This window comes from Salegentibacter profundi (genome assembly GCF_054121475.1).
This window is the reverse complement of record NZ_JBSYGG010000007.1, coordinates 115,344-167,907: the sequence shown is the minus strand read 5'-3', so window position 1 is coordinate 167,907 and position 52,564 is coordinate 115,344. Positions and strand designations below refer to the sequence as shown.

The following is a 52,564-nucleotide window of genomic DNA, read 5'->3' as shown; positions in this document are numbered from 1 at the left end:
TCAGCAGAATCATTCAATGCTAAAATTAAAGCGTTTAGGGCTCAATTCAGAGGAGTGAAAAATGTAGAATTCTTTCTATACAGATTAACCACAATCTTTGCTTAAACACAACTATTAGGCTTGATCCCATTTTATATTCAAGGGTTTCATCTTCATCACGGCCAAAGACCAATTGATCGTATCGCGTGGTGATTTCGTCCTTATTGAGATCCTCTGCAATAACCGGTTTTTTGATCTTACGTTTTATATAGCTGACCAGGGCATTACTGCGGGAACTGGCAAACTCCTTGAGCTTTTGATTGTCTATCTTCCCAATTCCTACCCGGTAAAATAGGTCCAGACTGGTTTTTAAATTAAAAAACACCACCAGTTCGTTCACCGTCTTCTCGTTGAATGGAATTTTCTGGGCTTTTAGTTTTCGTGCCAGAATAGCCTTTCCTTCTTCGGCGATCTCTTTCTTTTCTTCTTTTAGGGAAGATTTTATCTTGGCCCTGGCTCTCGCCGTGGTGGCATAATCCAACCAGTTGATATTGGGTTTGGCACTTTCCGAAGTTATTATCTCGACCTGATCACCGCTTTTTAGTTCGTGGCTTAACGGCACTAGTTTATTATTTACCCTGGCCCCCCGGGTTCTTAAGCCTACCTCAGTGTGGATACTGAAAGCAAAGTCCAGAGGAGTGGCTCCTTTAGGCAGGGATTTAAGGTCACCCTGAGGGGTGAATACAAAGATCTCCTTGGAATAAAGATTGAGTTTAAACTGTTCCACGAAATCCACAGCATTGACATCTGGATTCTCAAGGGCTTCCTGCAGTTTGTTCAACCACTCTTCAATACCGTGATCCTCCTGAACGTCTCCCTGTTTGTATTTGTAGTGGGCTGCATAACCTTTTTCTGCTATTTCATTCATCCGGTCACTCCTTATCTGCACCTCTACCCAACGACCCTTGGGACCCATAACCGTGATATGAAGGGCTTCGTAACCTGTGGATTTTGGAGAGGATATCCAGTCACGCAAGCGGGTAGGATTTGGCCGAAAGTGATCGGTAACGATAGAATAGATTTTCCAGGCCAAAAACTTTTCAGTGGCAGGATTACTTTTGTAAATAATTCGGATGGCGAATTTGTCATAGACTTCCTCGAAAGACACATTCTGTGCTTTCATTTTCCGGTGTATCGAATATATGGATTTTGGTCTGCCTTTAATTTCATATTCCAGATCCTCCTGGTTCAGAGAATCTTCAATGACACGGGAAAACTCCTTGATATAGGCATCCTGCTCCTCCTTGCTTTCCTTTATCTTAGTATGTATATCCTTGTATACCTCTGGTTCTGTATATTTTAACCCAAGGTCTTCAAGTTCTGTTTTAATATTATACAGGCCGATACGGTGAGCCAGAGGAGCATAGATGTATAGGGTTTCCGAAGCGATTTTTTCCTGTTTATCAGGTCGCATCACATCCATGGTTTGCATATTGTGAAGCCTGTCAGCTATCTTAATGATGATAACCCGTACATCATCATTGAGGGTAAGAAGCATCTTCCTAAAGTTTTCAGCCTGAAGGGAAACATCCTTATCCTTTTTAAGGCTGGAAATCTTAGTGAGGCCATTGACAATTTTTGCTACCGTTTCCCCAAACATTTCCTGGATTTCTTCTACGGTATATTTGGTATCTTCAACGACATCGTGTAAGAGGGCGGCAGCAATGGAAGTAGCATCGAGTCCAATCTCTGAAGCCACAATTTTTGCCACAGCAATTGGGTGGAATATATAGGCCTCACCGGATTTTCTCCGTTGATCTTTATGCGCCTCTACCGAGATATCAAAAGCTTTTCTGATCAGTTTTTTATCCTCATCGCTTAAGCTCCGGTAACTAATGCGTAGGAGCTCTTTATATTGCCTGGCAATTTGTTTATTTTCTTTTTCTATAGCTGCTTCTGTCATAACCTGAATATACGATTAAGATTTAAATGAAACAAAAATCAGGCCCCGGTTAAATTCCTGTATCGCTGCAGTAGCGGAGGATGAGAGTAATGCATAAAAACATAAGCTTTGTGCGGGGTGAGATTGCTTAAATTATTACCAGATAACTTTTTTAGACCCGAGATCAGTGGTTGTGCTGAATAGGTTTTTCGTGCAAAATCATCGGCCTGGTATTCGAATTTTCTTGAGATCAGGTTCATGATCAATCCGGTGATTTCAGAGATAGGGCTGTAGAGGATTCCAAAGGCGACCAGACCTACATGAAAAGATGGGATCTCTACTCCAAGAGCCTGTGATAGCACCGGACTACCAACCAGTAAGGATAAAAGCCAAAGGGTGAATCCGGTGGTAAGGACCGAGACTGCCAGATTGGTAATGATATGCTTTTTCTTATAATGGCCTACCTCGTGGGCCAATACCGCCACGATCTCTTCTTCCTCGAGATCATTGATCAGGGTATCATATAAGGTGATGCGTTTTTCCCTTCCAAAACCTGAAAAATAGGCGTTGGCCTTGGTGCTTCTTTTGGACCCGTCTATGACAAAGATGTTGTCGAGTTTAAAACCAACGCTTTTTGCATAGTTCTCAATCTTATTGCGCAGGGATCCTTCTTCGAGCGGAGTTTGCTTATTGAAGATCGGAACAATGAGTCTGGCATAAAACATATTCATAAAAATCACAGAGATCGCCACCAGGATCCAGGTATACCACCAGAAATCCTTACCGGCAAATTCATAGAACCAGACAATTGCAGCAAGGATACCGCCTCCAATAATACTCATCATGATCCATCCTTTGAGCTTGTCAAGCCAGAAGGTTTTCTTTGTGGTTTTGTTGAATCCGTATTTTTCTTCAATGACAAAAGTACTGTACCAGGAAAAGGGTGTAGTAAGGAGGTCACTTCCCAACATAATGATTGCGAAGAAAATCAGGGCAATCCAGATGGGGTGATCACTAATGTTTCTGGCAATACTATCTACCCAGGGGAACCCCCCAAAGACAATAAAGCCCAAGGTGAGAACCAGGGAAAAGCTGGAAGTAATCAACCCAAAGCGATAACGCTCTTTTTTATAACGCTGTGATTTTTGATAAGCTTCATCATCATATACATCGTCGAGCTCTTCGGGGACGGGGTCATCAAAATGTTTGGCATTGAGGCTATCGAGGATCTTGTCAACAAGAAAATCCAGGACAATAATTGCAATGATGATATAATAAAGAGTTTGGGGATTCAAATGCTTTGATTTTGGAGATTAATGACGAACGGACCGTTGTCTTTTTGCTTCAAAAATAAGAATTCCGGCGGCAACTGAAACATTCATAGAATCTATTTCACCATTCATGGGAATGATGATGTTTTCTTCTGAATTTTCCAGCCAGGAATCCTCGAGTCCAGTAGCCTCTGTTCCTACCACGATTGCCGAAGCACCTGTATACTTTATACTGGTGTAGTCAATAGAAGCCTGAAGTGCTGCAGCATAAATTTTTATATTATTTCTTTTTAAAAAGTCAATGATCTCTTCTGTGCTACCAGTGGCCATAGGGGAGGTAAAAACACAGCCAACGCTGGATCGGATGATATTGGGATTAAAAAGGTCGGTTTTTGGATTGGCAATAATGACCAAATCAAGACCTGCAGCATCAGCTGTGCGCAGGATCGCTCCGATATTACCCGGTTTTTCAGGGGCCTCAGCCACTAGAATTAGAGGGTTTTCAGTGTTAAATTTTATATCAGCCAGGCTTATATCACGAGTTTCAAAAAGAGTCAAAAGCCCTTCTGTGCTGCCGCGGTAAGCGATCTTTTCATAAACCTCTGAAGTTAATTCGATAATATCAGGCTTTTGATCCAAACCTTCGATTAATTCATGAAGATTCTCTGCAGGAAACAGGGCTTGGCAAAAAAAGATCTTTTTTAGCTTAAAACCTCCTTTCAACGCCAATCTTGTTTCCCTAATTCCTTCTACTAAAAATACGCCTTCCCGTCGACGTATGCGCGATTTTTCCTGAAGCTGATGCAGGTGCCTTATCTCTTTGTTTTGCGAACTGCTTATTTGCTTGTACATAGGGTAAAATTAATCAGATTTACATGATGACAAATAAAAAAGCTCCCAATTTGAGAGCTTTTTTATTGAGTATATCGGTAGAAATTATTTTCCCTGGCGTTCGTATTTATTCATATAGCGATTATATAACTCGGTTTGATGACTCTCCAGGCTTATATCTCGTCCCTGGATGAAGGCCTTTTCTATTATATTGCCGCGCATATCAAGCGCATCGCCCTGGCTAATAAAGAGCGTCGCGTCTTTTCCTTCCTCCAGACTTCCCGCAAAGTCTGCTATTCCCAGGATCTCTGCTACGTTGGAGGTGATAAGGGAAAGGGCATCTTCTTTATCCATACCATAGGCCACAGTAGTGCCTGCATAAAATGGAAGATTTCGGGTGTTCATCCTTTCCATTTGTCCACTGCTTTGTAAGCCAACCAATACGCCCTCTTTATGGAGCAGGGTTGCCAATTTGTAGGGAAGGTCATAATCATCATCTTCGTTTTCAGGTCTGCTGTGGACTCGTGTGATTAAAACTGGGATATCATTTTCTTTTAGTTTATCGCTTAATTTATGGGCATTATAGCCTCCCACAATAACCAGCTCCTCGAGGTTTTGGTCTTTCTTGAACTGGATTACATCCTGGATCTCTCTTTGGCCATCTACGTGAACGAAAACTTTTTTATCCCCATTGAAAACGCTTTCCATAGCCAGGTAGGGCAGGTGCTTAACCTTTCTTTCCCCCTGCAAGTAGGCACGGGAGGAATTAAAAAAATCGGTCAAATCCCGGAGACGACTTTGATATTCTTCGCTGGGCTTGATCCCTGGATCTTCCCCGGCCCACCAGCGTCCACGGGTAAAACTTCCAGGCCAGTTTATATGAATGGCATCATCCTCTTTAACCACAGCATCCTCCCAGTTCCAGGCATCAAATTGCATGATAGAGGAGGTGCCGGATATTCTGCCCCCGCGCGGAGTGATCTGTCCCATCAGCACGCCATTAGGGCGCATCGATTCTATCAATTTACTTTCAGCATTATATGCGATAAGACTGCGAATATGAGGCAGCATTGTACCAAGCTCTTCTTCATCATCGGTAGCGCGAACGGCGTCAACCTCTACCAATCCTAAGGTGGCATTGGCGGCAATAAACCCTGGATAAAGATGTTTTCCTTCAGCCCTGATAAGCTCTCCTTCCGGCTCAATTTGATCTTGGCTGCCTATGGCAGTGATTTTGCCTTCCTCAAAAATGAGGATACTGTTTTCTATTACCTGTCCATTCCCGATATGGGCTGTGGCCCCTACAATACTTATGGTCTCGGTTTGTTTTGGGGCAGGGGTTTGTTGTGCAAGCCCTGTACTTAAAGAACAGATAAATACGAATATGAATAGATATGTTATTCTCATTGTCTTTTTAATTTTAGTGGATTTCTTCTAGGAAGTCACAGTGGATGTGTTGTTCTTTCTTTTGGGTTACTGGCTGGGTTTTTACCCCGTTGTTTTTCGCTTTCAACATCTGAGTGATCAGTTCATTTCGTTGCGCTGAAATCCTCTCGCGCAATTGCTGATCTCTTTCGATATCAAAATATACTTTTCCCTGAATGAGCGTTTTCTCAGGTTTAGCATATACCGACAGGGGATGATCATTCCATAGGACCAGATCGGCATCCTTTCCTGGTTTGATACTCCCTACTTTGTCATCTATATGGAGTAATTTCGCCGGATTAAGGGTAACGAACTTCCAGGCATCTTCCTCGGAGACTCCTCCATACTTTACGCTTTTGGCTGCTTCCTGATTGAGCCTACGACTCATTTCTGCATCATCACTATTTATGGCTACGGTGACTCCCTGGCTGTGCATAATAGGTGCATTGAATGGGATCGCGTCATTAACTTCAAATTTATAAGCCCACCAATCAGAGAACGTGGAGCCACCGGCGCCGTGTTCTCTCATCTTATCGGCCAATTTGTAACCTTCAAGTATGTGAGTGAAAGTGTTGATGTTGAAATCGAAATTCTCAGCCACTTTCATCAACATATTGATCTCACTTTGAACATAGGAGTGTGCCGAAACATAGCGGTCCATATTGAGAATCTCCACGATGGTTTCCATTTCTAGATCTTTCCGGTAATCCTTATCCCTCTTCTTGTTTTCCTCATAGTGGCGGGCGCGGGTAAAGTAATCGGTGAAAACCTGTTCAACCCCCATGCGGGATTGAGGAAATCTAGAACGACTCCCCCAGTTAGATTGTTTTACGTTTTCTCCAAGGGCAAACTTGATGAACCCAGGAGCCTGCTCAAAGATCATATCCTCGGCAGATTCCCCCCATTTAAGTCTTAAAATTGCTGACCTTCCTCCAATGGGGTTGGCCGAACCGTGTAAGAGCTGGATGGTAGTTACCCCACCGGCCAGATTTCGGTAAATGTTAATATCGGTAGGATCTACAACATCTTCCATGGTGACTTCGGCGGAAGAATTATGACCTGCTTCATTGATGGCAGAGGCGGCAATATGGGAATGTTCATCGATAATTCCTGAGGTCAAATGTTTTCCGGTAGCGTCTATTACAGTAGCATTGCCAGCACTGAGATCCTGTCCGATTTTGGAAATCTTTCCATTGCGGACAAGCACATCGGTATTTTCCAGGATTCCTTCCTTTTCATTGGTCCAAACCGTTGCATTGGTAAAAAGCAGGGTTTCCTCCGTGGGTTTTTCATGGAATCCGTAGGCATTATTGGGATAACTTACGGGTTTTACTTCTGGGGTCTTCTCTGACTCCTCTTCTTTTTCCTTTTGCGTTACCTGGCCTTCCTCCTTTACAGCAGTAAAGGTTGTTTCCTTACCATTGGCAAGTATAGCTCTTCCTGAAATCTTATCGGTTTGAGAGGGCACGTTGGCAACCAATCTGATGAATTCGGTTTTTGTAGTATCAGGCGAGGAAAGCAGCAGGTTCATCCAATTGTCAACAAAGCTTAATTTTGAACCAATTTTTGTATCATTCAATTTCACCTCTGCTTTTGGTTTTGCTGGCTCCCCGGTGATCTTTAATTCATAGGTCTCTTGGCCTACTGCCAGGTTGTATTCACCTTCGATCTTAGTGATGTTCATATTCTCAAGAACTGCTCTCTGACCCTGGATCCAATTTTCATACAGGGTGGTTTCCTTATCGAAAAAATCACCTGAGGTAATGATAAAATTAGCCCATGCCCCTTCTTTAATGCTTCCCAGGCGGTTTTCCTGACCAAGGAGACGGGCAGGGACGGTGGTTAAAGCTGCCATGGCATCCTCTTTGCTAAGGCCGTACTCTACAGCCTTTATCAGGTGCTTTCTGAAATTTTTTTCAGGATCAATGCCCTGGGTGGTGATGGTAAAAGGCACATCGTGCTCTGCAAGCATTTTAAGATTGGCCGGAGCTTGATTCCAGCGTTTCATCTCGTGAAGGCTAACCTGTGAGGCCATAAATGGATCCTCCACATCGTAGGCCTCCGGAAATTTTAAAGGCACAATATAAGTGGCTCCGCTTTCTTTGATCTCATCCAGGCTTTCATATTCAAATCCACTTCCCAGGATGGTATACCCCAGACCGAATTCCTTACCGATTTTTGCTGCTCTAAGCTCATCAAGAAGGTTATCGGTAGCGAAAATTTGTAAAAGGTCTTTATTGCGGTTTAAGGCTTCTAAAGCCAAATCCTTATTCTGAGCTTTTCCTTTGGCATACCACTGGGCATCCAGGTATGCCTGCCGGATAAGAGCCATAGCACCCATTTTTGAGGTAGGATAGGCCTGACGGGAAGTTTTGCTTTTATCAAAGGATAAATATTGCCCTGAACGTTGATTTAGGATTCGGTCCCCGTCACTACCGTCAGGATTAAGAGCCACCAGCACCCCGTTTCCTCTTATAATGCCATCGGCAAGGTGGGTATTGACAACTCCGAAACCTGCTTTATGTAACTTGTCTGATAAACCTTTATCAAAACTAAAGGTAGAGAGAGGATCATTATCGGGACGAATGTGGTCATTCCAGTAATATCCTTCTCTGCTGGCTTCATATTGGGGTTGACCATTTCCGTTGTCCGCCGCTTTGGGTTTGGCTATACCGAACTCGCTGTACAGATCGATAAAAGAAGGATAGACCTCTTTACCTTTGAGATCTATAATCTGGCTATTGGGGGGTATGCTGATATCCTGGCCAACAGCACTGATCTTGCCATCTTTTACGGCAAACATTCCGTTGGTAATCACGGTGGTAGGATTAACATGGATATTGGCATTTTTAAAGACTGTAGTACCGGTCTTTGTGGTTTTTACACCATCATTTTTAGGGAAGTATTCCTGGGCCTGTAGTTGAGTGGCTGCCAGAAATACAAACAGTAGAAATTTTAATTTCATAAAATCTAAAGGTTTAATTGGAATGCAAATTTTTTGTTAGAAAAGGGCGTAAAATAAGAAAATTTTAATAAAAGCCTGTGCCGGGCACCGCGGTATTTTTTTCTCCTGAGAAATAATTCACCAGAAGGGCGACCACATAACTATAGCTTTTCATGCCTTCGGATTGGTTATTAACCATAAGATACCTGTTATAGGTAGCCTGGAACAAGGGTTCGAATGGGTTCTGATGCCGTAACCAGAAATCATCAACTTCACGGTAGTTTGCCAGGATTCCTGGTCTGATTTTATTCTTTAAGACTTCAAATTTCTTCTTGTCCCGGCGGTACAATTCATTTAAACTATATCGCAGGGCAAAGGTATAACCGGCATACCTGAAATACACATCGGGATGATTCATCGTAACCAGACAGGCTATGAAATTGGCCTCATTCTCCTTGGCAAAACCCAACTGATGACCGATTTCATGACTTGCGGTAGTCGGAATTTTAAATTTTACAATCTGGGTGTTAACCTGGGCCTCTCCAGTCAGGGGATTCAAATATCCGTTGAACCCCATATAGGTTAAAGGTATACTGTAAAGCGATCGTTTTATATTAGAATTTTTGTACCTGAGCTCAGGGAATTCCTGACTTAGATGGTCATAGCCAATAATGGTTTGCTCAAATAACTCCTTTTTGGAATACGGTATGGCTATGGCTAAAGAATCATCGGTTTCCAATTCCTTGTGCAATTGGTTGGATTTGGCAATGAGTTTTTCCGATAAAAGGATAAGTTCTTCGGTGGTATAATCGTGTTCTACTTCCAGGGTCTGATGCAATGGCAGCCGGTAATAATTTAAACCCCAGATCAGATGAAAACAAGCATAAACTACCGAAAGGGTAGCAAGGGCGTCTATGATCCATTTTCTGGGATTTCGGAATCTGGTCCTAAACCTGCGGAGGATCCAAATCAGGAGCATCAGCACCAGTACGGCATAAAGAAAATCTCCGAGACTAAAAGGGAGGAACCCCAGGGGAAAGCGCATCAAACTTGAGATCCATGGATATATACCACGGCTATAATAGTCTTCAATAAACAAGGGGTACTCTGCCAAAAGACCAATGACTATGATCTGGACTGGCAGCAGGCCGGCAAGTACATAGAGGCTTTTCCTTTTCACCTTTCAAAAATAACATTTATCCTTGGATGAGCCACGGTTTGGTTAATTTCTGCCAAAATAAGTTTTTCATTTTCCTTCTTGGGTAATTACCAATACCTTTGTGAATATACCAAATTTTAACGCAATGAATGAAGAAATAAGAAACCTGGAACCTAAAGAATTATGGAATAACTTTGCTGATCTCAATGCTGTACCACGGCCTTCTAAGAATGAGGATCGGGTTATAGCCTTTATCAAGGATTTCGGGGAGAAACTTCAACTGGAAACCCAGGTTGACCAAACTGGAAATGTACTAATCCGTAAACCTGCCACCCCAGGTATGGAAGACCGTAAGTCGATTGTCTTACAGGCCCACCTGGATATGGTGCACCAGAAGAATAATGATACTGATTTCGATTTTGATAATTCTGGAATCCAAATGTATGTGGATGGAGATTGGGTAAAAGCGGAAGGGACAACCCTGGGAGCGGATAACGGGCTTGGCGTTGCCAGTATGATGGCCATCCTGGAGAGTAAAGACCTCCCTCACCCTGATATCGAGGCCCTATTTACGATAGATGAAGAAACGGGCATGACCGGGGCTAAAAACCTTAATCCGTCAATGTTAAAGGGAGAGATCCTGCTCAATCTCGATACTGAAGAAGATGATGAAATCGGAATTGGCTGCGCCGGGGGAGTTGATATCACCGCACTTCGGGATTATGAACTGGAAGACACTCCGGATAATTCCGTGGGTTATAAAATAAAAGTCAAAGGTTTGAAAGGCGGCCATTCAGGCATGGACATTATTAAAGGCCTGGCTAATGCCAATAAGTTGCTTACCCGGGTGTTGTATGAATCCAATAAGGATTTCGGGTTACGCCTCTCGGAATTCGATGGAGGTGGTCTGCGAAATGCTATTCCACGCGAAAGTAATGCTATTGTCGCCATTGACCGCTCTAACACGGAAACCTTTCTCAATGAAACCTTAGTCCAGGTTAGGGAAATTAAAGCTGAATTTTCTTCTCTGGAGCCCAACTTGGAAATAGAAATTGTAGAAGTTGATGTTCCTGCCAAGGTCATGAAGGTAGAAGATCAGCTTGATGTCATAAGGGCACTTTCCGCAGCGCATAATGGGGTTTATCGCATGAGCCCGGACATAGAAGGATTAGTGGAGGCCTCCAATAATATCGCCAGTGTAAGCATTGCAGATGGGAAGGTGAAGGTTAATTGTCTGACACGCTCCTCGGTGGAGTCCTCGAAGAACGATCTTGCCCATAATCTGCAGGCTGCTTTTGAGCTAGCCGGCTTTAAAGTAAAATTTTCTGGCGAATATCCGGGCTGGGCACCAAATCCCAATTCTGCTATTTTAAAAGTTTTAGATGAGCTTTATCAGAAACACAATAATACAAAGGCCGATATTGCAGCCTGTCACGCCGGACTGGAGTGCGGTATAATAGGGCATCATTATCCGGAAATGGATATGATATCATTTGGACCTACTATACGGGGAGCACACTCTCCCGATGAACGTGCCAGCATTTCATCTGCTCAAAAATACTGGAAGTTTTTACAGGATGTTCTAAAGAACATTCCGAAGAAATAGCGCATATTTTCCCATAATTAAAAAGGCTGTCAAATAAACTGACAGCCTTTTTAATTTATTTGCTTTCTGGTGAATTTCTTATTCCTCCATTCCTACAAGTTCCACTTTGAAGATAAGGTCCGTATTTGGAGGGATTACCCTACCAGCACCTGTTTCTCCATAGGCAAGGTGGGAAGGAACGTAAAGTATAGCCTTATCACCCACTTTCATTTGTTGAAGGCCTTCTTTGAAACCTGGAATCATAGGGGCTTCAGGACCATAAGGAATACTCATGGGCTCATACCCGCCCTGGTCTTTTCGTTGCTGGTTAAATATTCCAAGTTCCCGGGCCAGTTCTTCATTGTTAGTATCAAAGATCTTTCCGTCCTGGAAATAGCCTTCATAGTTGACCTGTACCATCTGGCCATCGACTGGTTTTTCACCATCTCCCTCTTCAACGAAATGAATCTGGAGTCCGCTTTCCAGTTCTTTAGCCTCCTCTTTTAATACGCTGAATTTTTCGGCATTCTCTGCCATAGCATCTTCCATTCGCTTTTGGGCGGCTTCCTCTTCGGCTTTTAAATCACTAAGCTCCTGTTCAAAAACCTTGGGTGCATCAAAGTTTTTAGCTTCCTTGCCCTTACGGATAATATTAACTTTTTCAATAATTACCTCTTCAACGGGCCGGTCACTGGGGTCAGTTTCCACCTTTCCAATAGAGTCAACTACATCCTGACCTTCTGCAATTTCACCGAAAACGGTATGTCTTCCATCAAGGTTGGGAGTAGGGCCAAGAGTGATAAAGAATTGACTTCCATTGGTGCCAGGTCCAGCGTTAGCCATGGATAATATTCCTTTAGAATCGTGGCTTAGCTCATTGTCCACTTCATCTGGGAAACGATAGCCCGGTCCACCGGATCCTGTTCCGGTAGGATCCCCTCCCTGGATTACAAATCCATCGATGATTCTGTGAAACCTGATCCCATCATAGAACCTTTTGTTTTTATAGGTGCTGTCTACCATAGTGTTTGTACCTTCTGCAAGCGAAACAAAACTCGCTACGGTAATGGGGGTTTGATCATAAAAAAGTTCAGCGACAAAGCTGCCTTTATTTGTCTGAAATTCAGCGTAAAGGCCGTCTTCCAAATCTGGATATTTGTCGTTACAGGCAAAGAGCGTAAGGGCCAATGCCATAAGAATAAAGATGTTAGTTGTTCTCATTATTTAATCGTCGTTTTTAGATTCATTTTTATTGATATCGTGTAAAGTCACCTTAGCCCGGAGCGGAACATTGGTTCCGATCTTATTTTTATCACCGTAATACCCGAAAGCCTTATGGGAGGGAAACAGGAAGGTCACGGTTTCCCCTTCTTTCATAAGCTTTAAGCCTTGTCGAAGTCCGCTGAAAAGTTTTTCCTGATCCACGGCATATTCCCTGGTTGGTTTTTCACCTTCTGCGTAAATAGGTTTCCCATCAAGGGTGGAGAGGCTATAATCGAAGGTTACAAGATCTCCGAATTCTGGAAACTCGGTATTAGAGCTGTCGGTAGCTTTTTCATTGTAATAATACCAAAATCCGTCTTTGGAGGCGTGGTATCTGGTAGTGGAATCCTTTTCCATTAAGGTTTTGATATAGGCCTCCTCAGAAGCCACGAGTTGCCGGTTACGTGCTACGGATTCCCTAATATAAGAACCTGAATTTTGACTAACCGGATAGCGTGCTTCGGGGGATTTACAGGCGCCGAGCATCATTAAACTTAATATAATAAAACCGATTCTCATGATGTTAAATCATTTTTGTACCTCGGCAATAAGGCCTCAAACCGATCCAGGGTTTCTTTAAGGCTTAATGTACTCTTCCCCCCAGCGGCATTGATATGCCCGCCTCCCTCGAAATTTTCCCTTGCAAAAGCATTCACTGAAAAGTCGCCTTTGGAACGGAAAGAGATTTTTATGATGCCTTCCTGCTTATTTTCTATAAAAATAGCCGCGAAATTAATGCCTTTCAGGGTCAGGCCAAAATTCACGAAACCTTCGGTATCGCCTTTTTTGAAATCATGATGATCAAGTTCCTGCTGGGAAAGACTAATATAGGCCGTATGATATTCAGGCAGGACCTTTAAGTTGCTTAGTGCGGTACCTAATAGCTGTAATCGTTTCTCAGAACTGGTATCGAAAACATTGTTGTGAATTTTCCAGTTTTCTGCACCTTTATCGATAAGGTCAGCAACCACACGATGGGTAAGACTACTGGTTGAACTGAATCTGAAGGAACCCGTATCTGTCATGATTCCCGTATAGAGACAGGTAGCGATTTCGGGACTTATATGATTTGCCGCTCTTAGTTTTTCCAGGAAGTGATATACCATCTCACAGGTGGAACTCATCGAAGCATCACTGTACGTATGATTGGCATAGTCGGAGGGTTCCTGGTGATGGTCTATCATAACAAAAACCGCCTGGGAATCTATCAGGGGCTCTACCATCATTCCGGCCCGGTTTAGTTCATTAAAATCAAGGGTAAAAACCAGGTCGGCATCCTTTATGAGCTGGTTGCATCGTTGCTGTTCATTTTCATAGATAATTACCTCCTGGCTACCGGGTAGCCATTTGAGAAAATCTGGATAGTTATTTGGTGCAATAACCTGGGGATTATGGCCTTTATCCTTTAAGAAATGCCACATCGCCAGAGAGGCTCCTATAGCGTCGCCATCCGGTCCCTTATGGGGCACAATGACTATGTCCCTAGCTCTTGCTAGCTCAGCAGTAATCTCTAAAATGCTTTGTTCTATCATAGTTTATGGGCTAAAGATACAATTTATTAATTTTTACTAATAAATGAATCTTTAAATTTGGTGCTGAAGCAAATCAACAAAAAATGAAATTAATATTAAGAATTTTACCCTTATTTATTATTATTTCCTGCGGGAGTGTCAATGAAAGTTCCATAGAATTTCCTGCTGAATCTCTCGAAGGTAAATACGATTTCGTTCTTGCTTTTGGAAGTTGTAACAGACAGGAGGCTGACCAGCCTCTTTGGAAACCAATAATGGAAAATCAGGCCGATATCTTTTTGTGGGGTGGCGATAATATCTATGCGGATACCCGGAATATGGAACTGATGCAGGAGTTTTACCACAAGCAAAAACAAATACCGGGATATAATAAACTAAGGACTACCATCCCGGTCTACGGCACCTGGGATGACCACGACTATGGGCTTAATGACGGTGGGGAAGACTGGGAATACAGAGCGCAAAGCCAGCAACTCTTTCTTGATTTTATGGGAGTTTCTCAACAGGATCCCAGGCGAAAAAGGGCAGGAGTTTACCATAGTGAGCTCCTGGAAACTCCAAATGGGAATATTAAGCTCATAATTCTCGATACCCGTTATTTCAGAGATAGCCTTGCACCTGCCGAAATTTCTGGTAAGAGATATAAAACCAATCCTGATGGAACTATTCTCGGGGTCCGGCAATGGCAATGGCTGGAAGAGGAGTTAAAAACCAGCACAGCCACCTTCAATTTAATTCTCAGCAGTGTCCAGGTAATCCCTGATGAGCACGGATTTGAAACATGGGGTAATTTCCCGGCGGAAAGAGAAAGGCTTTTTAATTTAATAGAGGCTTCCCAGGCCCGAAATACCATCCTTTTAAGTGGAGACCGTCATATTTCGGAATTTTCCAGACTGAATTCAAAGGAGCTGGATTTTCCGCTGATAGAATTTACCTCCAGTGGTCTTACCCATAGTTATAGCGATTTTAGCGGGGAACCAAATCGTCATAGAGTAGGAGAAGTGGTAAGCCTTATTAATTTTGGGCTTTTAAAATTTGATCTTGAAAACAACCGGGTTGTGATGGAAATGCGAGGAGAAGAAAACCGCCTGTTACAACGGTATGAAGTAGATTACCCACATATAAAGCATTAAACAACTTGCTTTTGGAAGGTATTTAGTTATTTTTGCACAAATTTTTAAAAAGGATAAAATGGCAGGAAACAAAACATTCACCATGATCAAACCCGATGCAGTAGAAAAAGGGAATATCGGTGGAATATTAGAACAGATTACCGCTTCAGGTTTTAGAATTGTAGCGATGAAGATGACTCAAATGACCAAACCCGATGCGGAGGAATTTTACGCGATCCATAAGGAGCGTCCATTTTTCGGAGAATTGGTGGAATTTATGACCCGCGGACCTATTGTAGCGGCTATACTGGAGAAGGAAAATGCTGTGGAGGACTTCAGGACCTTGATTGGAGCTACCAATCCTGAAGATGCTGCGGAAGGCACTATTCGTAAGAAATATGCCACTTCTGTCGGCGAAAATGCGGTACATGGAAGTGATAGCGATGAAAACGCCAGCATTGAAGGTGCTTTTCATTTTGCAGGTAGGGAGATGTTCTAAACAACCCTTTAAAAAGATACCGAAAGCCAACAGTGACTCGCTGCTGGCTTTTTTTATGTATGCATGATCCGACAGGCATAGGTATTGCTAGCCTTTTTTCCCAATTATCCGGATACTATCGGTTAATTGCGTATTTGTAAGTTTTTCCACGGCTGCCCAGAAGCTTGAAGGAAAATGGATTTTCTCCGGAAATCAAAATCTCGGAGCTTTTCCAGGGATACACCTCATGCAGGTGAGTGAAAATTCGTTATTCCATTTTAATTTTGACCGGTTTATTACCAGGACTTCATATAAAACGAATAACAATAAGTTGAAAATAGATGGCCTGGGCATTGCCAAATTCAGTTTTAAAAACCCTAACCGCTTAAGTATTTTTTCTGACAGACTGGAAAATGCTATAGATTATATAAGCCAACGCTGAGCATAGAGCAGACCAGCTTACCAATTAAATATAATTTAGAGCGGGCTGGCAGTAATTTTGAAATTGATTTTTAAAACCATCCTGAAAATAAAATTTTGCATTCTTATCTAAAAAAAATAGATCAGACTTACTTTCTGGTCCTTTCTAGGCGCGGTAAGAGGCTTTTGGCTGTGCCTTTGGAAAAGATCACGAAGAATAATTTATTTCTTTATCGGTTTCCAAGTAGCCCCCATAACCTGGCGGCCAGGGCCAATGAATAATTCGTGATATTTAAATATTAAAAACCTGCCTAAGGAAAGATTTCCATGGCAGGTTTTTATAGATTCTTTTAAACTCGAAACTCTTTTATTGTTCAGGTACGGGGAACCCACGATCGCGCATTAAGGCATCAATTTTGGCATCCCTGCCTCTAAAGCTTCTGTAAGCTTCCGCAGGATCCATCGCGTTTCTTGGGGCGAATAGATATTTCACCAGTTTTTGTGCAACGTTTTTATCATAGAATCCACCGGGAGCTTCTTTAAAAGCTTCAGCAGCATCAGAGGTAAGCACATCGGCCCACAGGTAACCATAATATCCAGTGGCGTAACCCTCCCCAGAAAATACGTGACCAAAATGCGGAGAACGGTGACGCATCACGATTTCTTCTGGCATCCCCAGTTCCTCCAGAGTTTTCTTTTCAAATTCCCGCGGTTCGATCTGGTCAGGATCAGTGGTGTGATACTTCATATCCATTAAGGCTGAAGCAAGGAATTCGGTAGTCTCAAATCCCTGGTTAAAGGTAGAGGCATTCTTGATCTTGGCCACCAACTCATCAGGAATTACCTGATCGGTTTCATGATGACGAAGGAAGCGGTTGATCACCTGGTCGGTAGAGAGCCATCGTTCCAATAGCTGCGATTGGAATTCGGTGTAGTCTCTTACGCCCCCGTTTAGGGTAGGGTACTTCACATCGGCAGCCAAAAAGTGCAGGGCGTGACCGAATTCATGGAAGAAAGTTGTGGCATCATCCCAGGAAATAAGCACAGGTTCTCCGGGGGCGGCTTCAATAAAATTCGAATTGTTGGAGGCTAAGACCGGTTCTCCACCAAGGAGTTCGGAATAACTTCGATAGGTGGTTGCCCATGCACCAGAACGTTTACCCTGGCGTGCAAAAGGATCCAGATACCACAGACCAATTAGATCACCGGTAGATTTATCGGTAACTTCCCAGACATTCACATCTTCATGGAACACGGGAACCGATCCTTCTTCTACGGGAGTAAATTCAAAATTGAAAATCTCTCCGGCGGTAAAGAATAGCGCCTGGGTTAAATTGCCCAGTTCCAGATATTGTTTTACCTCTTCACTGTCCAGGTCATATTTGTCTTTTCTGACCTTTTCCGCATAATATCGATAATCCCAGGGTTTTATGGTAATATTGGCACCTTCTTTATCGGCTATGGCCTGCATATCCTCAACTTCTTGTTCCACCCGGGCCAGCGCCGCGGGCCATACTGCCTCCATGAGTTCCATGGCATTTTCAGGATTCTTAGCCATTCGATTTTGCAATCTCCACTGGGCAAAGTTATCATATCCCAGAAGTTCAACCCGCTCATCACGAAGTTTGAGAATCTTTTTAATCACTTCATTATTGTCAAACTCATCATCATTGTCTCCACGGGAATAATAGTTAGTCCATACTTTTTCTCGCAATTCCCTTTCATCGGAATAGGTCAGAAAAGGATCCATGGAAGAGCGCGTATTGGTCACAGCAAATTTACCTGGCTGGCCTCTTTCTTCCGCGGCGCTCGCTGCGGATTTTATATAGGATTCCGGAAGACCACTTAATTGATCTTCATCCAGGAACACCACGTAATTCTCCTCCTCGGCTAACACGTTATTTGAAAACTGAGTATAGAGCGTTGAGAGTTCTTTATTGATTTCCGCGTAACGCTCTTTATCTTCCTTGTTAAGGGCAGCACCTTCCATGGCGAATTCCTCATAAATAAGGTCGACAACCCTTTGCTCCTGTGCCCCCAGAGGGTCTTCACGGGAATCTTTGTAAATTTTCTCAATTCTTTTAAAAAGCTCCTCGTTCTGGGAAATCTTAGAGCTGTATTCCGAGATTTTTGGGGAAAGTTCTTTTTGAACTTCTCGGAATTCAGGACTAGACATATTACTGCTGAAGATACCATAATAGGTAAAGACCCTTCTCAATTCCTGGCCGGCCTTTTCCATTGGTATAATGGTATTCTCAAAAGTGGCAGCCTCAGGATTATTGGCGATTTCATCGATTTCTTCCAGGTGCCTCTCCATGGCTTTTTCCATAGCGGGTTTTACCAGGTCAACTTCCATTTGGTCAAATGCGGGTACACCAGCGTAGGGTCCTTCCCATTGGGCTAATAAAATGTTATCCATATCCTTATCCTGTGCCAGAGCATTGGAACTTAAAACGGTTGCCAATGCAAGTATTCCGGCATTTTTTATAACTTTTTTCATTAAAAACTAATTTAAATTTTAATGCCTTGAAGATACGAAGAAATAAAAATCTGGCCTTATTCTTTTTTTAACATTTAGCTTCAAAGTTTTCTTTAAACGGGTGCTTGCCACAAAAATTACTTTTATATTTGAAAAGGGTTTTCAAAACATGAGAACCCTGGCTAATTTAATTATGAACTGTTAATTAACTAATGATGAAAAATTTAAGCAAATTTGTATTGATCTTTGGAGCAATGGCCATGATTGCCTGCGGTGATAAGAAAGAAAAAGACACCGAGGAACAAACTACCATTGGGAATACTTCAACGGAAGAGACCACGCAAAGCCGACAGGTGGAATCTGAGGAAACTTCCGATTCTGATGTGGTGGAGATCACCATTGAAGGTAATGATCAAATGCGTTTTAACAAGGATGAAATTAGAGTTAAGGCCGGACAAACCGTGCGTTTAACTCTTAAGCATGTGGGCCAGATGGATAAAAACGCCATGGGTCACAATTGGGTCCTGTTAACTCAGGGAACTGTTATTTCCGAATTTGGAGGCGCTGCCGTTAGTGCTAAAGACAATGATTATATCCCTGAGGGAACCGATCAGGTGATCGCTCATACTAAGATGCTTGGTGGCGGTGAAAGCGCTACCATCGAATTTGAAGCTCCGGAAAAAGGGACTTACGATTTTATATGTTCTTTCCCTGGTCATTATTCCTTAATGAAAGGGAAGTTTATCGTAGAATAAACTAAGGTTTTTAATCCTATTGATGCCTGTTTTCCAGTTATGAAGACAGGCATTTTTATTTTTGACAGGTTCGGGCAAAAATTTTTGCCTTTTTGAAATGGGAATAAGCTAATTTCGGGCTTTGTTCTTTGTCATTTCTTTAAAATCAAATCAAAATACAGGATGGTAATTATTAATATTATAAAAACCATCAACGAGCCACTATTAAGGCTGAAATTTTTAATAATTTGAGGCTTTCAAAAGTCTGAAAAACTGTAGTTTTAGCCTTTTATTTTTTAGTCCTAAAAGATCTTGAATGGAACGGCATATTGTTATTGATTTTGACAGCACTTTTACACAAGTTGAAGCCCTCGATGTATTGGGGGAAATATCCCTGGAAGGGGATAGCCAGAGGCATAACAACCTCAGGGAGGTAGAAAATCTTACCGATCTTGGGATGAAAGGGGAATTGGATTTTCGCAAATCCCTGGAAGAGCGGTTAAGGCTTTTAAAAGCACATGAAGATCATCTTCCACCTTTAATTGAAAACCTGAAAAAAAGGGTTTCTTCTTCTTTCGTCAGAAACCGTCAGTTCTTTGAAGAGTACCATGAGAATATTTACATTATCTCCAATGGCTTCAAGGAGTTCATTGTCCCCATCGTAGAGGAATACGGTGTGCGCCCTGAGAATGTTTTTGCCAATACCTTTGAATTTGATGAAAATCGGAAGATTGTTGGATTTGACCGGGATAATGTTTTATCATCAAACAACGGGAAAGTAGAACAGTTAAAACGGCTCAATCTTCAGGGTGATGTTTATGTCATTGGGGATGGGTATACCGATTATGAGATCAAGGCTTCTGGATTAGCCAATAAATTTTATGCTTTTACCGAAAACGTGGAACGGGAGAAGGTCCTTGAGAAAGCTGACCATATAACCCCGAGTCTCGATGAATTTTTATTTGTACATAATATGAACAAAGCTATTTCTTACCCCAAAAACAGAATAAACGTCTTATTGCTCGAAAATGTCCATCAGGATGCCGTTGATATCATGAAGGAGGAAGGTTATAATGTAAGTGTGCACCCTGGAGCTATGGATGAAGATGAACTATGCGAAAGGATAAAAGATGTGTCGGTGATCGGGATTAGGTCAAAAACACACCTCACTAAAAAGGTCCTGGAAAACGCCAACCGCTTAATCGGGGTAGGGGCTTTTTGTATAGGGACCAACCAAATTGACCTTGAAGAATGCCTAAAGAAAGGAATTGCGGTCTTTAATGCTCCCTATAGCAATACCCGCTCTGTAGTGGAACTCGCAATTGGTGAAATCATCCTGCTTATGCGTAACCTGCCCGATAAGATTCGGTTAATGCACCAGGGAAAATGGGAAAAATCGGCCAATAATAGTTTTGAGACCCGAGGTAAGAAGTTGGGGATCATTGGCTACGGGAATATAGGGGCTCAACTCTCCGTAGTTGCAGAGTCAATCGGGTTTGATGTGTATTATTATGATATCCAGGAGAAACTGCCCCTGGGCAATGTAACCAAATGCAATTCCCTCAAAGAGCTTTTCAATACCGTAGATATAGTGACCCTCCATGTCGATGGTCGTAAGGAAAACCGGAATATGATCGGTAAAGAGGAGTTTGCTCAAATGAAGGATGGAGTGATCTTCCTGAACCTTAGCCGGGGTCATGTTGTGGACATACAGGCTTTAAAAGAAAATATCGAATCTGGAAAGGTAGCCGGAGCAGGGATCGATGTTTTTCCAAAAGAACCAAAAACCAATAACGAAGAATTCAGTTCTGAACTTCGCGACCTGCCTAATCTGATCCTAACACCGCACATCGGTGGAAGTACCCTGGAGGCGCAAGAGAATATCGGGAACTTTGTACCAGGGAAGATAATCGAATATATCAATACCGGTAGTACGACAAATTCGGTCAATTTCCCTAATCTGCAATTGCCGGTACTTAAAGATGCACACCGCTTAATTCACATTCACAGAAATGTGCCAGGAATCCTGGCAGATATTAACCGAATCCTGGCGGATCATGACATCAATATCGTGGGGCAGTATCTTAAAACCAATGAGACCGTCGGTTATGTGATTACCGATATCGATAAAGAATATGACAAGGCGGTAATAAAAGACCTAAAAGGATTAAAAGGAACAATTCGTTTCAGAGTCCTTTATTAGAAGAAAAAACGTATGGAAAAGGCACAGTATCCGCGGATATTGTGCCTTTGATCTATTTTAATATTTGACTGCCTAGGATTTTTGGTCTTCAAAAATAAAATCTACGGCCATCTGTGCATGCAAATCAGTGGTTTCCAATAAAGGAATATTAGTGAGATCTTGTGGTATCAGGATAGGTAACTCGGTACAGCCCATTATCACGGCATCCGCACCTTTTTGCTGTAGGTTTTCCAATTGGTTTAAGAAAAATGTCTTAGCCTTATCGGTAAATTTTCCCTGGGTTAATTCCTTAGAGACAAAATTATGACAATCATCAAGATACTGATTTTCCGGGATAATCACTTCAATGTTATAGACCTCCTTAAGTCGGTTCTGTAAAAAACCTTTGGTCATTGTAGGTTTGTTTCCTAAAAGTCCAAGGCGATTATAGCCTTTTTTTTGAGCTTCAATTCCAACTGCATCAGCAATGTGAAGGATAGGAATATTAATTTTTGGCTGAACAAAATTATACACCATATGGGGAGTATTCGCGCAAATTATAATTGCACTAGCCCCGGCAGCTTCCAGTTTTTTGGCGATCTCTAGATACGCGCTGTTGATGGCTTTTAGATTTTGCTCACGCATCAACTTAATATTAAGGCTATATAATAAGAGTGGTGGATTTTGATCGGTGCCTATCCTTTCCCCGGCCAACTGGTTGAGCAGCCGGTAATATTCAATGGTAGAGTGCCAGGATGTACCTCCTATCATTCCAAGTAATTTCATTTTTTTCAAATTAAGTTAATAGTTTATTATTTGACCTGGGCGCTATAAACCGCCGGTTATGTAAGGATGTGTTATGTTTTTCAGGATACTGAGAAGGCTGAAAACAGCTTCATCTGAATTATACTTGAAGGAGATCTTGGTGCGCTCCGCATCGATTTTTATTTCACTAAGTCCCGGCACTGATGAGATTTTTTTTAGCGTGCGCTGAGCAGCCCGCTGGCTCATCAGGTTGGTTACAAAAATATTGGCTTTCATGATTGCTGTATTTGAGAGTTACACCACCTTTTTAAATATAGTGTTTGTCGTGGTTTTTCACTGTAACAGCAGTTACACTGCATTTTAATTCTACTCAGCCTCCAATTTCGGCATTTCCTGGTAGGAATTTTATGAGCAAGATCAGTAAAAGGTCGATTTTTATCCTACCACTTAAGCCAGAGAATATTTTCTTGATCCTTATGTAGGTGTGTCCCCAGTTTTTCACCTTCCCGAGTCAAGGTTTTTTCAAGCCAGTTGGTATCCTTTTTGGAAGCACGATGTAAACGGAATTTTTTAATCTCCATCGGGTATATTTTTAAGCTTTTAAGCTCGCCTGTACGGGCTTCGATTTCAGGAAAATACATCAGGGATAGTTCACTGCGGTACTGGGTGTGACCGCTTATACCTTCATAATCGTTAATGAAATCTCCCGCGCCATAAATAATGAGTTTATTTTGATAAACCTCCATTCCCATAGGATGATGAGAAGAATGACCAAAGATGATATCCACATTGGCCTTATCGATAAGTTGATGAGCAAATTCTCGTTGCCGTTGAGAAATGTCATAGCCCCAGTTGCCACCCCAATGTATGGATAGCAAAACAAGATCTCCCTGGTGTTTTTGTTGCTCAATATCCTCTTTTATGCGTGCAAAATCCTTCTGGCTCATACCTGGAAGGAAATTTAGCCCGGATTGGTCTGTTTCTGCAGCCCAGCTTTGGAAAATCCCGCTATTGGGCATGCCATAGGACAAGACAAGGATCCGTCCGTTTTGAGTCTGTAGGATGGAGGCTCGGGCTGCGTCTTTATCGTTTTTTCCAGCTCCGGAAAAAGAAATTTTCGAAGCCTTTAGCGTCTGCATAGTTTCTTCCAGCCCCTGGCGACCCCAGTCCAGGATATGGTTGTTGGCCAGACTTACATGGTCCATCCCGGCAGCAGTGAGCACTTTTACGTTTTCAGGATGCATCCGGTAATGAATGCCTTTTCCTGGCCAGGCCTTATCACTGGTAGTGATGCTGGTCTCCAGGTTGATGATTCTCAAATGCGGGGCATTTTGCTCCCAGAGCCTAAGAGCATCGCCCCAGATATACTTGTAGTCAACCGGTCGGGCTATCTTTCCATTTTCCCGTTCAGCCAAAAGCACGTAATCCCGTGCATCTTTCACATAGGCTTCATACAGGATCGGATCTACCGAATTGGGCAGTACCTGATCGATACCCCTTCCTGTCATCACATCGCCGCTCAGGAAAAGCTTTATTGTCTTATTGGCATCTTCCACTTTCTTTATTCGTTTTTGTGCTAATAGTCCAGGTCCTGCAACAATTAGCAGACACATCAACACCACTAATCTATGATTCCGCTTCATTTTAATCTCCTGATTCAAATACCACTCTTAAGATAAGAAGATCTGTGCTTTTGAATCTGGATTTCCAAGATTTTTTAGGTCCTTGTGGTATAATTTTTACAATCTTTTAACTTCGGTCAAACTTGATTTTAGTCAGTTTTTCTGATCTTTTGGTAGTGAACAGGAGATGGGATTTTTTATAAGCCCTATTTTTGTATCACAAATTAAAAATCATGAACAAAGGAATATACATTGCCACGCTGGAATCCCATAGCGGGAAATCCATGATCAGCCTTGGACTTATGCGTACCTTATTGGGTAAAATGGTTAAAGTAGGTTATTTCAGGCCTATTATTGATGATATGCCCATTGGAGAAAAAGACAACCATATTGATACAGTATTGAGCTATTTTGATCTGGATATCCCTTACGAAGATACCTATGCCTATACCAGAAGTGAGGTGGTTCAGAAAAGGAATGAAGGTAAGGCCGGAGAAGTGATCGATACCATTATCAGGAAATATAAAACCCTTGAAGATCAGTTTGATTTTATCCTTGTGGAAGGCAGCGACTTTTCCGGAGAAGGTAGCGTTTTTGAGTTTGATGTGAACGTAGTGATCGCAAAAAATCTTGGTATTCCGGTGATTATTATTGTGAGTGGTCAACACAAAACCTGGGAGGAGCTTCTCGGAAATCAGCAAATGGCCTACCGGGCTTTTAAAGACAAGGATGTCCAGGTAATTGCCATGGTAAGCAATAAAATTATGGTGGAGAATCTGGAGCCCGCTAAAAAGAATATGCGCGGGTTTTTGCCAGAGGAAGTGGAGGTTTTCTCAATCCCACTTATCGATAATCTCAACAACCCTACTCTAAAGGAGATTGTAAAGGCTTTAAACGGGAAAGTATTGTTTGGCGAGGAATTCCTCGATAATCAAACCGGTAACTTTGGGGTGGGGGCCATGCAGCTTCGTAATTACCTCAATACCCTGAAAAACGAAAGTCTGGTAATTACCCCAGGAGACAGGGCAGATATTATCCTTGGTGCCTTACAGGCTAATATCTCAAGTAATTATCCACGCATATCAGGGATCATCCTTACAGGCGGACTTACTCCTGAAAATTCAATAATTAAACTCATAGAAGGACTTTCCGATATTGTCCCGATTATTTCCGTTGAAGAGGGCACCTTCATGGTTACCAATAAAGTGGGGGCTATAAAGTCCAATATCTATGCCGATAGTATTCAGAAAATACAAACTACCATCAGTATTTTTGAACGCTATGTTAGCTTTGATCCTTTGGTAGAGAAACTCACCAACTACAAGCCACACGGGAGAACACCCCGGATGTTTCAGTATGACCTTGTTAAAAGAGCCCAACAGAGTAAGAAACATATCGTCCTTCCGGAAGGAACCGATGAAAGGATTTTAACTGCTGCCGCGCGTTTGATCAATATGGATCTGGTGGATATCACACTTTTGGGAGACGAGGAAACCATCAAGAAAACAGTAGCTAAATTGGGCCTTGCTCTTGATTTTGATAAGGTTAATATTATCGACCCGGTAAATTCAGCTAATTTCCTTGATTATGCAGAAACCTTTTATGAACTCAGGAAACATAAAGGAGTCAATATGGATATGGCAAAAGACCGTATGAGCGATGTATCTTACTACGGGACCATGATGATCCATAAAGGTCACGCGGACGGCATGGTATCAGGAGCAGCTCATACTACGCAACATACCATCCTACCTGCCCTTCAGTTCATTAAGACAAAACCTGGGGTTTCGGTAGTCTCATCGGTGTTCTTTATGTGCCTTGAAGATAGGGTATCGGTATTTGGAGACTGTGCCATTAACCCGAATCCATCAGCGGCAGAACTTGCCGAGATTACTATTTCTTCTGCTGAGAGTGCCGCTGCCTTTGGCATCGAACCGAAGATTGCGATGCTTTCTTATTCTTCAGGAAGTTCAGGAAAAGGAGCTGATGTGGACCGGGTTCGTGAGGCTACAGAAATAGTAAAATCCCGGAGACCCGACCTGAAAATCGAGGGACCAATTCAATATGATGCGGCCGTGGATTTGAGTGTTGGAAGATCAAAACTACCCGATTCTGAAGTGGCCGGGCAGGCCAATGTGCTTATATTCCCTGATCTAAATACAGGAAACAATACCTATAAGGCCGTCCAACGCGAAACAGGAGCGCTGGCAATCGGGCCTATGCTTCAGGGACTCAATAAACCCGTAAATGACCTTAGTAGAGGCTGCACGGTAGATGATGTGTATAATACAGTAATTTTAACAGCCATCCAGGCGCAAGGAATTTAATGAAAATGAAAAATATCTTAATCATAAACTCAGGTAGCTCTTCTTTAAAATTTCAGCTTATCAAAATGCCGGAAGAAACTGTGCTTGCTTCAGGGATGGTGGAGCGCATTGGTCTTGAAGAGGCAAAGTTGCATTATAAAAGCCATTCCAATACAGTTTCAAAGGAACAGGATGTTCCCGATCATGCGGTAGCCTTAAAGGCAATCACCGATCTTCTTTTGGATCCGGACAATGGGGTAATAAAAGATGCCTCAGAAATTCCCGCAATTGGACACAGGGTGGTCCATGGAGGGGATACTTTTTCAAAGACCATCATTATCGATGAGAAGGTAAAAGCCAAGATCAGGGAATATTTCTCCCTGGCTCCGCTACATAATCCGCCAAACCTGAAAGGAATCGAAGTAGCAGAGCAATTGTTTCCGAAGGCAAAACAGGTTGCGGTTTTCGATACAGCCTTCCATAGGTCGATTCCCTCCCGCGCTTCCCAGTATGCTATTCCCACCTCTTTTTATGAAGATCACCATATTCAGGTGTATGGTTTTCATGGTACCAGCCATAAGTATGTGACTCAATTAGCCATTGCTGAATTAAAAAAGGAAAATTCAAAGATTATTAGTGTACACCTTGGAAATGGTTGTAGTATAACTGCGGTAAAAGATGGGCAAAGTATAGATCACTCCCTTGGTTTCGGACCGGTTAACGGCCTGGTGATGGGCACGCGCAGTGGTGATATAGACCAATCAGTGATCTTTTATATGATCGATCAACTGGGATACACTCCGCAGGAAGTGAGCGATATCCTGCACCACAAAAGCGGTATGATGGGCCTAACAGGTTATAGTGATCTTCGAGATATCGAGGAGCAGGCCCAGAAAGGCGATCGGCAGTGCCAGCTAGCCCTTGATATGAATGCCTACCGTATTAAAAAATATATAGGGGCTTACGTGGCCGCTATGAACGGGGTAGATGCCATTGTTTTTACCGCTGGAATAGGTGAGAACAGTGATGTAATTCGTGGGCTTGTATGCCAGGATATGGAATTCTTCGGAATCAAACTCAATGAGGAAAAAAACAAGCAACGTGCAAAAGAACTCAGGTATATCAATGCCGAGGATTCCAAGGTGAAAGTCCTCGTTATCCCGACCAATGAAGAGTTGGAAATTGCCCAGCAGACTTTGGAATTGATCTCTTAAACTTTCTTGGAAATAAATATATGGATAAACCCCCAAAAGCCTTTGGCTTGTTGGGGGTTTTTGATCAGTGACGGATTTCTTTTAAGTGACCTTCACTTTGGCGTAAATGTCAACACTTATAAATTTCTCATCTTTGATTTCACATTCCCTCATGGTCCCTTCGTGGGTGAAATCAAGTTTGCTCATTGCCTTTTTACAATTGAAATTATCCGTTTCCACAAATCCTTCTATTCTATGAAGTTCAAGCTGTTTAAATCCGTAATCACAGATTAAAGGCATGGCATCTCTCATCAAGCCCTGACCCCAAAAGTCGGGGAGTAGCCAAAGCCCAATTTCAGCTTTATGATGTGCTTTTGAGAAATTATTGAGTCCTCCTGCTCCGAAAAATATCTTGTTGTCTGGGGAACAGATTGCCCACCAGAACTGGGAAGGGGCAGCAAACCATGTCATTTGCGTTTTAGTTGCTTCCAGGCTATCAAAACTAACTCCATAATGTTTAATGACATGGGGATCTGAAAGTCCTTTGTAAATATTTACAATATCGGATTCGGCAATTCCCCTAAGCATCATTCGGGAAGTTTTAAATGTTGGAAGTTTTTTCAAAGGTTCGGAATAGGGGTTTTAATTATCGCTGATTTTACTTCAAATTTACAATATTGAATTTAAATCTTTTTGATCCATTAGTTATGAATGCTACACCAGCCCTTGAAAGTTTCCTGCCCATTTATTTTTGAAAGCTGGATAATAGTTGGAATTGTCCTTAGAACAATAAAAGTGGAGCAATGACACCAAGTCTAAGTTCATTCCGGTTATAGTTAGCCAGGCCAAGAAATTCCTTTGAAAAATTTGAGTAATCGTAATACCTGCCGATATAGGCAAAGAAAAAGCGAAGATCAATATTATTAAAAGGGGTGTAATAAAGGGTTGGTATTACGCCATAGCTAGTAGCCAAGTGGGTGCTTTCGGTTTTGACATTATCATAAGCGCTACTACTCATAAGGGTAAGTAAAGCTTGGAATTTTGCGCTAAAAGTGTATTCAGCTCTTAACCAATTTTCGATATACCTTACATCCTCAGCCACTGAGTCATCAGCCAGAAGCCTAGTTACCACGCCCTTGGTATCGACCTGTTCATAACTGTAATGAAAGTCAGCCATCAGGGTGAACTTATCGTTTTGATATTTATGGCCCAATGTAAAGAAATAGGTTCCCCTGTTTTTTACTTCATTGCCGTAACTTGCGCTATAGATAGTTTGAAATTTTCCATCAAAAAAGTTTCCCCGCCAGTTGCCAACAACCGATACAGGCCAAATGGGCTCCTGAATGTTTTCTGCAATCACATCACCATACAGATCTTCATAAAGCATGGTACGCGAGTTTAACACCTGCAACCCGAACTGGTGATTTTTAAAGGCCTGGTAAGTAATTCCAGCTCCTGTTACAAAGGCCAGGGCATTGCCGTAAATTTCGTTATATTCCAAAACATACAGTGGGCTTAACTCGTATTCGTATCCCCCGTAAAACGGATTCATTTTTCCAAGTCGAATTTTAAGCTCCGGATTGGCTTGAAGGTCGAGGTAGGCAATTTCGATATTGTTACCCAATAGGTCCAGGCTTTGCACATCGCCGCCCTTGTTAAAACGGTTTCTAAAACGAAAACTTATTTTTTCGTGCAATTTACCGGCAATCCCAAGGGCTGTAAATCCATTTTGAAACTGCATCCCGTTGTAATACTGGTCACCACCTCTGAATTTATATGCTCTAAATTCCACACGCATATCGAAAGTGAAATCGATATTTTTCAAGAGGTTTGTTTTTTCTATAGGAATGATCGGATCTGGAAGACTATCCCGGGACTGCGGATAGCCCAGAAGAGGGAACCATAAAAATAGGCTTAAAAAAAACAACCTTCTCATAAACAGGGAATTAAGATTTAAATTTTCATAAGAATTCAGTGGGAATGATACTAATCGGTGATTTAGCCTCAAAACCCAAACCTGGACCCATTTAAATTTACTACAATTAATTGAACTGAAATTCAATACTTTACTGATTCGCTACGCCTTGACCTTCGTGAAGAAATATGGATTAAGCAGGCTCTCTTCACTTGGCCTGAGCTGGGCAAATGCAGATTGTTTTAATTATTAGAATGCTCTGGTCGGTAGGCTTTTTACAAAGCTCTTTTCAGTGTAATACTCTGATTGACCAATCCCGCTGTTTAAAGAAGAAAATATTTTAATGGTCAAGTATTTTGCGCAGAACACTTGACATTTTGGGTTTTAAAAAAGCTGTTACCTGTTTTCCAATCTCGCATAAGGTCCAATTCACTGAATTTCGATTTAAGGCTTGTTGTTTTTATTTTTTGCCGGCTGAAATTTTTTAAATGAAATCCTTAAATCGGCAACTAAATAACTCAGCCCGACACCTATTCCTAACAAAGCGTAGAATGGCTTGTCAGAAGGGAGTATCATGGTTATGGAGATATATATCAATCCCAGACAAAAGGGGTATAAAATAACCCGTAGTAGGATTTTTGCTAATGTCCATTCCTTTGAAGAATCAATTTCGCTCTCTGGGGGAGCTGCCAGGGAGGGATTACCTTTGCGCTCTATCGAATATATATCTTTTTTTAGGTCTAAGGTCATATTCCTCTTCTCAAAATTTATCTGATTAATTAAAAGAAGATAAAAAAACAGCGAAAAAACTATTAAGACTAGGATAATAATAATTGCCGCTTTTAACTGAAGTATGGTGGCAAAGAAAACTATAAAACTTCCTGTAACTAGTAAAAGAAGTTTTCCAAGAACTTTGTTTAAGGGATTTTTTTCTAATCTGATCCCTTCTAAAATATTATCCTCATTAAACTTGAGTACGAAAATTGGATAATTGAATCGCAACCAATATGAGGAAGACCATAGCAAAATTTCATCCTTTTTAATTTCGCCGTAGTATTTTGTAAAATCCAAAGAGAAAAAAATCTTGAAATGAGAGAAAAAGGTATTTTTCCTTTCCCTTGCAATTAATTTAGTGAGGTCTTCTTTTCTGATCATCTTTATTCCATTATAGCCAACCAGCCCACCCTTTAAAAGCAGCGGACGCTTGATACATTGTTGTAGCCAACAAATATTTATTCTTCCCAGTCGAGGACATTTATAGGCATTTGCGTTTGTTGATCCAAGTCAATATCCTGTAGTTCAGAAACCTCTTTTCTAAACCAGTTAGAAAAATCCGAATGGTCATTTTTAAAATTATTCATGAAGTTCTCACTATCGGCCTCTGTATATACAACGACGGTATATCCACGAGGTGATTTTTGTAAAAACCAGCTCTCTTTTCTAACACCAATTCTTTTGTGCATTGCGCTGAATTCTTCACTTTTAGTGGTATTTATCACTTTGGCGAAATTTAACCATTGGTCAATCTTATTTTCCAGGATCGGAAAACTATAGGCGAATTTTTTCATTATCCGGTTTTTTCTATATGCTTTAAGTATCGGTCATGATGGGGGAGGGGACATAAATTTGTCGCCTTAGACCTGATCGTTAGGCAAGTTAATTATTTTTTTTCTGACCGGTCCTGATGTTTACAAGCAGGACGTTGAGATTGAGGAATATTTTTAATTGAGTTTTACTTGCAGGAAGATAATCTAGCTCTTTTTTCGATTTCCGTAAAAATTTAGGATGGCTTAATTTTTATCGGGGTTCTTTAGATTTAAAATTCGCTTGTATACGTCCATATAGCCACCTACCATTACTTTCCTGCTAAATTTTGAATACGCCCATTGCCGACATGACCTCCGGTTTAAAAAAGCTATGTCAGCCACAGCTTCTGCTGCCTCCTCGACAGTATTTACCAGATATCCCGTTTGTCCATGACTTATCAGTTCAGCCATGGAACCTAAATTGAAGGCGATCACCGGGGTGCCACACATCATAGCCTCCACCACGCTTAAACCGAAAGGTTCATTAAAACCTATGGGATGTAAAAGTGCATAGGCCTGGCCCATAAGATGATCTCTTTCCTTAGAACCGGAATTTCCCACATAAACAATATCCTCATCATTAATAAATGGCTTAACTTTCTTGTCAAAATAGTCCTGATCCTGAATTAAGCCTGATATAATTAATTTACGGCCTGATTTCTTGGCAATTTCAATGGCTTCGAAGGTTCCTTTATCTGGATGAATTCTACCAAAGAACAATAAATAATCCTGAGAGGTTTCCTTAAATGTAAATTCCGCTTCGTTAATACCATTATAAACTGTTGCAGTATAATTTAATTCCGGATGGCGGTCAGAATTGCTGATAGAGACATAGAAATTTGTCCTGTTATATTTTTTATAGACTTCAAGAATTTTTTCAGAACTAAACCCATGTATGGTTGTAAGCATAGGCGTCTCAATGAGTTTGGAATAGCTAAGTGGCAGGAAATCGAAGTGGTTGTGGATGAGGTCAAATTTATCAGCTTGTTCCATCAAATGGCTGATATGTAGGCACTCCCAGACCTTGGGATCCATGTGCGGATCTTCGCTGTAGGCATGTTCTGAAACATATTGCAACTTGCCTTTGGTAATAGAATTTCCTGTAGCAAATAATGTTACGTCAATATTGTTATCGGTAAGTCCTTCGGCAATATTGGAAGCCACCTGCTCCCAGGGCCCGTATTTTATCGGTGGCGTTCTCCAGGCAATAGGGGATAGTATAGCAACTTTCATGTATTACAAGTTGGTTTAAATCAGTATACAATCCGGTTCATTGGACCCGGTGTTTTTCTTTTAAAAGTCAGGAAAAAGTAATTCAAATCCAGAGAAACCTTATAGTTAAACGCTCATTGGCAGTCTTCACAGCTTATGCAGCCTAAAAAACCTGTAAATATGAATTTAATTCCCTTCCTTTTAAGAATCTATCTAATTTACAAAACTCATTAATAAGAATGAGTTTTCTAAATTTTTTCCTGGCATCTTCTATTTTGTCCAATATGGCGAAAAAGTAATCTAAGGCAGCTATTGATGGCGCTATGATCCTGGAAGTCAATTAGGCGCTAAGATAATCGCGGTATTCTGTAAAGAAGGCTTCCAGTTTAAGCATGTTATCATTTAAGAATTTCATTACCTCTGGCCAATGCTGACGATTATGGATGTTTACCCCGTCCATTTGCACATAAACCCTTGAGATCAATTTTCCCTCGGGTAGTTCATAGGTATCCTCGTAAACCGCATTTGGAAGGTATTCCTTCCAGAGAATTTGTTTTAGGCTCAATAGTTTTTCGAAGTAATAGGCGCGAACAAGCTCATCGGGATCAATAACGTCCAAGGATACCTGGGCTAATTTACGGTTGAAAGTGAATTTAAGCTGGATCTCCTTCTGTTTGGTATCATAGAGGATCCATTTGGTACGGTATACCAATCCGAAACTGGTCCAGAACTGCTGTCGTAATTTTTTGCTCTCTTCCTTGCTGAACATCTTTAAATAAAATAGGCAAGCAGGATCCCGGTGACGATTACCAGTAACTTCGAGGCATTAAACTTATGGTTTCGGGAGGCTTCAAAAAGAATGGTGGTCGAGACATGCAGAAATATCCCTATTACTATGGCATTTAGATAAACGGCGTTTTCCTCTATAAATGGGACATTCATCTTTAAAAAGCTTCCAAGGGGTGTCATTAGTCCAAAGATCCCCAGGAACAAAAAAACCTTCCAATGGGCAAGCTTCGAATGGAGCAAGAAGACCGATAAAATGGCAGCAACAGGGATCTTATGGATGACAACCCCGTGCAATAAATGGCCTTTTTCATCTAGGGGAACCCCTTCGAGTAAAGCATGAATGCTAAGGCTTACCAGTAACATTAAGGGGAAAGCTGTGCTTTTGTCGGTAGTATGTAAATGTCCATGTTCTACTCCTTTAGAAATGAATTCCAGCAAAATCTGAAGCAAAAGTCCTAGCATAATAAAAATACCGATCCCGTCAATGGCCTGGGAATAAACTTCAGGGAACAGTTCAAAAACTGTGACCGACAGCAGGTAAGCGCCACTAAAACTAAGCAGTAATTTAAACCCTGTAGATGTTCCCGGATTCAGGAAACGCGAAATAATATAGCCGATAAGCACCGAAATTAAGGGTAATACGTAAATCATTAAATGCTGAATAAGATAGATGTTTGTCGGCTTACTGATTAAAAATTACGCGGTACCTACTTAATTTCTCCCTTTTTCTGCTTCCTTTCTCTGGAAGGAACCAGATTTTTCCTTATCGCTCCTCTTCTTCGGCACATCCGCCAAAATTAATGTATTTTTGCCACCATTAAAAAAGCGATATGGATAATTTTAAAATGATAGCCAAGACCATGTATGGTTTCGAGCCGATTCTGGCAAAGGAATTACTGGCACTTGGCGCGATGGATATTAAGGAAGGAACCCGAAACGTAAGCTTTTATGGGGACCTGGGCTTTATGTATAAGGCCAATCTCTCCCTGCGTACCGCTATCAAGATCCTAAAACCTTATCGCAGCTTCCGGATCAATTCTGAGGAAGAACTCTATAAAAATATCTACGCTTTGCCCTGGGAGGAGTTTATGGATGTAACGGATAGCCTGGCTATCGATGCTACCGTGCACTCTGAGATTTTCACCCATTCTCAGTATATCGCTTTGAAGACCAAAGATGCTATCGTAGATCGGTTTCGGGATAAATTTGGAAAACGTCCGGATGTAGACCTGGATTTTCCTAGCTTACGCATCAATGTGCATATAGAGAAGAACTTTTGTAATGTTTCTTTCGATAGCTCAGGGCAATCCTTGCATAAACGCGGCTATAAAACAGCTACCAATATTGCTCCTATAAACGAAGTACTGGCCGCCGGAATGTTGTTGCTTTCAGGTTGGGATGGACAATGCGATTTCCTGGATCCCATGTGCGGAAGTGGAACCATTTTAATAGAAGCAGCAATGATTGCGTGTAATATACCTCCTAACCTGAATCGAAAGGAATTTGCCTTTGAGAAATGGAAAGACTGGGATGAAGCCCTTTTTGAAAAAATAGAGGAATCAGTACTTAAAAAGGTGAGGGAATTTCACTTTAGTATCAAAGGTTATGACAAGGCTCCTTCTGCGGTTCATAAAGCTTTAGATAATATTGAAAATGCCAATCTTTCGGAATTTATAAAAGTGGAAAGGCAGGATTTTTTTGAATCAAAAAAGGAAGGGGAGCGGCATTTACATATGCTTTTTAACCCGCCTTATGGAGAAAGGCTTGAAATAGACATGCCTTCTTTCTACAAATCTATAGGAGATACCTTAAAACAAGGTTATCCGGGTACTGACGCCTGGTTTATTACTTCAAACCTGGAGGCCATAAAACACGTAGGTCTGCGCCCCTCAAGAAAGATAAAGCTCTACAATGGTGCCCTAGAGTCCAAGCTTCTTAAATACCAGATTTATTCCGGGACAAAGAAACGAAAGATAGGGAGTAGGGAGTGAGCTAATGGGAATTACTTCTTGTAGATTGGTATGAGATAAGAGAGTCCGTAAGCGTATCCCACTCCGAAATTGCTGTCGTCGTATGTGCGATTGAATCCAGGAATGGTAAGGTTGTCAAAGTTATTTGGGGTTTTCTGAAAAAGTCTGCGTTTTACCTGGACATTGGCCGAAAGGTAAAGATTGTTAAGGATTTCTACCTTGAGTCCCCCCATTAATTCTATCCAGCTGGCGTTAAGGCCAGTGTTTTCGATCATTTCATTGCGGACATCGGGCCCAAAGAATTGGGAGGTGTTGTAAATGGTGTATCGGTGGAGCTCCTGGGAAAAGGTGGAGAATCCATAACGCAAACCGGCAAAGATCATATTCTCCATTCCGGTCCAGTTTTCATAGGCATTATAATCAACACCGATTTTGAGATATTGCCCGGTGGAAACCACCGCGATATTATCTTCCGAAAATGGTAGTTTTTCCGAGCCTATCTCGGCGGCAGCATAGAAATTGTCATATACCCGGTAATCACCCATAAGTTCGAAACCATCGTAATCATCCTCAAGGAAACTACGCGCCAGCTTACTCAGGTCGGCTCCAATGCGTATTCCGTATTTTTCCCGCTGGTCTATCGTATCCGAATCAGTGGTTTGCTGAGCGAATAAAAACCCTGTGGCCAGTAGGAATATCAGACTAGTAGAAAATAGCGATATGACGGTTTGTTTCATCTTCAACTTCGGTTTGTTCAACGGTATAGGTTTGAATCCAGGGCTCATCTTCGCCGGCATCTATGTTCAGCCTAAGATCAGAATAGATCACTTTAAAAGCACAGGCGCGATTGACATACACCTGCTCTCTGCCATAGGTAAATCTGAGAATATCGGTATTGGGCACAAGGACCTCTGAATCACCATCCCCATCGTCTTCTTCATCCTCATCAATCTCAGAGGCATTAATGGTAAAGGCATATTCCGTATTATTTTCAAAGGTTTTTAAAGGAATGGCGATGCTGTCAACATTTACCCTGTTTAGAAGAATAGTATCTCTTTGCTGATCCCAAACACGTAAATTTGTGGGAGACCTGGTTTCTTCCGGCTCTGCAACATCAAAGAACTTAATGATAAGCAAAGGGGTAGTATTCGTGCTTGCCGGGCAGAGATCATCCCGCTGACACCCCGAAACTAAAAATATTCCCGAGCATAACACAAGTGCCATTTTAAAGAAAGCTGTTTTCATTTATCCTTTATCTTCTTTCTAGACAAACCACGTTTTCTACATGATGGGTCTGGGGGAACATATCTACAGGCTGCACTTTGCTTACCTTATAGTGTTGGTCCAGCATAGCCAGATCCCTGGCCTGAGTAGCTGAATTGCAACTTACATACACAATTCGTCTGGGCAAGATACTAATTATTTGGCCCACTACATCCTTGTGCATCCCGTCCCGTGGAGGATCTGTGATGATAACGTCCGGATGTCCGTGTTTATCGATAAAACTTTCGGTGAAGACCTTTCTCATATCCCCGACAAAAAACTCAGTATTGGTTATCCCATTGCGCTTTGCATTTTCCCTGGCATCAACAATAGCCTCTGGAACCGCTTCCACCCCAATTACTTTATTAGCATCTTTGGCTATGAACTGAGCGATGGTACCCGTGCCGGTATAAAGATCATATACTAGTTCCTCACCGGTTAATTCGGCAAAATTTCGAGTGATTTTGTAAAGTTCATGAGCCTGGGCGGAGTTGGTTTGATAAAAGGACTTGGCGTTAATTTTGAATGTAAGACCTTCCATTTCCTCAAAGATATGGCCACGGCCTTTATAACATATGACTTCCTGGTCATAAATAGTATCATTTCCTTTTCCATTGATCACATACTGAAGGGAAGTGATCTGGGGAAATTTTTCTGCAATGGCCTCTAAAAGCAATTGACGCTTTACGGTATCTTCTTTGAAGAACTGAATAAGGACCATGAGTTCTTTTGTAGAAGTGGTGCGGATCATAAGGGTGCGCAGTAGCCCTTTTTGTTCCCTGGTATTGAAAAACTCCAAACCGTGCTGGGTTGCGAACTCCTTTACAAAATTTCTGATCGCATTGCTTGGGTCCTCCTGGAGATGACATTTTTCGATATCCAGGATCTTGTCCCACATCCCCGGAATATGAAAGCCTAAAGCGTTTTTATCTTTGATATCTTTTCCGCTTTGGATTTCCTCGATGGTAAGCCATCTACTGTCACTGAAAGAAAACTCCATTTTATTCCGATAGAAATAAATTTCTTTGCTGCCCAGGATAGGGGTGACTTCTGGCAACTCGATCTTTCCCAAACGTTGAAGGTTATTGACCACCTCCTTTTCTTTGTAGGCCAGCTGGTATTTATATTCCATATTCTGCCACTTGCATCCACCGCATACTCCAAAATGCCTGCATACCGGTTCGGTGCGTTTGTCGGATAAGGTGTGGAATCTCACTGCGGTGCCCTGATAGAAAGCACGGCGCTTTTTGGTGGTTTGTACATCGGCGGTATCCCCGGGAACCGCGTTGTCTATAAAAATCACTTTTCCGTCCGGAGCCTTGGCAATACTCTTGCCTTTAGCTCCGGCATCGATAACTTCAACAGCTTCAAAGAGCTTGTTTTTATTCCTTCTTGCCATAGCGCAAAAATAGGATAAATGCTAAGATTTAATAGCCCGGCCTTTGAAAAATTCAGGAAACATTTAGTAATTTGCAGGAATTCAAATTTTGGATGATTTCTCTCCTAATCTGAAATTTTCAGCTTAAAGAAGGAATTGCAGAAAAGTAATATAAAATTATTGAAAATGCCATTAACCAAAATTTCATCTTCACAGGAAGCTATTAATCTGGAAGACAAGTATGGAGCTCACAATTACCATCCATTACCTGTGGTCTTAAGTCGCGGTGAAGGGGTACATGTGTGGGATGTAGAAGGAAAAAAATACTATGATTTTCTATCGGCTTATTCGGCGGTAAATCAAGGGCATTGTCACCCCAAAATTGTTGAAGCCCTTTGCAATCAGGCTGCTAAACTTACCTTGACTTCCCGTGCCTTTCATAATGATGTACTGGGGCCTTATGAGAAGTTTGCCTCGGAATACTTTAATTTTGATAAGCTGCTTCCCATGAATACGGGAGCAGAAGCGGTTGAAACCGCAATTAAGATCGCCAGAAAATGGGCCTATGAAAAGAAGGGTGTGGAAGAAACCGAAGCCCAGATCGTGGTTTGTGAGAATAATTTCCATGGAAGGACAACAACCATCATCTCTTTTTCAAACGATGAAGAAGCCCGGAAAAACTTTGGACCCTATACTCCCGGTTTTCTAAAGATTCCTTATGATAACCTAGAAGCCCTGGAAGATACCCTTAAAAACAACAAAAATATAGCAGGATTTATGGTGGAGCCCATTCAAGGAGAGGCCGGGGTTTACGTGCCCTCAGAAGGTTACTTGAAACGCGCCAAAGAGATCTGCCAGAAATATAATGTCCTTTTTATAGCAGATGAGGTGCAAACAGGGATTGCTCGTACAGGTAGATTGCTGGCAGTGGATCATGAAGAGGTCAAACCCGATATCCTGATCCTGGGAAAAGCCATTTCGGGAGGAGTATATCCTGTATCCGCGGTACTAGCCGATGACAGGGTGATGGAGGTCATCAAACCCGGACAACATGGTTCTACCTTTGGTGGCAACCCATTGGCAGGCGCTGTTGCAACAGCTGCCCTGGAAGTGATCAAGGAGGAAAACCTGGCAGAAAATGCTGAGAAGCTAGGAGGCTTATTCCGACGGCTGCTTAATGATTACATCAGGGAGTCTGAGATTGTAGCACTGGTTCGTGGAAAAGGATTGCTGAACGCTATAGTGATCAATGATGCTCCGGAAGGTGATACCGCCTGGAATATTTGCATGGCCTTGAAAGAAAATGGCCTTCTGGCAAAGCCAACCCACGGGAATATTATTCGTTTTGCGCCACCACTGGTGATGAACGAAGAACAACTGAAGGATTGTGTTGATATCATAACTACAACCCTAAAGGAATTTGAAAAATAAATTCCGATTGGATTAAATAGAATTCTCAACAAAATGCCCTCCTTATCGAGGGCATTTGATTTTAAAGTAATTGAAGAGTTAAATTGATTTAATTCACTGTAAATAAACTCGTTAACAGGTATAAATCAAGGTTTGAAAACCAAAGAATAGGTTGTGGTTTATCCAGTCCGGGCTTTAGTTGCAGAATCCAAGACCTATGGATTTTTCAGGTGAAAGTTTCCTATTCCATTGACCTTATAATTTCCTCCATGGCTTGCTGATAACCTTCTATTCCTCCGTAAATAAACAGCATGACAACAGAAGCGATGAGATTAAGCCCGCTTAAGACAAGTCCTATTATGGCTAATATTCTTCCTGTTTTAACATTTTCATAGCCGGTGTAGAGTTCAGGATTGGCATTATAGATTTCCGTGGCTCGTTTGGCCATTACCAGGGCGATGATACCAAAAATAACACCTAAAATTCCATAACAACAACAGCCAATTATAGATAGGATACCGAAGATTAGGATGAGCGTGGAATTGGGTAATTGTGTACGTTCCATAAAAATATATTAATTGGTTAGTTGAATAAATTCATACATTTTGTAGCCATAATTAACCGCCATTATTATTCCGGCAAAAATGATCAAGCCAATTTTTACCTGATAATCACCCTTGAACTTAAAAAAAAGGTTGAGTACTAAAAAGGCAAGGAGAAGTAAAATAGGGTAAATGGCCGGATACATATAAAAGGCTTCCGTGAAATTACCCTGGATAACAAGAAATGCAGCTCGTTGTCCTCCGCAACCAAAGCATTCCATACCTAACAGGCTTTTATTTAAACACGGTAACATATATTCTTCCATCTGGTATCTTCAGTATTTGATGTTATCAGGTTTGACGGAAAGGGTGTTAAGCCTATGAATGGTTTTTTCACAAGTCCCTTCGTATAAAAATAATCATATTGTTGGTTATCTTAAATCTTTTTGCTAAAAATCATTGAAATCATCCGGGGAAACCTGTAGCCCAGCATCCTTTAAATGGGATCTCTTTAAAAGAAGTTATTGGTAATCCCCAAAGCAGGATACAATTAGAAAATCAGGTGAAGCAGCTTAAAAAGCTTCATAATTAGCTTAACTTTGTCAACCTACAAGTTCCCTTTAGAATTGGAATTAGGAGGCTTGTCAAAAATTTATTTTGAAATGAAGAATACACAATTAATCAATACTATCCTTATTGTCCTGGGCGGGGGGCTACTACTTTATGCCATCGCCGCTGAGGATGCTAACCAATATATCAAGATTGCAGGCCTGGTAATTATAATGCTTGGTCTCTTTAGAGCAACGAATTTTTGGGTAGTAACCAAGGATGACCATAAAGAAGACAACAGCGAAGATAAACCCTGATGGAATTTAAACCTGGAGATAAAGTAGCAGCACTTGATGACGATCTGGAAGGTGTAGTGATTCGGGCCGATTTGGATTGGGTCACCATTGAAACAACCGAAGGTTTTGAGATGGATTTTCCTCCTTCCGAACTGGTGAAGATCGATACGCCTATTGAGGAGCTTCCTGTAGATAAGGATTTTAATAGCTTGATGGAGGAAAAGCGTCCTTCAAAAAAGCAGAAAACCAGACGCGTTAAGCCTAAAGAACGCAATGCACCGCCGATGGAAGTGGATCTTCATATCGAAAAACTGGTGAATAATTATAAGCCAATGAGCAATTTTGATATCCTGAACCTGCAAATGGAAACCGCCAAAAGACAACTGGAATTTGCAATGAGAAAAAGGATCCAGAAGCTTGTCTTTATTCACGGAGTTGGAGAAGGGGTGCTCAAAGCTGAACTGGATTACCTGCTAGGGCGCTATGATAACTTAAAATTTTACGATGCCGATTACCAGAAATATGGGCAAGGAGCCACCGAAGTTTATTTTTATCAAAAAGACCTAAAGGGATGATTACCAAAGGGCGGTATCATCTTCCTCGTCAGGAGTTTCCTCTTCAGGTTCTTCCACATTGCTAACCCCAGTGACACTAAAAAACCCGAGGCTATACTGGTCAAACCTTATTTCCTCCCCACTACCATCTTGTTTTACGAAATTGAAATTCTGTATGACAATATCAGAACGGTAATTGCGGTTTATACTATGGTCAATAACTTCAGTATGCTCGTTATAGGGCTCAGTGAGTTCTGGGTTCAGGTAATTAGGCCTATCGGCCAGTTGAAGGCTTTGAGGATTAAGAAGGTCATCACTTCTTACTTCATATTTGGTTAAAGCGCCGTCACCATCATCATCAGGATCCAGGTAATTCGGGGTGCCGTCCTCATCGGTATCTCTGTACCCTTCTGCGGTGGGGTCACCATCACCGGTCTTTATTTCTGTACTGGTGCGCACATTATCTCCATCGTCATCGATATCCAGGTAATCGGGGATTCCATCTCCATCGGTATCACCATGAGAAGTGCTCTGCGGGTTTTGAGCCTGATCAGGATCCATAAACTCGTCGATATTTTTTATCCCATCTCTGTCGGCATCATCCTGGGGACCGATATCATTAAAGCGGGTGCTTATTACCACGGTGCCTTCAGTGGTGATGTATTCCTCTATCACTGACGGTTCCCTGGAAGGAACGGCATTACAGAAATAATCATCCGGTACCTCACCGTCATATAGCCGGTAAATCATTTTGTTGTCGCCTGTTAATGTTATCTCTATTGGCTGGTCTGTGTTCCGGCTTAGCAACATTTGGTCTTCATCCAATTGCCTGGAGGTTAATTGAAGAGACATCGATTCATTGACGTCCTCATTATTGATCACGTAAAGAACTTTTTGGTCTCCCAGGCCACACAGGCTCAATTGGCTATCTTCCAGATCGAAATTCGTCACTATAATGTCTCCGTTATCACAAGAACTCAATCCCAGAAAAATGAGAAAAATTAAAAAAAACTTTTTCATTAATGCGCTTTTCAACAAAAATAGCGCAAATATGGATTTTTATGGCCTTCATCCTTAAAATTATTTTTATTTCATTTAATTTTGTTTTCCATGAAAAATGTATACTTAGACTCTGCCGCCACCACGCAAATGCGTGAGGAAGTGATTATCCGAATGACCGATGTAATGAAAGAGGTTTACGGAAATCCTTCATCCACTCATAGCTTCGGAAGATCTGCTAAAACCCTTGTGGAACAGGCCAGAAAAACCGTAGCAAAATATCTGAATGTCAAACCCGCTGAAATCGTTTTTACCTCTGGAGGTACTGAAGCTGATAACCTTGCTTTGAATTCCGCTGTTCGGGATCTGGGTGTAGCGCGCATCATTACCACCAGGATAGAACATCATGCCGTACTTTATACCATCAATCAGCTTCAGGAGTGTTATGATATCGAGGTGGTATACCTAAACCTGGATTCCTGTGGCAATGCTGATCTTGACCAACTGGAGGAACTCCTTAAAAATTCAGAAAAAAAATCCCTGGTCAGTCTAATGCATATTAACAATGAAGTTGGAAATCGCATGGACATTAAAAAGGCGGGTAAGATTGCTCATGCCCATAATGCCCTATTCCATTCTGATACCGTACAATCCGTAGGACATTATGAACTTGATTTCAGTGAGATTCCAGTAGATTTTACAGCCGTTAGCGCACATAAATTTCATGGTCCCAAGGGCGTTGGATTTGCCTTTGTGAGAAAGAATACCGGTCTTAAACCCCTTATTTTCGGAGGGGAACAAGAACGTGGACATCGGGCCGGGACCGAAGGTGTGCACAATATCGTGGGTCTGGAGGAAGCCCTAAAACTTTCCCTGGAAAACCTGGAAGAGGAAAAGGCTTATGTTTCAGAACTCAAAGAGTATTTCATAGAAAAGTTGAAAGAAGATATTCCAGGAGTAAAGTTTAACGGAAACTGCGAGACTCCGGAAGCCAGCACCTATACCTTAGTGAACGTTTGTCTTCCCGTGCCTCCTCAAAAAGCATTGATGTTGCTCTTTCAGCTTGACCTTAAAGGAATAGCCTGTTCCAAAGGCAGTGCATGCCAGAGTGGAAGCGATAAAGGGTCTCACGTGCTTAATGCTTTTCTTTCGCAGGAGGATCTCAGCAAGCCTTCGATCCGTTTCTCATTTTCTCATTATAATACGAAAGAGGAATTGGATTACGTGGTGAAGGTGCTTAAGGAATTTATTGAATCATAATTCTGATCTTCACTTATATTATTGAAAAATCCCGCCAAGGCGGGATTTTTTTGTTAAGATTCCCATATTAGCCTGGTTCAGCTTTTTTTAAATAATTTAATTTACATAATATTGGTAATCCAAAATTCACGCGGATAACCAATCCAATCTTTGAAAAGTATGAGCCAGAATATTGAAAAGCTTAACGATAAAATTAAAAAAGCCCATCTGGGCGGTGGTGAAAAGCGCATCGAGAGCCAACATTCAAAAAAAAAGCTTACCGCCCGGGAACGTCTGGAATATCTACTCGATGAATCCTCCTTTGAGGAAATAGGAATCCTGGTAACGCATCGTACTACCGATTTTGGAATGGCTAAAGAAAAATATTACGGGGATGGTGTGGTTACCGGTTATGGTACCATAGGTGGCCGCCTGGTGTATGTCTTCGCCCAGGATTTTACGGTATTTGGAGGTTCCCTCTCTGAAACCCATGCGGAAAAGATCTGTAAAGTAATGGATCTCGCCATGAAGGTCGGGGCTCCCTTGATAGGACTTAATGATTCTGGGGGAGCACGGATCCAGGAAGGAGTGAAGTCCCTGGGCGGCTATGCCGACATTTTTCACCGTAATGTAAAAGCTTCTGGGGTTATTCCACAAATATCCGCAATTATGGGACCTTGCGCCGGTGGAGCCGTATATTCCCCGGCAATGACGGATTTCACTTTTATGGTTCAGGATACCAGTTATATGTTTGTAACCGGGCCTAATGTAGTGAAAACTGTCACTAATGAAGAAGTGACCTCGGAAGAATTGGGAGGGGCCAGTACCCACGCAACAAAATCTGGTGTAACCCATCGAACCGCAGTTAATGATATTGGATGTCTGGAGGATATTAAAACCCTTATCAGCTATATGCCCCAAAGCAATAAGCAAACTCCAGAGAAAATCCCTTTTACTCCCGGTGATGAATTAAGGAATGAATTGGAAAATATCGTACCTGAGAGTTCCAGTAAGCCTTATGATATGCACGAGGTAATAAATGGAATCATCGATAAGGAAACTTTCTTTGAGATTCATAAAGATTATGCGGATAATATTATTGTAGGTTTCGCAAGGCTTGGTGGTCGCAGTATTGGAATAGTGGCTAATCAGCCTATGAGCCTGGCCGGTGTGTTAGATGTGGATTCTTCAAAGAAAGCTGCTCGTTTTACCCGGTTTTGCGATTGCTTTAATATTCCTTTATTAGTGCTGGTCGATGTGCCAGGTTTCCTCCCCGGAACAGACCAGGAATGGAATGGTATCATCCTTAACGGTGCAAAATTACTTTATGCCCTTAGTGAGGCGACCGTGCCTAAGGTAACGCTGATCACGCGAAAAGCCTATGGTGGAGCCTATGATGTAATGAACTCCAAGCATATTGGAGCCGATCTGAATTTTGCCTGGCCCACAGCCGAGATCGCAGTAATGGGAGCAAAAGGTGCCAGTGAGATTATCTTCCGAAAGGAAATTAAGGAGGCTGACAACCCGGAAGCTAAATTGGCCGAAAAAGAAGCAGAATATGCTGAAAAATTTGCCAACCCTTTTGAGGCTGCACAGCGCGGGTTTATAGATGAGGTCATAATGCCTGGTCAGACCCGAAGAAAACTACTGAAGGGATTCAGTATGCTGGAAAACAAGGAAGTATTAAGGCCGGATAGGAAACACGGTAATATTCCACTCTAAAAATAAAATTAGCAACCATTAAACTAACTCAAATTATGAAAGACAATTATCAAGATGCCAAACTGAAATATGAACGGAAGGACCTGGAACTCGAATTTGTCAGACAGCGTAAGCTCCGGGAGGATGAATTGCTTTTAAATCATGTTTTTGATGAGACGGAGCTTCCCGACTGGGAATAAGCCTTAGCCGGATGAAATTCAATAAAATAGTTTGTGTAGATAACACCAAGCTAAATGACCACGCTCTTGAACAATTGCAGAAATACAGTGAGAGCAGCGTGGAGAATTATACCGCTTACCCTGAATCCGAAGCTGAAATTTTAAAGCGTATCGGTAATGCTCAGGCCGTTCTGGTTTCCTGGAGAACTCAGCTCACTGCGGGTATTATTGAGCAGTGTGAAAATCTGAAATACATCGGGATGGCCTGCAGCCTTTATGATACGAAGGCGGCCAATGTTGCCGTTGATTTTGCAAGGGAACGCGGGATTGAGGTTACTGGAATTTTTGATTATGGCGATCCTGGAGTGGTGGAGTTTATCATTTCTGAATTGATTAGACTTCTTCACGGATTTGGGGAAAAACAGTGGCAGGATATACCCATGGAGCTAACCGGGCGTAAGATCGGGATTATCGGGCTTGGAACTACGGGCCAGATGCTGGCCAAATGCCTACTTCCTTTCGGAACTGATCTTTATTATTATAGCAGAACCCGTAAAAAGGAATGGGAAACCAGGGGCGTTTCCTATCTTTCTTTGGATAAACTCCTGGAACATACCGAAATTATTTCTCTTCATCTTCCAAAAAACACCAGGTTGCTCCATGAGAGGGAGTTTGAAATTTTTGGAAAGGGCAAGGTACTGGTAAGCACTTCACTGGGTTTGCCTTTTGAGGAAGAAGCCTTTCAGAAATGGCTAAGGGGCAAAGGTAACTTCACAATAGTTGACGGTGATGCTGGCGCAGGACTCTCAAAGAGAAGTCTTCAACTGGAAAACCTTATCGCATACACTGAAAGTGCAGGATGGAGTAGGCAGACGAGAAACCGGCTTTCAGAAAAAGTGTTGGAGAAGCTAAAGAATTTCACTGAAAGTTAAAATGTCAGCGGAGACTTTAAAGGAAAGCGCAGGCCATAAATTCTTTTGGTAACCTTTGTTACTGAAAACTTCCTTAAATTGGGCTTAATTTGCAAGCAATTTAAAAAACACAGTATGGAATGGATTTTTGAACCTTGGCCCTGGTATGTTGCGGGTCCGCTTATCGCGTTAATTATGTTTATTCTGCTTTTTGTGGGAAAAAACTTCGGTATGTCCTCCAATCTGAGAACCATGTGTTCTATGTGCGGGGCAGGAGAGAAAGTGGAATTTTTTAAATTCGATTGGAAATCTCAGCGCTGGAATCTGATGGTGGTCATTGGTGCCATTATAGGAGGTTTTATTGGTGCTAATTTCCTTACCGAAGATCCTGCTGTAGCCATTAACCCTGATACTATTGCCATTCTTGAAAATCTTGGATTTGAGAGTGCAGGGGAGGCCTATCTGCCTACCGAACTTTATAGCTGGGAAGCCATTGGTGGAATTAAAGCGCTAGTAATTTTGTTGATTGGTGGAATTCTAATAGGTTTTGGTGCCCGTTACGGTGGAGGTTGTACCTCAGGGCATGCAATCTCTGGTCTTAGTGACTTGCAGTTGCCTTCACTTATTGCCGTGATCGGTTTCTTTGTTGGAGGCTTAATCATGATTCACCTGTTATTCCCGTTAATCTTTTAAACTGAAATTATGAGATCAATTATATACTTACTTATTGGAATGTTTTTTGGAATTGTTATGTTTAAATCTGAAGCCGCTTCCTGGTTTAGGATTTACGAAATGTTCCAGTTCCAGTCTTTTCATATGTATGGGATAATCGGATCAGCACTGATCCTGGGCATTATTGGCGTACAGATTATAAAAAGAAAGAAATTAAAATCAATAGACGGCAAGCCTATTGTATTTAACGACAAGGATAAAAGCTTTAGTCGTTATGCCTATGGCGGATTGGCTTTTGGACTAGGTTGGGCCCTTGCAGGTGCTTGTCCCGGCCCGATATTTACCCTTGTTGGTGCAGGATATCTCCCTATTTTGGTGGTGTTCGTGGGAGCCTTGATAGGAACTTATATTTATGGGCTTTTAAGAAATAAACTGCCTCACTAAAGAATTTGATAAAAGGAAGATCCCGCCCATACAGGTGGGATTTTTTTTTGGCAATTACTGTTTTTCAGCGATATAATAATAGGGCAGGGAGATGTGGAATTTTACCACTACCAGTCTTATCCCAATAACGATAATGGAGGTGGTGATATAGATCACATCTAAATTCGCTCCCAGAGCATGCATGATCACGAAAACCAGGCCACCCACAATGCAGGCGGTAGCATAGATCTCTTTTCTAAAGATCACAGGTATCTCATTACAGAGAATATCCCGAAGCACCCCGCCAAAGGTTCCGGTCATCGCGCCCAGGGCGATAGAAATTATTGGGTCAAGCCCGTTTCTTATTCCTATTTCGACCCCAGTGATAGTAAAAACACCAAGGCCGATGGTATCGAAGAGGAAAAGGGACTTTTTAAGGTAATTGATCTTGTTTCTGAAGATTATAGCCAGCACCGTGACTGCTCCTATCAGGTATATGTAAATGGTATTTTGCATCCAGTTCACCGGAGTATCTCCAATAAGAATATCTCTTAAGGTCCCTCCACCGCTGGCCGTAACAAAAGCAACGATGAAAATTCCGAAGAGGTCCAAACGGCGGTCCATTGCGGCTAAGGCTCCCGAAATTGCAAAGGCCATGGTTCCCAGGATGTCCAGTATATTAAAAATGCTTAGCTCCATTGGGACAAAGTTATGTTTTTAAAGGAAGCTTAGAGAATTAATTTTGTGAAGCAGTAATTTTTTTAGATTTTTAATGCCTCAGGCTTATTGGCAAATAGTTAAACTTAATCAATAATAAAGTAAGGTTTTAATTAAAGTTACTACCTTTATAATACTAATAAATAGTTATAAAAAATGAGCGAAAAAATAGAAAGAATAAAATGTCTTATCATCGGGTCCGGTCCTGCAGGATATACTGCAGCAATATATGCCGCCCGTGCTGATTTAAATCCTGTAATGTACACCGGAATGGAGCCAGGCGGTCAATTAACCACTACTACTGAAGTAGATAATTTCCCCGGGTACCCTGATGGGATTGATGGACCGCAAATGATGGTTGACCTGCAAAAACAAGCGGAACGATTTGGAACACAGGTAAGAGTAGGAATGGTTACCGAAGTAGAATTTAGTGATAAAGTAGGCGGTATTCACCGTGCTTGTGTAGATAACGCTAACTGGGTGGAAGCCGAAACTGTGATCATCTCTACCGGTGCCACCGCCAAATATTTGGGCTTGCCTAGTGAGCAAAAATTACGTGGAGGTGGAGTTTCTGCCTGTGCGGTTTGCGATGGTTTCTTTTACAAGGGCCAGGATGTGGCCATAGTTGGAGGTGGCGATACTGCTGCTGAAGAAGCTACTTACCTTGCCAATATCTGTAATAAAGTGACTATGCTGGTAAGAGGTGACCAAATGCGAGCTTCCAAGGCAATGCAACATCGGGTGACCAGTACAAAGAATATTGATCTTCGGTACCACACAGAGGTGGATGAGGTTCTGGGAGATCAGGTTGTGGAAGGCTTGAGAATGGTCAATAATCAGACAGGAGAGAAAGAAGAGATAAAGATCACCGGTATGTTTATCGCTATTGGACATAAACCCAACACCGATATTTTTAAAGGGAAACTTGACATGGATGACACCGGCTATTTAATTACACAAGCTAAATCAACCAAAACCAATATCCCGGGAGTATATGCTTCAGGTGATGTTCAGGATAAGATTTATCGTCAGGCTGTAACGGCTGCAGGAACAGGCTGTATGGCCGCCCTGGATGCCGAACGGTATTTGGCTGAAGTAGAAAGCCAAGAAGGAGAAGAGGTAAAAACCACCAAAAAGGTGGAAGCCTAAAGAGCACACATATACAGTTAAAAAAGCTTCGGAGAATCATTTCCGAAGCTTTTCAATTAGGGGGAAAAACTGGAATTAATATTCAAGCTTGATCTCTGCTCTAACCTTGTCTAACAGGTCTATTAAAAGAAGACTTTTCTCAAAGCTCATTTCATCGCTTTCAATACGTCCTTGTTTTAACATTTCCTGCACATGAGCAGCTTCAAAATTATAGCCATTGGTGAGGACTTCGAACTCCCTGATGATTTCCTTACCATCTGTGATGATTTTAAGACTCGAAGGTTCGTGAAAACGCGTGTTGACTATGATTTTGGCCGATTCGAACTCGATTTCCGCAGTAGTCGGGGTTTTGTTGATAACGCTGCTATGTAAGCGGGCTTTTACCTTTTCTGGATATTCTAAATAGATATCGCAATCTTCATCGATTCCTGTTCTTCCAATACTGGCCTTTGCTGATATCTTTTGAGGTACACCTAATAAACTTAAGGCTAAGAAAACAGGATAAATTCCTATATCCAGGAGACTGCCTCCACCCAGTGCCTTTTTAAAAAGCCTGTTGTGCTCATCGAATTCTGCGGAAAACCCAAAATCTGCTTTTAGATCTAGGATCTTCCCATATTTCTTTGATGCAACGATTTCCAGTAAGGCCTCAAAATGGGGGAGAAATTGGGTCCACATGGCTTCCATCAAAAAGACATTCTCCTTTTTAGCCATAGCGATCATTTCCTGGACCTGGCCTTTATTAATGGCAAATGGTTTCTCGCAGAGTACCGCTTTTTTATAGCTTAAGGATAACTTGGTGTGCTGGTAATGAAAAACATGGGGAGTGGCAATATAAACTACATCCACTTCCTTATCCTCAAGCATCTGTTGATAAGAACCGTATGCCATTGTTGCATTGTGCGCAATGGCAAACTCCTTAGCTTTTTGATGGTCCCTACTGGCCACTGCATAGAGCTCAGCGTCTTTAACGTGTTTTAAATCGGTGCAAAATTTTCCTGCGATTTTCCCCAGGCCGAGTACACCCCACTTGGTTTTATTCATTGTTGTCGTGTTTTTCAAAAGGTGTTTTAACAAATATTTCGATGATCAGTGCAAGTCCCATTACCAGCAAGCATCCAACCAGGTTTAACCATAAATAGGGCATGGCATCCAGAAAATAAAGGGCTATTATAACCAATTGAGTAATGATTGCTGCGATAAAAACAGAATTGCTTCTCACTTTTTTTACGAAAAAGGCCAACAAGAAGATCCCGAGTACGTTACCATAGAAAATGGAACCGATAATATTGACCAATTGTATTAGGTTATCAAATAAACTGGCAAGGCTTGCAAAGGTGATGGCTATTACGCCCCATAACAGGGTGAACCATTTGGAGGCATGGAGAAAATGAATCTCAGAGCGGTCAGCTTTGATGCCTCGACGATAAATATCAATGGCCGTTGTAGATGCCAGAGCATTGAGTTCCGATGCTGTGGAGGACATGGCCGCCGATAGAATCACAGCCAGTAAAAGACCTATAAGGCCTCGCGGCAGGTTATTAAGAATAAAGTGAATAAATACGTAATCTTTATCATTGGTTTCTGCATCCTTGTCACCCGCCTTGATAAATTCACGACCTAATTCCCGCGCATTGGCTTCCGCAAGATTGAGCTGTGTAATCGATTTCTTCAAGTTTGTTTTCTCCTGGGAACTGAGGGTTTTTGATTCCCCGAATTCCATGCTGAGTTGCTGTTTGTCTTGCTGGATCTGGTTATAGGTGTTTTCCAGTTCCCTGTATTGCTCAGCATATTCAGAGGTTAAAACACTTTGGGTGGCTGCCGGATTAAAATTAAGGGGCGCCGTATTGAACTGGTAAAACACAAAGACCATTACCCCTACAAGTAGGATGAAGAATTGCATAGGCACCTTTAAAAAACCATTCATGATCATTCCCATCTGGCTTTCTCTTAATGATCTTCCGCTTAAATATCGTTGTACCTGGCTTTGATCTGTTCCAAAATAGGAAAGGGCCAGGAAGGTACCCCCGATAATCCCGGTCCATACTGTATACCGGTTTTCCAGGTCGAAGGAAAAATCGAGCACTTCCATTTTTCCGCTGGCCCCTGCAATTTCCAAAGCATTGCTAAAATTGATGTCTTCGGGAAGGTAATTCAGGATGAGCAAAAAGGTAATGAACATGCCAATAAAGATCACGGCCATTTGTTGTTTCTGGGTCACATTAACCGCCCTTGTTCCCCCGGAAACCGTATAAATGATAACCAGTACCCCGATGAGAACTGTAAGCCCGTTAAGGTTCCATCCTAACACCGCTGAAAGAATAATGGCCGGGGCAAAGATGGTGATTCCGGCAGCAAGGCCGCGTTGAATTAAAAAAAGAAGTGCGGTTAGCGTTCGGGTTTTCCGATCGAAGCGAGTTTCAAGGTATTCGTAGGCTGTATAGACTTTTAACCGGTGATAAATAGGAATAAATACCAGGCAAATGATCACCATTGCAATGGGGAGACCAAAATAGAACTGTACAAAACCCATCCCGTCATGAAATGCTTGTCCAGGGGTGGATAGGAAGGTAATGGCGCTTGCCTGTGTTGCCATGACCGAGAGGCCCACAGTCCACCATTGGGCCTGATTTCCTCCCCGGATATAATCATGGACATTCTTACTGCCTCGCGATTTAAAAACTCCATAAATCACTATAAAGGCAAGGGTGCCAGAGAGAACAATCCAATCTATAATTTCCATATCAGGAGAAGGTCTTCATTATAAAATAGAACAGAATCAGGTAAATCGCATTAATGATCAGTACCAAGGTATAGGACTTTTTCCAGATGTATTTTTCAGGTTTATTCATTGTTTTCCTATTGAAACCATATTAGCAAAAAGCCGATAAGCTCCTGGAACTCCTTCAGGGAACTGTCTGAAAAAACTTAAACCGGTATAGATAAAATAACCATCTCCATATTTTGCAACCAGTAAACTACCCAGACTTGGTTCTTCGCCTTGGTCAGCTAGGGAGAGGATGGGTGTGAAATCTTTACTCCACTGGTCCGGAAAATAAAGACCGCGCTCCTGTACCCAGTTTTTAAAATCATTTTCCGTAATCTTATTAGGAAAATTTAAAACCGGATGGTTTTTGCTGACAAATTTAACCTGTGCTTTTTCATCGGTGACCCGGTCACGTGAAATCTGGAGTGGGAAAGGCGCTGGGTTATCTACTTTCAGTCCACGGCTAGTATTATATTGAACAATAAGGGTTCCGCCATTTTTAACGTATTCCAGGAGGGATTTTTGTCCAAACCTGAGTTCTTCGACCACATTATAAGCTCTTATCCCGGTTACTACAGCATCGTATTTCTTAAGGGATTTCGAGGAGATTTCGCCTGGTTGCAGCTGCTCCACCCGATACCCGATTTGTTCGAGGCTTTGAGCTACCGCATCTCCGGCACCTTCAATGTAGCCAATGTGTTCTCCCTTTTTCTCAATCTCAATGCGCACTGCCTTTAACTTAGCAGGCATCAAAAGGCTTTGAAGAGGAATATGCTTATAATCTATTTGAGTTAATTTATCGGAATATTCCCTGTCTCCAATTTTGGTAATGGGCATGAGGTAGGTCTCATCCTGGCCTTTTGGTGGAATAATCTTAAAGGTACGAATGGCAGTACCTCCTTTTTGATTGATGGAATAAGAAGTTTCCTCAGGAAGGACTTTCCAGTTATTTCCAGCTTCTAGGCTCAGGATTCCACTGAGGCTATCCTTTCCGGCTTCTACCACTACGGAAACAGAACGGGGTTCCGCACTTTCAAATACCTCTACATCCTTCTCAAAAGAAACAGAAACCTCAGGTATGATCACAAAAGGCCGGTAAGTTTCTCCAAGGACAGCATCAT

Annotated in this window: 48 protein-coding genes (1 of these 48 running past the window's edge); 18 read left to right on the top strand and 30 right to left on the bottom strand. The window is 41.9% G+C overall.

Annotated elements, in window-relative coordinates; translation table 11 throughout:
- Positions 1-46: 46 nt before the first annotated feature.
- The 6 genes from ACW6NC_RS10960 to ACW6NC_RS10935 all read right to left on the bottom strand — a co-directional run bounded on the left by ACW6NC_RS10960 (position 47) and on the right by ACW6NC_RS10935 (position 9,572).
- The gene (locus ACW6NC_RS10960; protein ID WP_457866013.1) at positions 47-1,942 is read right to left on the bottom strand and encodes a RelA/SpoT family protein; all 1,896 of its coding nucleotides are present in this window, start codon (positions 1,940-1,942) and stop codon (positions 47-49) included.
- A gap of 38 nt (positions 1,943-1,980) precedes the next feature.
- On the bottom strand, positions 1,981-3,216 hold the full coding sequence (locus ACW6NC_RS10955) for a M48 family metallopeptidase (RefSeq protein ID WP_457866012.1): 1,236 nt from the start codon (positions 3,214-3,216) through the stop codon (positions 1,981-1,983).
- Between the two features lie 18 nt (positions 3,217-3,234).
- Complete coding sequence (locus tag ACW6NC_RS10950; protein WP_457866011.1) at positions 3,235-4,044, bottom strand: TrmH family RNA methyltransferase; 810 nt, start codon at positions 4,042-4,044, stop codon at positions 3,235-3,237.
- 84 nt (positions 4,045-4,128) lie between these two features.
- Positions 4,129-5,430: an amidohydrolase family protein gene (locus ACW6NC_RS10945; protein ID WP_457866010.1), complete on the bottom strand. Its 1,302-nt coding sequence runs from the start codon at positions 5,428-5,430 to the stop codon at positions 4,129-4,131.
- Positions 5,431-5,443: 13 nt separating this feature from the next.
- A complete protein-coding gene (locus ACW6NC_RS10940) occupies positions 5,444-8,413 on the bottom strand; it encodes an amidohydrolase family protein (protein WP_457866008.1) in 2,970 nt (989 codons plus the stop codon).
- A gap of 64 nt (positions 8,414-8,477) precedes the next feature.
- Positions 8,478-9,572 (bottom strand): DUF3810 domain-containing protein, encoded by a 1,095-nt coding sequence (locus tag ACW6NC_RS10935; protein WP_457866006.1) that lies wholly within the window; start codon positions 9,570-9,572, stop codon positions 8,478-8,480.
- A 124-nt stretch (positions 9,573-9,696) separates the two neighbouring features.
- On the opposite strand from ACW6NC_RS10935, the gene ACW6NC_RS10930 reads away from it, so the two are divergent.
- A complete protein-coding gene (locus tag ACW6NC_RS10930) occupies positions 9,697-11,157 on the top strand; it encodes an aminoacyl-histidine dipeptidase (protein WP_457866004.1) in 1,461 nt (486 codons plus the stop codon).
- Positions 11,158-11,235: 78 nt separating this feature from the next.
- On the opposite strand, the gene ACW6NC_RS10925 is transcribed toward ACW6NC_RS10930, so the two are convergent.
- Genes ACW6NC_RS10925 through ACW6NC_RS10915 form a run of 3 tightly spaced genes read right to left on the bottom strand, consistent with a single transcriptional unit; the run spans position 11,236 to position 13,931 of the window.
- Complete coding sequence (locus ACW6NC_RS10925; protein WP_457866002.1) at positions 11,236-12,357, bottom strand: peptidylprolyl isomerase; 1,122 nt, start codon at positions 12,355-12,357, stop codon at positions 11,236-11,238.
- A 3-nt stretch (positions 12,358-12,360) separates the two neighbouring features.
- Positions 12,361-12,918 carry a gliding motility-associated peptidyl-prolyl isomerase GldI gene (gene gldI / locus ACW6NC_RS10920; protein ID WP_457866000.1) on the bottom strand — a complete coding sequence of 186 codons (558 nt, stop codon included), beginning with the start codon at positions 12,916-12,918 and terminating at the stop codon, positions 12,361-12,363.
- A complete protein-coding gene (locus ACW6NC_RS10915; RefSeq protein ID WP_457865998.1) occupies positions 12,915-13,931 on the bottom strand; it encodes a DHH family phosphoesterase in 1,017 nt (338 codons plus the stop codon). The genes gldI and ACW6NC_RS10915 overlap by 4 nt, the downstream gene beginning before the upstream one ends.
- A gap of 83 nt (positions 13,932-14,014) precedes the next feature.
- Between ACW6NC_RS10915 and ACW6NC_RS10910 the strand changes: the two genes are divergently transcribed.
- Together ACW6NC_RS10910 and ACW6NC_RS10905 are read left to right on the top strand one after the other, a co-directional pair.
- Entirely contained in the window at positions 14,015-15,064 is a 1,050-nt protein-coding gene (locus ACW6NC_RS10910) for an alkaline phosphatase D family protein (protein WP_457865997.1), read from the top strand.
- Between the two features lie 58 nt (positions 15,065-15,122).
- Positions 15,123-15,542 carry a nucleoside-diphosphate kinase gene (locus ACW6NC_RS10905; protein ID WP_457865995.1) on the top strand — a complete coding sequence of 140 codons (420 nt, stop codon included), beginning with the start codon at positions 15,123-15,125 and terminating at the stop codon, positions 15,540-15,542.
- Positions 15,543-16,308: 766 nt separating this feature from the next.
- Here the strand turns inward: ACW6NC_RS10905 and ACW6NC_RS10900 are convergent.
- Entirely contained in the window at positions 16,309-18,441 is a 2,133-nt protein-coding gene (locus tag ACW6NC_RS10900; RefSeq protein WP_457865994.1) for a M3 family metallopeptidase, read from the bottom strand.
- Between the two features lie 194 nt (positions 18,442-18,635).
- Between ACW6NC_RS10900 and azu the strand changes: the two genes are divergently transcribed.
- Together azu and serA are read left to right on the top strand one after the other, a co-directional pair.
- Positions 18,636-19,175, top strand: a complete 540-nt coding sequence (azu, locus tag ACW6NC_RS10895) for an azurin (protein ID WP_457866020.1) — start codon at positions 18,636-18,638, stop codon at positions 19,173-19,175.
- Between the two features lie 295 nt (positions 19,176-19,470).
- Positions 19,471-21,357 carry a phosphoglycerate dehydrogenase gene (gene serA, locus ACW6NC_RS10890; protein ID WP_457865993.1) on the top strand — a complete coding sequence of 629 codons (1,887 nt, stop codon included), beginning with the start codon at positions 19,471-19,473 and terminating at the stop codon, positions 21,355-21,357.
- A gap of 72 nt (positions 21,358-21,429) precedes the next feature.
- On the opposite strand, the gene ACW6NC_RS10885 is transcribed toward serA, so the two are convergent.
- The 3 genes from ACW6NC_RS10885 to ACW6NC_RS10875 all read right to left on the bottom strand — a co-directional run bounded on the left by ACW6NC_RS10885 (position 21,430) and on the right by ACW6NC_RS10875 (position 23,744).
- Positions 21,430-22,122, bottom strand: a complete 693-nt coding sequence (locus ACW6NC_RS10885; RefSeq protein ID WP_457865991.1) for an aspartate/glutamate racemase family protein — start codon at positions 22,120-22,122, stop codon at positions 21,430-21,432.
- Between the two features lie 42 nt (positions 22,123-22,164).
- Positions 22,165-22,377 (bottom strand): hypothetical protein, encoded by a 213-nt coding sequence (locus ACW6NC_RS10880; protein WP_457865989.1) that lies wholly within the window; start codon positions 22,375-22,377, stop codon positions 22,165-22,167.
- A 164-nt stretch (positions 22,378-22,541) separates the two neighbouring features.
- A complete protein-coding gene (locus tag ACW6NC_RS10875) occupies positions 22,542-23,744 on the bottom strand; it encodes a CapA family protein (protein ID WP_457865987.1) in 1,203 nt (400 codons plus the stop codon).
- Between the two features lie 212 nt (positions 23,745-23,956).
- On the opposite strand from ACW6NC_RS10875, the gene pta reads away from it, so the two are divergent.
- Positions 23,957-26,050, top strand: a complete 2,094-nt coding sequence (gene pta, locus ACW6NC_RS10870) for a phosphate acetyltransferase (RefSeq protein WP_457865985.1) — start codon at positions 23,957-23,959, stop codon at positions 26,048-26,050.
- A 5-nt stretch (positions 26,051-26,055) separates the two neighbouring features.
- The gene (locus tag ACW6NC_RS10865) at positions 26,056-27,243 is read left to right on the top strand and encodes an acetate/propionate family kinase (protein ID WP_457865983.1); all 1,188 of its coding nucleotides are present in this window, start codon (positions 26,056-26,058) and stop codon (positions 27,241-27,243) included.
- Between the two features lie 81 nt (positions 27,244-27,324).
- Here ACW6NC_RS10865 and ACW6NC_RS10860 read toward each other — a convergent pair whose 3' ends face one another.
- From ACW6NC_RS10860 to ACW6NC_RS10830, 7 genes are all read right to left on the bottom strand, one after another.
- On the bottom strand, positions 27,325-27,813 hold the full coding sequence (locus ACW6NC_RS10860; protein ID WP_457865981.1) for a GNAT family N-acetyltransferase: 489 nt from the start codon (positions 27,811-27,813) through the stop codon (positions 27,325-27,327).
- 190 nt (positions 27,814-28,003) lie between these two features.
- Entirely contained in the window at positions 28,004-29,158 is a 1,155-nt protein-coding gene (locus ACW6NC_RS10855) for a porin (protein ID WP_457865980.1), read from the bottom strand.
- Positions 29,159-29,581: 423 nt separating this feature from the next.
- Positions 29,582-30,208, bottom strand: coding sequence for a hypothetical protein (locus ACW6NC_RS10850; protein ID WP_457865978.1), 627 nt, complete (start codon positions 30,206-30,208; stop codon positions 29,582-29,584).
- 161 nt (positions 30,209-30,369) lie between these two features.
- A complete protein-coding gene (locus ACW6NC_RS10845) occupies positions 30,370-30,705 on the bottom strand; it encodes a hypothetical protein (RefSeq protein ID WP_457865977.1) in 336 nt (111 codons plus the stop codon).
- Positions 30,706-30,927: 222 nt separating this feature from the next.
- A complete protein-coding gene (locus ACW6NC_RS10840; RefSeq protein WP_457865975.1) occupies positions 30,928-31,956 on the bottom strand; it encodes a glycosyltransferase family 4 protein in 1,029 nt (342 codons plus the stop codon).
- A 319-nt stretch (positions 31,957-32,275) separates the two neighbouring features.
- Positions 32,276-32,704 (bottom strand): DUF4268 domain-containing protein, encoded by a 429-nt coding sequence (locus tag ACW6NC_RS10835; RefSeq protein ID WP_457865973.1) that lies wholly within the window; start codon positions 32,702-32,704, stop codon positions 32,276-32,278.
- Between the two features lie 2 nt (positions 32,705-32,706).
- Entirely contained in the window at positions 32,707-33,375 is a 669-nt protein-coding gene (locus ACW6NC_RS10830; RefSeq protein WP_457865971.1) for a ZIP family metal transporter, read from the bottom strand.
- Between the two features lie 179 nt (positions 33,376-33,554).
- On the opposite strand from ACW6NC_RS10830, the gene ACW6NC_RS10825 reads away from it, so the two are divergent.
- On the top strand, positions 33,555-34,715 hold the full coding sequence (locus ACW6NC_RS10825; protein ID WP_457865970.1) for a THUMP domain-containing class I SAM-dependent RNA methyltransferase: 1,161 nt from the start codon (positions 33,555-33,557) through the stop codon (positions 34,713-34,715).
- Positions 34,716-34,726: 11 nt separating this feature from the next.
- On the opposite strand, the gene ACW6NC_RS10820 is transcribed toward ACW6NC_RS10825, so the two are convergent.
- The 3 genes from ACW6NC_RS10820 to rlmD are packed head-to-tail and all read right to left on the bottom strand — an operon-like array spanning position 34,727 to position 37,356.
- The gene (locus ACW6NC_RS10820; protein WP_457865969.1) at positions 34,727-35,431 is read right to left on the bottom strand and encodes a DUF6048 family protein; all 705 of its coding nucleotides are present in this window, start codon (positions 35,429-35,431) and stop codon (positions 34,727-34,729) included.
- Positions 35,397-35,939 (bottom strand): DUF6452 family protein, encoded by a 543-nt coding sequence (locus ACW6NC_RS10815; protein WP_457865967.1) that lies wholly within the window; start codon positions 35,937-35,939, stop codon positions 35,397-35,399. Before ACW6NC_RS10815 ends, ACW6NC_RS10820 begins: the two co-directional genes overlap by 35 nt.
- Positions 35,940-35,946: 7 nt before the next feature.
- Entirely contained in the window at positions 35,947-37,356 is a 1,410-nt protein-coding gene (gene rlmD, locus ACW6NC_RS10810) for a 23S rRNA (uracil(1939)-C(5))-methyltransferase RlmD (protein ID WP_457865966.1), read from the bottom strand.
- Positions 37,357-37,521: 165 nt separating this feature from the next.
- Here rlmD and rocD point away from each other — a divergent pair, with 165 nt between their 5' ends.
- Positions 37,522-38,766 (top strand): ornithine--oxo-acid transaminase, encoded by a 1,245-nt coding sequence (rocD, locus tag ACW6NC_RS10805; protein WP_457865965.1) that lies wholly within the window; start codon positions 37,522-37,524, stop codon positions 38,764-38,766.
- 220 nt (positions 38,767-38,986) lie between these two features.
- Here rocD and ACW6NC_RS10800 read toward each other — a convergent pair whose 3' ends face one another.
- Entirely contained in the window at positions 38,987-39,310 is a 324-nt protein-coding gene (locus ACW6NC_RS10800; RefSeq protein WP_457865964.1) for a CCC motif membrane protein, read from the bottom strand.
- 9 nt (positions 39,311-39,319) lie between these two features.
- Complete coding sequence (locus ACW6NC_RS10795) at positions 39,320-39,601, bottom strand: DUF2752 domain-containing protein (RefSeq protein ID WP_457866019.1); 282 nt, start codon at positions 39,599-39,601, stop codon at positions 39,320-39,322.
- Between the two features lie 348 nt (positions 39,602-39,949).
- Here ACW6NC_RS10795 and ACW6NC_RS10790 point away from each other — a divergent pair, with 348 nt between their 5' ends.
- Positions 39,950-40,153, top strand: a complete 204-nt coding sequence (locus tag ACW6NC_RS10790; RefSeq protein ID WP_457865963.1) for a hypothetical protein — start codon at positions 39,950-39,952, stop codon at positions 40,151-40,153.
- A complete protein-coding gene (locus ACW6NC_RS10785) occupies positions 40,153-40,707 on the top strand; it encodes a Smr/MutS family protein (RefSeq protein WP_457865961.1) in 555 nt (184 codons plus the stop codon). Before ACW6NC_RS10790 ends, ACW6NC_RS10785 begins: the two co-directional genes overlap by 1 nt.
- On the opposite strand, the gene ACW6NC_RS10780 is transcribed toward ACW6NC_RS10785, so the two are convergent.
- Complete coding sequence (locus tag ACW6NC_RS10780; RefSeq protein WP_457865959.1) at positions 40,708-41,706, bottom strand: hypothetical protein; 999 nt, start codon at positions 41,704-41,706, stop codon at positions 40,708-40,710. It lies immediately after the preceding gene.
- Between the two features lie 90 nt (positions 41,707-41,796).
- On the opposite strand from ACW6NC_RS10780, the gene ACW6NC_RS10775 reads away from it, so the two are divergent.
- From ACW6NC_RS10775 to ACW6NC_RS10750, 6 genes are all read left to right on the top strand, one after another.
- Positions 41,797-42,945 (top strand): cysteine desulfurase family protein, encoded by a 1,149-nt coding sequence (locus ACW6NC_RS10775; RefSeq protein WP_457865957.1) that lies wholly within the window; start codon positions 41,797-41,799, stop codon positions 42,943-42,945.
- A gap of 159 nt (positions 42,946-43,104) precedes the next feature.
- Entirely contained in the window at positions 43,105-44,646 is a 1,542-nt protein-coding gene (locus ACW6NC_RS10770; RefSeq protein WP_457865956.1) for an acyl-CoA carboxylase subunit beta, read from the top strand.
- A gap of 35 nt (positions 44,647-44,681) precedes the next feature.
- Positions 44,682-44,825, top strand: coding sequence for a hypothetical protein (locus ACW6NC_RS10765; RefSeq protein ID WP_457865954.1), 144 nt, complete (start codon positions 44,682-44,684; stop codon positions 44,823-44,825).
- Positions 44,826-44,836: 11 nt separating this feature from the next.
- The gene (locus tag ACW6NC_RS10760) at positions 44,837-45,736 is read left to right on the top strand and encodes an NAD(P)-dependent oxidoreductase (protein WP_457865953.1); all 900 of its coding nucleotides are present in this window, start codon (positions 44,837-44,839) and stop codon (positions 45,734-45,736) included.
- A gap of 114 nt (positions 45,737-45,850) precedes the next feature.
- Positions 45,851-46,408: a YeeE/YedE family protein gene (locus ACW6NC_RS10755; RefSeq protein WP_457865952.1), complete on the top strand. Its 558-nt coding sequence runs from the start codon at positions 45,851-45,853 to the stop codon at positions 46,406-46,408.
- Positions 46,409-46,417: 9 nt separating this feature from the next.
- Positions 46,418-46,831: a DUF6691 family protein gene (locus tag ACW6NC_RS10750; RefSeq protein WP_457865950.1), complete on the top strand. Its 414-nt coding sequence runs from the start codon at positions 46,418-46,420 to the stop codon at positions 46,829-46,831.
- 54 nt (positions 46,832-46,885) lie between these two features.
- On the opposite strand, the gene ACW6NC_RS10745 is transcribed toward ACW6NC_RS10750, so the two are convergent.
- Positions 46,886-47,509 carry a trimeric intracellular cation channel family protein gene (locus tag ACW6NC_RS10745; RefSeq protein WP_457865948.1) on the bottom strand — a complete coding sequence of 208 codons (624 nt, stop codon included), beginning with the start codon at positions 47,507-47,509 and terminating at the stop codon, positions 46,886-46,888.
- A gap of 174 nt (positions 47,510-47,683) precedes the next feature.
- Here ACW6NC_RS10745 and trxB point away from each other — a divergent pair, with 174 nt between their 5' ends.
- On the top strand, positions 47,684-48,676 hold the full coding sequence (gene trxB, locus ACW6NC_RS10740; RefSeq protein ID WP_457865946.1) for a thioredoxin-disulfide reductase: 993 nt from the start codon (positions 47,684-47,686) through the stop codon (positions 48,674-48,676).
- A 75-nt stretch (positions 48,677-48,751) separates the two neighbouring features.
- Here trxB and ACW6NC_RS10735 read toward each other — a convergent pair whose 3' ends face one another.
- The 3 genes from ACW6NC_RS10735 to ACW6NC_RS10725 form a co-directional block, all read right to left on the bottom strand.
- Positions 48,752-49,720: a Gfo/Idh/MocA family protein gene (locus tag ACW6NC_RS10735; protein WP_457865944.1), complete on the bottom strand. Its 969-nt coding sequence runs from the start codon at positions 49,718-49,720 to the stop codon at positions 48,752-48,754.
- Positions 49,713-51,419, bottom strand: a complete 1,707-nt coding sequence (locus ACW6NC_RS10730) for a sodium:solute symporter (protein WP_457865942.1) — start codon at positions 51,417-51,419, stop codon at positions 49,713-49,715. The genes ACW6NC_RS10735 and ACW6NC_RS10730 overlap by 8 nt, the downstream gene beginning before the upstream one ends.
- Positions 51,420-51,524: 105 nt before the next feature.
- Positions 51,525-52,564: the 3' portion of a PIG-L family deacetylase gene (locus ACW6NC_RS10725; RefSeq protein WP_457865940.1), read on the bottom strand. The gene runs 1,447 nt beyond the window's last position; the window shows 1,040 of its 2,487 coding nt (coding positions 1,448-2,487); the start codon falls outside the window, past its right edge — the gene reads right to left on this strand; the stop codon is at positions 51,525-51,527.

Excerpts from the sequence above, each read along its gene's own strand:
- ACW6NC_RS10960 (WP_457866013.1), bottom strand. The coding sequence starts at position 1,942 with ATGACAGAAGCAGCTATAGAAAAAGAAAATAAACAAATTGCCAGGCAA.
- ACW6NC_RS10950 (WP_457866011.1), bottom strand. The coding sequence starts at position 4,044 with ATGTACAAGCAAATAAGCAGTTCGCAAAACAAAGAGATAAGGCACCTG.
- ACW6NC_RS10945 (WP_457866010.1), bottom strand. The coding sequence starts at position 5,430 with ATGAGAATAACATATCTATTCATATTCGTATTTATCTGTTCTTTAAGT.
- ACW6NC_RS10940 (WP_457866008.1), bottom strand. The coding sequence starts at position 8,413 with ATGAAATTAAAATTTCTACTGTTTGTATTTCTGGCAGCCACTCAACTA.
- ACW6NC_RS10930 (WP_457866004.1), top strand. The coding sequence starts at position 9,697 with ATGAATGAAGAAATAAGAAACCTGGAACCTAAAGAATTATGGAATAAC.
- ACW6NC_RS10925 (WP_457866002.1), bottom strand. The coding sequence starts at position 12,357 with ATGAGAACAACTAACATCTTTATTCTTATGGCATTGGCCCTTACGCTC.
- gldI (WP_457866000.1), bottom strand. The coding sequence starts at position 12,918 with ATGAGAATCGGTTTTATTATATTAAGTTTAATGATGCTCGGCGCCTGT.
- ACW6NC_RS10915 (WP_457865998.1), bottom strand. The coding sequence starts at position 13,931 with ATGATAGAACAAAGCATTTTAGAGATTACTGCTGAGCTAGCAAGAGCT.
- ACW6NC_RS10910 (WP_457865997.1), top strand. The coding sequence starts at position 14,015 with ATGAAATTAATATTAAGAATTTTACCCTTATTTATTATTATTTCCTGC.
- ACW6NC_RS10905 (WP_457865995.1), top strand. The coding sequence starts at position 15,123 with ATGGCAGGAAACAAAACATTCACCATGATCAAACCCGATGCAGTAGAA.
- ACW6NC_RS10900 (WP_457865994.1), bottom strand. The coding sequence starts at position 18,441 with ATGAAAAAAGTTATAAAAAATGCCGGAATACTTGCATTGGCAACCGTT.
- azu (WP_457866020.1), top strand. The coding sequence starts at position 18,636 with ATGAAAAATTTAAGCAAATTTGTATTGATCTTTGGAGCAATGGCCATG.
- serA (WP_457865993.1), top strand. The coding sequence starts at position 19,471 with ATGGAACGGCATATTGTTATTGATTTTGACAGCACTTTTACACAAGTT.
- ACW6NC_RS10885 (WP_457865991.1), bottom strand. The coding sequence starts at position 22,122 with ATGAAATTACTTGGAATGATAGGAGGTACATCCTGGCACTCTACCATT.
- ACW6NC_RS10880 (WP_457865989.1), bottom strand. The coding sequence starts at position 22,377 with ATGAAAGCCAATATTTTTGTAACCAACCTGATGAGCCAGCGGGCTGCT.
- ACW6NC_RS10875 (WP_457865987.1), bottom strand. The coding sequence starts at position 23,744 with ATGAAGCGGAATCATAGATTAGTGGTGTTGATGTGTCTGCTAATTGTT.
- pta (WP_457865985.1), top strand. The coding sequence starts at position 23,957 with ATGAACAAAGGAATATACATTGCCACGCTGGAATCCCATAGCGGGAAA.
- ACW6NC_RS10865 (WP_457865983.1), top strand. The coding sequence starts at position 26,056 with ATGAAAAATATCTTAATCATAAACTCAGGTAGCTCTTCTTTAAAATTT.
- ACW6NC_RS10860 (WP_457865981.1), bottom strand. The coding sequence starts at position 27,813 with ATGATGCTTAGGGGAATTGCCGAATCCGATATTGTAAATATTTACAAA.
- ACW6NC_RS10855 (WP_457865980.1), bottom strand. The coding sequence starts at position 29,158 with ATGAGAAGGTTGTTTTTTTTAAGCCTATTTTTATGGTTCCCTCTTCTG.
- ACW6NC_RS10845 (WP_457865977.1), bottom strand. The coding sequence starts at position 30,705 with ATGAAAAAATTCGCCTATAGTTTTCCGATCCTGGAAAATAAGATTGAC.
- ACW6NC_RS10840 (WP_457865975.1), bottom strand. The coding sequence starts at position 31,956 with ATGAAAGTTGCTATACTATCCCCTATTGCCTGGAGAACGCCACCGATA.
- ACW6NC_RS10835 (WP_457865973.1), bottom strand. The coding sequence starts at position 32,704 with ATGTTCAGCAAGGAAGAGAGCAAAAAATTACGACAGCAGTTCTGGACC.
- ACW6NC_RS10830 (WP_457865971.1), bottom strand. The coding sequence starts at position 33,375 with ATGATTTACGTATTACCCTTAATTTCGGTGCTTATCGGCTATATTATT.
- ACW6NC_RS10825 (WP_457865970.1), top strand. The coding sequence starts at position 33,555 with ATGGATAATTTTAAAATGATAGCCAAGACCATGTATGGTTTCGAGCCG.
- ACW6NC_RS10820 (WP_457865969.1), bottom strand. The coding sequence starts at position 35,431 with ATGAAACAAACCGTCATATCGCTATTTTCTACTAGTCTGATATTCCTA.
- ACW6NC_RS10815 (WP_457865967.1), bottom strand. The coding sequence starts at position 35,939 with ATGAAAACAGCTTTCTTTAAAATGGCACTTGTGTTATGCTCGGGAATA.
- rlmD (WP_457865966.1), bottom strand. The coding sequence starts at position 37,356 with ATGGCAAGAAGGAATAAAAACAAGCTCTTTGAAGCTGTTGAAGTTATC.
- rocD (WP_457865965.1), top strand. The coding sequence starts at position 37,522 with ATGCCATTAACCAAAATTTCATCTTCACAGGAAGCTATTAATCTGGAA.
- ACW6NC_RS10800 (WP_457865964.1), bottom strand. The coding sequence starts at position 39,310 with ATGGAACGTACACAATTACCCAATTCCACGCTCATCCTAATCTTCGGT.
- ACW6NC_RS10795 (WP_457866019.1), bottom strand. The coding sequence starts at position 39,601 with ATGTTACCGTGTTTAAATAAAAGCCTGTTAGGTATGGAATGCTTTGGT.
- ACW6NC_RS10790 (WP_457865963.1), top strand. The coding sequence starts at position 39,950 with ATGAAGAATACACAATTAATCAATACTATCCTTATTGTCCTGGGCGGG.
- ACW6NC_RS10785 (WP_457865961.1), top strand. The coding sequence starts at position 40,153 with ATGGAATTTAAACCTGGAGATAAAGTAGCAGCACTTGATGACGATCTG.
- ACW6NC_RS10780 (WP_457865959.1), bottom strand. The coding sequence starts at position 41,706 with ATGAAAAAGTTTTTTTTAATTTTTCTCATTTTTCTGGGATTGAGTTCT.
- ACW6NC_RS10775 (WP_457865957.1), top strand. The coding sequence starts at position 41,797 with ATGAAAAATGTATACTTAGACTCTGCCGCCACCACGCAAATGCGTGAG.
- ACW6NC_RS10770 (WP_457865956.1), top strand. The coding sequence starts at position 43,105 with ATGAGCCAGAATATTGAAAAGCTTAACGATAAAATTAAAAAAGCCCAT.
- ACW6NC_RS10765 (WP_457865954.1), top strand. The coding sequence starts at position 44,682 with ATGAAAGACAATTATCAAGATGCCAAACTGAAATATGAACGGAAGGAC.
- ACW6NC_RS10760 (WP_457865953.1), top strand. The coding sequence starts at position 44,837 with ATGAAATTCAATAAAATAGTTTGTGTAGATAACACCAAGCTAAATGAC.
- ACW6NC_RS10755 (WP_457865952.1), top strand. The coding sequence starts at position 45,851 with ATGGAATGGATTTTTGAACCTTGGCCCTGGTATGTTGCGGGTCCGCTT.
- ACW6NC_RS10750 (WP_457865950.1), top strand. The coding sequence starts at position 46,418 with ATGAGATCAATTATATACTTACTTATTGGAATGTTTTTTGGAATTGTT.
- ACW6NC_RS10745 (WP_457865948.1), bottom strand. The coding sequence starts at position 47,509 with ATGGAGCTAAGCATTTTTAATATACTGGACATCCTGGGAACCATGGCC.
- trxB (WP_457865946.1), top strand. The coding sequence starts at position 47,684 with ATGAGCGAAAAAATAGAAAGAATAAAATGTCTTATCATCGGGTCCGGT.
- ACW6NC_RS10735 (WP_457865944.1), bottom strand. The coding sequence starts at position 49,720 with ATGAATAAAACCAAGTGGGGTGTACTCGGCCTGGGGAAAATCGCAGGA.
- ACW6NC_RS10730 (WP_457865942.1), bottom strand. The coding sequence starts at position 51,419 with ATGGAAATTATAGATTGGATTGTTCTCTCTGGCACCCTTGCCTTTATA.